Here is a 45993-nt window from a genome sequence, read left to right on the forward strand (position 1 = left end):
CAAACCAACTCCACCGGTGGTCGCTACGGTTCGGCCATAATGGCCGGTCAACACGTCGTCGTTGGGGTAGAGGAAGATCCCCGGCCACGGAAACGGGCCAGGATGCGCGGGATCGATGTCGTACTCGAGCAGAAACTTTGCGCCGGTAATTCGGTGTAGAGCAGATCCCTCGCGTCCCATCTCGTTCAAGAGATCGATAATCGCTCTCGCTGATTCATCTTCTGGTCGCGACCTAGACCACTCCTCGAAGTGCGCTGCAGACTGGGTCCCCAGGTACAACGTGAGGCCCAGATCGGCTCTCGGTGTGGCTTCGTGCATATGCAACTCGAAACCGAAGCCAGTGGTCGAGAGGCTGATCGGCAGCTCGCTCGAACGCTCCACCAGCATGTCCCATCCAGCGCCATCGATCAGCGCAGTGGGGATCCGGCTCCTGAACTGCTCCAGCAATTCGCCAACAGAATCAGCCTGGGCCAGCATCTGCTTCTCGACACCAATGCGAGCTTCATCAACGTTCATTGCTGCATTCCTTTCTCCTATTGCCGCCTCTACTGGTATGTCTTTCAGGCGATAACCGGGATGGGATTCAATTGGTCCTCTGACAGCGGAGTGTCCCGCCAGCCCATCCGAACGGGCACATCGAACAGCCGTCCAGGCGCGAAGCGTGCCCAGAAGTGACGCATGCCCGGCACAATTACGCGCACTACTGGCATACAGATGTCGGGCCGGGTCTGGTCAAGCACAAGGAGCTCCATGCCGCGGGCTTCGACCAGCCCGCGGCAGTGCTCTACATCTTCGCGAGAATCAGAGGTGTCGGGAACCGGATAGTCAGGTTTGCCCCGCATCGCCGTGCCGGGCGCTGGTGCCAGCCAGGGGTTATCGGCCATCCTCCCATTCTGCCACCACCAGCGGCTCGTGGGGTCGTCAACGGCGTACCCGGCGCCGCGTCCCTCTGGCCCGCTCACCCATTGCAGGCACTGGTTCAACTCGCAAACCGCCCGCAGAGCCGCAATTTGCGGATCGGGATGGGCGCCGGCGGAATAGAGGATGTCCTCGGCGCCTTGGCCAATCCTGTGGGAAACCGCCACGAAGACCGGGATGCCGAAATCCCCGGTCGCGTCCAGCACCCACATCTCACGCTCATAGCGTCCGTAGTGCGCCTGCGCCGATGCCAGGTACTCATCGTCGAAACTCGACAGATCAACTTCAGGCAGGCTCAACTGGTTGTACCACCAGACGGCGAAGGCGTCGCGTTCGACGAGTTCGAGGAACGCCTGCAAGATCGCTTCTTCGAGCGTGTTGCCCGCGGCGCATCCGTTCGAATCTGCCCGAAGACCTGAACCGTCGTTTCCCTCCCCCACCATGCCATAGAGGATTGATGTAGGCACATGCCGGTGTCGGCTTTGGGTGAGCGACCACACCGGTGACCAGTCGATCTCTGCTTCGGGATCGAGCCGGGGCGGTACGAAGTTGTAGGGATGGCCGCGGGCGTTGATTTGCTCTGCTTCATCAAGCTGCCGGTCGCTGAAGAGCTGCACATCGTTTGGGTGGATCGCCTCCGACTCTCCCGCATTCTCGAAGTTCTTGAAACTGCGCCGACGACGTATCTCATCGCCGTGAAACGCACCGCTGTAGCGCTCGATCGCCTCGCAGAGGGCGCTCACCTCCGCCTGCTGAGGGGTGCTCCCCTTGCCGGCGCTTTTGCTTCGCAGGCTGCGCCGCAAGGAACTGAGACTTCGGCTCCTGAGCGCGTGATTGTCGCCTGCCCAATACACGTGCGACCAGGGGTCGGACTCGTCGGTTACGCGGTTGAGCCACGCCACCACGCCGGTGATCGGGCTCACAAGGTGCCGGTACTTGGCCAGAGTCGCCTCGGGAGGGGCCACGCGCCATCCGCCGCTGTTGTGTACCGGTCGGGGGCTCGACTGCAACTGCACCGGCGCCGCCGGCCGGTCGGGGCGACACTGGGCCTTGTCGCCGCAAGCCGGGCATTGCGGGCGGCGCATCGCGGGATGCAACTGGCTCTCGAGGCTGGCCACGTCCCAAGAGACCGCATGGCCGTGAATCGGCGCCATCTCCCCGAGCACCAGCCACTTGGCGATCTCGGCTGCGGCCAAACCGCATACCGCCTCAAGCACGGCTGGCTCCCCGGCACGGGGCCGCACGGCCTTGGACTCCCCACCAAGGTTGCGCAAGAAGCTGTGGACCTCCTGGTGGGCTTGGAGGCGATAGGCAAGACACTCCCAGCACGGGCCTTCGTCAGCCGGGCGAAAGACCGGGCCGAACAGCGGTTGCATGCCGCCCGGCCTGACCAGGATCCAGGGCACCCCGGATTCGAGGTGGCGGCGGTTGACCGCTTCGTGGCGCTCTTCGAGGTAGTCCGTGCATACAACCACAGAAATTGAGGGTTGGCCAGTTGCCGTCTGAGCGGTTGCCGTCTGAACACCCAGCGTCTCAAGCTGGTTCGCGAACGAGCCGGCATCGCCGACGGTGATCACGGTCGCCTCTCCCAGACGCTGCTCCGCCCAGCGCGGCGAAGCGCCCAGCGACGACCAGTAAGCCGCCCGGTCGGGAGCCATGCGATAGTCGCCCGACACGAGATAGCCACGCGACGCCAAGGCCGTGATGGCAGCTTGGACCTCGGATGCTGAATGTGCGGAGGACAGGGCAGCGGCGATCTCGGTGTGCGTGCGACGCCCATCGCACAGCGGCATGAGGTCGCAGAGGATCTGCCCGCTCAGAAGGGTGTTGAAGACCTCCGAGACGAGCAGCAGCTTCTCGTCACCGATCAGGCGACACTCTAGATGAGGCGTTGCACACGGCACCTCGATGAGGCCGCGGTCGGCGGGCGTGACTCGCTTCAGCATCGGCGTAGCTTACGGCCAGGTCCCCAGGCTGGAATCCGACGCGCCGGGGCCGAAGGGCATATCCGCCGAAGGCAAGACTTGATCCGGATCGAATTCGCGCTTCCACTTGACGACCTGTTCGAGCATCTCGCCGTAGTGTCGCCCCCACTGCTCCGGGCCATATCCGACGCCGCCGGACAGATAGCTCTTGGCACCGAGTTCTACAAGTCGACGGTCGACGTCCTCCAGCCTCTTGGCTAGCTCGGTTGCCCTCTCGAACTCCAACTCGCCCAGCATGGCCAACACCGAGTAGCTGACCAGCTTCTTCTGCGGTGGACGCATGAACAACGGAGCATCGATCTCGCCCCTCCCGACCGGGTAGAGCCCGATCCAGCCCCAGGGCGGGCGCGGCACCAAGTCCAGATCCAGCAAAGGTTCCGCAAGCAGCATCGGCAGGGCCTCCCACGGCAGCATCCAGTCGCGCCAAGGGTGGAAGTGCCGCCAGCTGAAAGCCCATGAGGGGTAAATCCCGGCCCTCCCGACGCTGGCGGTGTCCCTCGTGTATACAAGCTCGTCGTATCCCAGCGCCTCGAGCACTCTGTCGTCGTCAGGCGTCTCGTCGTACTCCAGGCCGGCGAGCAGGATGATCTTGTTCTCAAGGTGGCGGAGTTCAACCCGAAAGTGGTCGAAGCGACCTTCTGCCACCAAGATGTCGAAATCCTCGGCGAACCGCTCGAAGTCCTGGTAGTGGAGTTCGTACTGCCGAAACCGCGCTCCTGCTGGGCGCAGCCGAATCCAGGCCTCGGTTATGATCCCGAACTGTCCCTGACCGCCCCTGACTGCATCGAAGAGACCCGCGTTCTCCATAGGCGAGCACCGGACTAGCTCACCAGTACCGGTCACCACCTCAAGCTGTTCGACTTGTTCGACTTGCGCGCCGTAGCGATGCGAGGTGGTGCCGAGGCCTGCGGCGGCGAGCGTCCCGCCCACCGTGGCCTCGCCGATGTCGACGAGTACCCGCGGCAACCGCCGCGCGCCCTTCAGCGCGTCCACCACCGTGCCCCACTGCGCCCCGCCCTGGGCGCGCACCAATCCCGGGCCGACGGGTTGGACCCGATCCAGATTCGTTGTGTCGAGGACCACGCCGCGGTCGGTGAGGCTCTGTGCACCCTGGGAGTGTCCGCCTCCCCGAATCGCCAATTGGATTCCGCCACGCCTGGCGCTGCGCACAAGGTTGGCCACTTCCTCTGCACTGACCGGGGTGGCCACCGCGTCCGGCACCCGCCGTACCATCCTTCCGAAGTCGAAGGCGCGAGCTTCCCGCTCTTCTAGGTTGCGGCTTGTGCCTGGGAGCAAAGGATCGTCGCTCACCGCTTCCCCATAGAGGCTAATGATAACTGGAGGGGCGGACGGTTGCCGCTACCTGCGACAAGAGCCCGTTTATGAATCCGGACGAAGCCGGGGTGGAGTACTCGTGGGCCAGCTCTACCGCCTCGTTGATGATCACCGCCACGGAGATTTCGGTGCTGTAGGAGAGCTCGAAGCTGGCCAGACGCAGAATCGCCCGATCCAGCGCGGGCATCCGGGCCACCGGCCAACGCGCCGAGAACTCCTCCAGGCGGACGTCGATCTCCACCTGGTGATAGGCCGTCCCGGTGACCAGGGTGTGGGCGTAGGGATCGAGGGGCAGCTCCAGGGAATCGACCAGCTCAGCCATGTCGATGCCCTTGGTCTCAGCCTCATAGAGCAGGCCCAGGGCCCGCTCTCGCACTTGCCGCCGCTGCGATCCGGCGACCAGTGGATCTGGGTTGTTCATTGGCCGCCCTTCACCCTAGTGCGAAGCTCAGGCCCGGCTGATGTACTCGCCGGAGCGAGTATCTACCTTGATGCGCTCGCCCGGATTCAAGAACAACGGCACCTGCACCACCAGTCCGGTCTGGCATGTGGCCGGCTTGGTAGCCCCCGACACCCGGTCGCCCTGGACGCCGGGCTCGGTCTGGGCGATATCCAGCTCAACCGCGGCGGGCAGGTCGGTGCCCACGATCTCGCTGCCGAACATGGCGAGGATCACCGAGTTGTTCTCCACTAGGTAGTTGACCGCGTCGCCCAGCACATCGGCGCCCACGTGGAGCTGGTCGTAGGTCTCGCTGTCCATGAACACGAAACTCTCGCCGTCGGAGTACAGGTACTGCATCTCCCGGCGGTCGATGTTGGCCCGCTCAACCTTCTCCCCGGCCCGGAACGTGCGCTCCAAGACGGCGCCGGTGCGGGCATTCTTCAAGGTGGTGCGCACGAACGCCCCGCCCTTGCCCGGCTTGACGTGCTGAAACTCGACCACGTTGAACAGGCCGTCGTCTAGGTTCAGCGCCATGCCGTTCTTGAGGTCGTTGGTGGTGATCGTGGCCATGGCCAAAGTCTGGCCCAAGCAGTGCCCCCAGGCCACAGCGGGCGCTGCCCACATGCCGATTGTGGTGGACCGTACTGGACTTGAACCAGTGACCTCTCGCGTGTGAGGCGAGCGCTCTGGCCATCTGAGCTAACGGTCCGGGGGTCGCTCAGGATAGCGCAGGCCACATTGGCGGCGCGAACAGTTCTTCGCAGTAGGCCATAGCCTGGAGTACCCGCACGTCGCCGAGTTGGGGGCCCACCAGCTGCAGGCCTACCGGCATGCCGTCGGAGGCGAACCCGGCCCGCACGCTGCCCGCGGGCAGCCGGGTCAAGTTGTAGGGGTAGGTGTGGCGGACCCAGTTGTCGACGAGCTCGCCGTTGACCAGCCCCTGGCCTCCGCACTCGGGAAAATGGCCCGCCACGGTGGGGGTGATGAGCAAGTCTGCGTCGGCCAGCACGCTGTTGAGGGTCTCGGACATTTCGTAGAAGATGTCGAGCGCCCGGTTGAAATCGGCCACTTGGGGACTGGTGGACAGCCCGAAGTAGTAGCGCAGTCCTGGGGTGATCTGGTCCATCTGCTCTTTGGTCAGCTCGCCCAGCTCACCCGACACCGCGTTGGCCGACAACAGCACGTACTCCCAGATCGGGTCGCCAAACAGGCCCTCCTCCCGGACCTCCACCGCCACGCCGGCCGCCTCCATCTGGGCCACTGCGGCCTCGCACACCGCCACTACCTCGGCATCCGACGGGTTGCCGTCGGGCGATGGGCACCACACCGCCCGCTTCGGACGCCAGTCCTCGTCCAGCGCTTGGCGCCACGACCGGTCGGGACGGGGCAGTGAGTCGAGGTCGCGGGGCGATGGCCCCATCACCAAGTCTTGCACGAAGGCGATATCGGACACCCGTAGCGCCATCGGGCCGTGAACCGAAAGGGGCCACAGCCGGTACGGCCCTTCCACCGGCACCCGGCCCAAGCTGGCCTTGAAGCCGCTGAATCCGCAGGCTGCGGCGGGGATGCGGATGGACCCGCCCCCGTCGGAGCCAGTACACAGCGGCACCAGCCCCGCGGTCAGCGCAGCCGCGGTGCCCCCCGACGATCCGCCAGGGGAGCGCTTCGGGTTCCACGGGTTGCCGGTGGTCCCGAACACGGGGTTGTAGGTGTCACCGGTCCAGCCGAACTCCGGGGTGTTGGTCTTGCCCATCACCACGCAGCCCGCAGCTCGCAGCCGCTCCACCAGAATGCTGTCGGCCTCCGCTGGCGGGTCGTCGGCATGCAGAAACGAACCCTGGGTGGTCACATGCCCGGCGGCATCCTCCAGATCTTTGACCCCGAACGGTATGCCAGCCAGCGGTCCGACCTCGTCGCCTGAGGCCAACCGAGCGTCGGTCTCGTCGGCCTCGGCCAAAGACCGCTCGGGATCAGTGGCCACAAAGGCGTTCAGCTCCTCTTGGGCCTCAATGGCGGCCAGCGAGGCCTCGACCATCTCCCGGGCCGACACCTCCCGGCTCTGCACCGCCGCGGCCCACTCCTGCACCGACCGCTCACGAAAGTCCATCTCCGCCTCCTCCGTCACCGAAGCCCCGACAGTACATCCCCCTAATGCAACCCCTTAATGCAACCGCGAGCCCCCGTCGCCGTCAGCTTTCGGACAAGGCAGTGGCCACCGCATCCAGCCCTGCCGCCCGGCTGGCTTTGACCAATACGGCGGTATCGGCGTCGACTGGACCGAGAGCGGCTACGGCGGCGGCGGCATCGGCCACTGGGGGCCGGCCGTAGTCGCCGGTGGCCACTGGGATGACTTCGATGCTGAGTTCTCGGGCCAATGCGCCGATGGCGGCGTGCTCGGCGGCGGCCCGGTCGCCCAGCTCCGCCATTATGCCCAGCACCGCCACCCGCCGGCTGCGGTCCACTGCGGCCAGAGAGCGCAGTCCGGCGGCCATGGACATGGGGTTGGCGTTGTAGGCATCGTTGATGAGCACCGCCCCCGAGGCCAGCTCGGTCACCTCCATGCGCCACGGCGACAGCTTGGCCGAGCCCAATCCGGCGGCGATCTCATCCACTCCCACTCCGACCGCCAACGCGGCCGCCGCCGCGGCCAAGGCGTTGTCCACCATGTGCTCGCCACGGGCCGCCAGTGCCACCTCGGCCTGTCCATTGGGCGTCTCCAACCGAAACCGGGGGCACAGCCCAACGTCCAAACTCACCCCTGACGCACGCACATCCCCTGTCGAGCGGCCAAAGGTCAGCACCTTGGCCTGCGTCCGCCCCGCCATAGCCGACACCAGGGGCTGGTCGGCGTTGAGCACGGCCACGCCCGATGGGCCCAGCGACTCCACCAGCTCCCCCTTGGCCTCGGCCACCGCCTCCACCGTGCCGAACAGCTCGGTGTGGGCCGCTCCCACCGCGGTCACCACGCCGACGGTGGGCCGGCCCAACGAGCACAGCCAGGTGATGTGGCCCTTGCCCCGGGCGCCCATCTCCACCACCACTGCCTCGGCGCTCTCGGGGCAGTTCACCAGTGTCAGCGGCACCCCCAGTTCGTTGTTGAACGACATCGGGCTGGCGTGGGTGGGACGGTCGGCGCCGATGGCCGCGGCGGCCATGTCCTTCACCGAGGTCTTGCCCACCGATCCGGTTATGCCCACCACCGGGCCGTCAAACCGACTGCGGACGTGGCGGCCTAGTTCGGCCACTGCGGCGGCGGTGTCAGCCACCGCCACCGCAGTGGCTCCACGGGGTGGAGCAGAAGTCAGGTAGGCCGCTGCCCCCGCGGCCAGCGCGTCGTCGATGAAATCGTGGCCGTCCCGCTCGGCCACCACCGGCACGAACAACTCGCCCTGCGCCACCGTCCGGGAGTCGATCGACACGCCGGACACCGCGACATCGGGGCCAACCAGGCGACCGCCGACCGCCAGGGCCACCTCCGACGCCAATAGCCTCACCCCCCTAGCCTCCCACCGTCAGACCGAGCGGTGGGGTACCGTCGGCCTGTGGGATCCCGCACCCGTTTGGTGCTGCTTTTCGGCGGACGCTCGGCCGAGCACGACGTGTCGTGTGTTTCGGCCCGCCATGTGGCCGCCGCAGTCGACAAGGACCGCTTCGAGGTGGTGGCGTTGGGCATCACCCGAGATGGGCAGTGGCGGCTTGCCGAGCTTCCCGCACCCCTTCCCGACCAGTTGGACGCCGACGGCCTCGGCGTAGCCCCCGCCGAGATATTCGCCGAGCCCGACACGGTGGTATTCCCCCTGGTACACGGTCCCATGGGCGAGGACGGCACCATTCAGGGCCTGCTCGAAGTGGCCGACATTCCCTATGTGGGGTCGGGGGTGCTGGCCTCGGCGGTGTGCATGGACAAGTCCATGGCCAAGCTGGTGTGCGCCCGTCACGGGTTGGCCCAATGCCGTTACCGGACGGCATCAGCTGACGACCGCCTCGAGGCAGTGGCCCAACAGGCGATCGCCGAGCTGGGGCTTCCGCTATTCGTGAAGCCGGCCAATATGGGCTCGTCGGTGGGGGTTAGCCGGGCCACCACTGAGTTCGAGACGGTCAAAGCACTCGAGGCCGCCGCCCAATACGACCAAACGCTGATCATCGAGGAGGCCGTCACCGGCCGAGAGATCGAGGTGTCGGTTCTGGGCAACCGCGACCCCAAGGCGTCGGTCCCCGGCGAGATCGTGCCCGGTGCTGAGTTCTACGACTACGCCGACAAGTACCTCACCGACGGCGCCAAGCTGGTGGTTCCCGCCCAGATCTCTGAGGTCGCCGCCCAAGAAGCGCAGCGTCTGGCCGTAGCCGCCTACGAGGCCCTGCGGTGCGAGGGCATGGCCCGAGTGGACTTCCTCTACGAGCCCAACGGAAGGGGAATGCTGCTCAGCGAGGTCAACACCATCCCCGGATTCACCCCCATCAGCATGTACCCCAAACTGTGGGAAGCATCAGGCCTCCCCTACCCGCAGCTCATCGAGACGCTGGTCGACCTGGCCATCGAGCGCGCCGAGCGCCGCCGCCAACACCGCCGCACCGACCGCTGAGAGCGTGAGTGGGCTGGGGAAAATCCCCTGGGTTTGGTAGAACACTGCGATGATCTCTGATGCGCTGGCTGGCAAGCGGCTAGCCATCACCGGCACGACCGGTTTCTTGGGCACCGCTCTTGTGGAGCGGCTGCTGCGCTGCGTGCCCGAGGTGGAGTTGGTGCTGTTGGTGCGCCCCGGACGTCGAGGCGTGGAGCAGCGCATCCGCCGGGAGATCATCCGCAACGATGTATTCGACCGACTGCGCGACGAACTAGGCACCGATGTATTCGAGCGGCTCTGCCAGAAACGGATCACCGGTGTGGCCGGAGACGTGGGAATCGACGGGCTGGGGCTCGACAACGCCGGCCGGGAGTTGATCGCCAGCAGCGACATCGTCATCCACTCGGCCGCCGCAGTGGCGTTCGACAATCCGCTGGACACCGCGGTTGAAGTCAACCTCATGGGGCCGGTGCGGCTGGTGGAGATGCTGAACGAGATGGGGGCGTCTCCCCACTTCATCGCGGTGTCCACCTGCTATGTGGCCGGTAGCCGCCGGGGCAACGCCCCCGAGGAACCACTGACCGACGGCCCCATGTACGTACCGGTGTCGTGGCAGGAGGAGGCCGAGGCCAGTCGCCGCCGCCGCATCACCACCGAGACCGAGAGCCGCGATCCCAACCGCTTGGACGAGTTCCGCAGCCGGGCCCGTCACGAGCTGGGCGCGGCCGGCACCCCGGCGCTGGCCGCCAAGACCGAGCAGCTCCGCAGCCGATGGGTCCACGACCACATGGTGGAAGCCGGCCGGTCGCGGGCGTCCTCGCTGGGATTCCCCGACGCCTACGCCTTCACCAAGGCGCTGGCCGAGACCGCGGTGGCGGAGATCAAGGCCGACCTGAGGGTCACCACCGTGAGACCGTCGATCATCGAGTCGGCCTACTCCGAGCCCTTCCCCGGTTGGATCCGGGGATTCCGCATGGCCGAGCCAATCATCATCGGCTACGGGCGCGGGCTGCTCACCGATTTTCCCGGCATCCCTCAGGGGGTGCTGGACGTGATCCCGGTGGATCTGGTGGCCGCCGCCATCTGCGCAGTGGCCGCCCGTGGCCACGACCCCGACCAGCCTGTGATCCAAGTGGCCTCGGGAGCGGTCAACCCATTCCGGCTCAATCAGCTGGCCGACCTGGCCCACGGCTGGTTCAGCGAGAACCCCATCTACGACGACCGGGACCAGCCCATTCCCCCGCCCAACTGGACCTATCCGGGCCGGGGCCGGGTGGTCCGCCAGCTCAAGCGGCTGCGCAGCGGGCTGAATGCGGGCGAGCGGGTGCTCGGGCGGCTGCCCATACGGGGCCGCCAGGCCGAGATCACCGCCGATCTGGACGAGCGCCGCGACCAAGTGGAGCGAGCCTTGGGATATGTGGAGCTGTACGGGGCCTACACCGAGTGCGAGGCCCTGTTCGGGTTAGACCGGCTGCTGGGGCTGTGGGACAGCCTGGACGACGATGACCAACGGGCATTCTGCTTCGACCCCCGGATCATCGACTGGCCCCACTATGTGACTGACATCCACCTGCCCACCGTGGTGGCCCAAGGCCGGGTCAAGACGGCCCCGTCGGGGCGGTCGGGGCCGTCCCGCAAAGACCGCCAGCGAACCCAGGTGCTCTCCCCCGACCGCCATATGGCGGCCTTCGACCTGGAGAACACCGTCATCGCCGCCAACGTGGTCATGGCCTACGGCTGGCTGGCCACTCGGCGACTCCCCCTCGACGAGCGGGCCCGGCTGGTGGCCAAGATCCTGCTGGAGGCCCCGTCGCTTTTGGCCCTGGACCACCGGGACCGCAGCGACTTCCTCCGCCACTTCTACCGCCGCTACGAGGGGGCGCCGGTTGAGCAGATGGCCGAGGACTCCGGCGAGATGTTCAGCGATCTGATCTTGACCCAGGCATACCCCGCGGCCATCCGCAGGGTGCGCCGGCATCGGGCTGCGGGGCACACCACTGTGCTCATCACCGGGGCTCTCGACTTCATCGTGGAGCCGCTGCGCCCCCTGTTCGACCACATCGTGTGTACCGAGCTGGACCAAGAACATGGCCTCTACACCGGCCAACTCGCCGCAGTGCCGCCCACCAGCGAGTCCCGCGCCGAGGTTCTGCGAGACTTCGCCAACGCCGAGGGGCTGCTGCTGTCGGAGTCGGTGGCCTACGCCGACTCTGCCAGCGACCTGGCCCTGCTAGAGGCTGTGGGCCATCCGGTGGCGGTGAATCCCGAGCCCAAGCTTGCCATGCTGGCCCGCAAGCGGGGATGGCTCATCGAGTACTTCGACAAAGCCCCCGGCGGCCCCCGCAAGCTGCTGCCCATCGGGGCCCGGAAGGCGTCATGAAAGACCGAATCAGGCCCACCCCCCGCCCCGGCATGGTGCTGGAGGTAGACCGCTCCACCCCGCCGATCCTGTTCCACCACGGCGAGGGTTTCCGCACCGAGAAGCTCCCCGCCGGTCGCAGCCGGGTCATCTACCCCGCCGAGCCGCTGTTGGGGCTGGCCGATCCCGAGGGCGCCATCCGCCGGGCGCTGCTCGACCCCATCGACCAAGACCCGCTGCCCGCCCAGCTGCGCCCGGGCATGAAGCTCACAATCGCCTTCGACGACATCTCCCTGCCGCTGCCGCCCATGCGCCGCCCCGACATCCGCCAGATGGTGATCGAGCAGGTGCTGGAGATGGCCGCGGCAGCCGGGGTGGACGATGTCCACGTCATCGCCGCTTTGGCCCTGCACCGGCGCATGACCGAGGCCGAGCTGCGCCACGCGGTGGGCGACCGCACCTATGACGCCTTCGCCCCCTCGGGATGCCTCTACAACCACGACGCCGAGGACCCCGACGGCATGGTCGTGCTGGGCACCACCCCCCACGGCGAGGAGGTGCAGTTCTCCAAGCGGGCCGCCGACAGCGACTTGGTGGTGTATGTGAACATAAACCTGGTGGCCATGGACGGCGGCCACAAGAGCACCGCCACCGGCCTGGCCGGCTACCAGGGGCTGCGCCACCACCACAACGTGAAGACCATGCAGGAGTCCCGCTCGTTCATGGACCAGCACCGCTCCGAGCTGCACGCCTCCAACTGGCGCATGGGCAAGGTGCTGCGCGACGCCGGGGTGAAGATCTTCCAGATAGAGACCACGGTCAACAACAACACCTTCGGGGTGGACGGCCCCCTGGCCATGCTCCAGAAGCGGGAGTGGGAGTGGACGGCCAAAGACAGGGCCGCCTTCGTGGCCATGAACACCGGCCTGAAGTACGCCCCGCCCCAGATGGCCCGACAGATCTTCCAGTCGTGGCGGTCGCCCTACGAGCTCACCTCGGTGCAGGCCGGCGAGGTGGAGGCCGTCCACAAGGTGACCACCGAGAACGTTTACGCCCAGCATTTGGTGCCGGTGGAGGGCCAGACCGACATCTTGACCATGGGCCTGCCCTACATAAGCCCCTACAACGTGAACTCGGTGATGAACCCGATCCTGGTCATGTGCCTGGGTCTGGGGTACTTCTTCAACCTGTATCGGGGCCGCCCGCTGGTGCGCGAGGGCGGAGTGGTCATCATGGGCCACCCCACCCGGTGGGAGTTCCACCCGGTACACCACCCCAGCTACATCGACTTCTTCGAGCAGGTGCTGGCCGACACCACCGACCCGGTGGAGATCGAGGCCCGCTACGAGCGCCAGTTCGCCGAAGACGAGTGGTACATCCACCTGTACCGCACCTCGTACGCCTACCACGGCGTCCACCCCTTCTACATGTGGTACTGGGGGGCGCACGCCCTTCAGCACCTGGGCGAGGTCATCATCGTGGGCGGCGATACCCGGGCGGTGCAGCGCATGGGCTTTCGCCCCGCCTCCACCTTTCAAGACGCCCTGGAGATCGCCAGCGACACCGTGGGACGCCAGCCCACCGTCACCCACCTCCACAACCCCCCCATCTTGATGGCCGATGTCAGCTAGGCGGGCGATCTCGAAGCTGGACTTCCCGTATCGGGCGGGACGGCCGCCGGTGGGGGTGCCGCCCGCGCCGGAAGCCAAGAACCGAGGGGCCGACTACGACACCGACTGGGCCCGCAAGCCAGCGGCCCGAGCGGCCCGGCGAGTTCTCACCGAAGCGGTGATGCAGCCCGCGATGGCCGCATTGGCCCGGCCCCAGCGCAAGGGCTTGGACCGGCTGGAGCGCCTGGAGGGGCCGGTGATCTTCGCGGCCAACCACCACAGCCACATCGACACACCGCTGCTGTTCACCTCCATTCCGCCCCGGTGGCGCAACCGGCTGGTGGTGGGGGCGGCATCGGACTACTTCTTCACCGGAGCGCTCAAATCTGCTGTCTCGGCGCTGGTGATCGGAGCCATCCCCATCGAGCGCTCCAAGGTGGGGCGGCGCTCGGCCCGGCTGGCCGCGTCGCTAATCGAAGACGGTTGGAGCCTGGTGATCTTCCCCGAGGGCGGCCGCAGCCCCGACGGCTGGGGCCAGCCGTTTTTGGGCGGGGCCGGCTATCTGGCCGTGCGCTGCGGCGTGCCGGTGGTGCCAGTTCACGTTGAGGGCACCGACCGCATCCTGCCCAAGGGCCGCAACGTTCCGAAGGTGTCGGCCACCACCATCACCTTCGGCGACCCCCTGGCGCCCACCGAGGAGGACAACGCCCGGCGGTTCGCGGCCCGCATCGAGGTAGCGGTGGCCACCCTGGCCGACGAGTGCGCCACCGACTGGTACCAGGCCCGCCGCCGAGCCCACGCCGGCACTACCCCCGGCCTAACCGGCCCCGACGTCTCCCCCTGGCGCCGGGCCTGGGCCCTAGGCGACCGCTCCCCCCGCTCCCGCCGCCAACACCGCCGCTGGCCCTAGCGTGATCGCGCACCTGCATGCCCAGAGCGGCTAGGACTGGCTGGCCAATCACAAGTCCCGATACGGGCACTCGCCTAGCGGCCTCCGGAGCGAGTCTTCGCGCCTGACGCTGGGCGGCAGGAGAAAGTTCAACCCGGTACAACGCCTAAAGTCAGTCTCAAGCCTGGGGAAGCTTGTCGAAGAAGTCCTCGAACTCCACTCCACCCTGCTCGGCTGCTTCGCGGCGGGCTGCTTCAATTGCCGCTTGGTCGGCCTCATCCAGCGTCGCATCTCCCAGCCAGGAAGCAATGGCTTCGGCCACCAACTCCTCAATGGGCCTGCCGTCGCGATTGGATGCTGCTTCAAGGGCACCGTACAAACCGTCATCAACGCTCATCGTCTTCATGGTCTGCTCCCTCCTGCATGCGTAGCCTTACCGGGATAGAACGATGCTACCCCGAATCCCGCACACCACTAGCTGAACCGCTCGGACAGCTAGTCCGCGACAAGGCCACATTGCTGATAAGCCCGTAGAATCGGAAGTATGCCGGTAGCCGCCTCCACCCCTATAGAACTGATCGAAAACGTTTACGCCACCCTGGACGAGCGGGTTGACGCCGCCCGGGAGCGCTTTGGACGAGAACTGACTCTGGCCGAGAAAATCCTGGTCAACCACCTCAACGACCCGACAGCCACCCCCGAGCGAGGGGCCACCTACGTGGACCTGCGGCCCGATCGGGTGGCCATGCAGGACGCCACCGCCCAGATGGCGTGGCTCCAGTTCATGACCGCCGGGCTCGACGAGGTGCAGGTGCCCACCACCACCCACTGCGACCACCTCATATCGGCCCGCCTAGACGCCCAGCGCGACCTAGCCGCCGCCCTCGACAACAACGAGGAGGTATACGACTTCTTGGAGTCGGTGTGCGCCCGCTACGGGGCCGGATTCTGGAAGCCGGGGTCGGGGATCATCCACCAGGTGGTGCTGGAGCAATACGCCTTCCCCGGCGGCATGATGATCGGAACCGACAGCCACACCCCCAACGCCGGCGGCCTGGCCATGGTGGCGGTTGGCGTGGGCGGGGCTGACGCGGTGGACGTGATGACCGGATTCCCGTGGAACGTGCGCTGGCCCAAGCTCATCGGCGTACACCTCATCGGAGAACTCGACGGCTGGGCCGCCCCAAAAGACGTGATCTTGAAGGTGGCCGAGATCTTGACGGTGGCCGGCGGCACCGGGGCCATCGTGGAGTACTTCGGGCCGGGCGCCCACTCGCTGTCGGCCACCGGCAAGGCCACCATCTGCAACATGGGCGCCGAGATCGGCGCAACCACCTCGCTGTTCGCCTACGACGACGCCATCGCCCGCTACCTCAAAGCCACCGGACGGGAGGCCGTGGCCGACGCGGCCAACGACGTCGCCCACGACCTGCGGGCCGACGACGCCGTGCTGGCCAACCCCGGCGGTTACTTCGACCGGGTGGTGGAGATCGACCTGTCCAAGCTGGGTCCCCACATCAACGGCCCCCACACCCCCGACCGGGCCCGCCCGGTGGCCGAGCTAGGGGCCGAGGCCAAGCTGAACGGCTGGCCCCTGGAGGTGAGCGCTGCTCTGGTGGGGTCTTGCACCAACTCCAGCTATGAGGACATCACCCGGGCGGCCAGCATCGCCCGCCACGCCGCGGCCCACGGGCTCACCGCCAAGTCGCCGCTGATGGTCACCCCCGGCTCCGAGCAGGTGCGGGCCACCATCGAGCGAGACGGCCTGCTGGCCGACCTCGAGGCCATCGGGGCCACCGTTTTGGCCAACGCCTGCGGGCCGTGCATCGGCCAGTGGAACCGCGACGACGTGGCCGACGGCACCCCCAACAGCATCGTCACCAGCTACAACCGCAACTTCCCCAAGCGCAACGACGGCTACGCCTCCACCAACGCCTTTGTGACCTCGCCGGAGACGGTGGTGGCGCTGGCCCTGGCCGGCACGCTCGACTTCGACCCGGCCACAGACACCATCACCGCCCCCGACGACACCGAGGTGGCACTGATGGTGGGCCCGGGCACCGAGCTGCCCGACCAGGGTTTCGACCCCGGCGCCAGCGGGTTCTTGGCCCCACCCACCGATGGCAGCGGGGTGGACGTGCGGGTGTCGCCCGACTCCGAGCGGCTCCAGGTGCTCGAGCCGTTCGCCGCCTGGGACGGCGAGGACTTCCACGGCCTGCCCGTGCTGCTCAAAGCCCAGGGCAAGTGCACCACCGACCACATCTCCATGGCCGGGCCGTGGCTGCGCTATCGGGGGCACCTGGAGAACATCTCGGGCAACCTCTACCTGGGAGCGGTGAACGCCTTCACCGGGGCGGTCGGCGAGGGCAAGAACCAGATCGACGGCGCCACCGGGTCGTTCCCCGACGTGGCCGCCGCCTACCACGCGGCAAGCCAGCGCTGGGTGGTGGTGGGCGATCAAAATATCGGCGAGGGCTCGTCGCGAGAGCACGCCGCCATGGAGCCCCGCTTCAGGGGGTGCGCGGCGGTGATCGCCCGGTCGTTCGCCCGCATCCACGAGACCAACCTCAAAAAACAGGGCGTTTTGGCCCTGACCTTCGCCGACCCCGACGACTATGACCGCATCGGCGAGGACGACCGCATCTCGATCCTGGGCCTGGCCGAACTCGCCCCCGGTGCCCCGGTGAGGGTGCGAACGACCAAGCCCGACGGGACGTCCATAGAGATCACCGCTGAGCACACCCTGTCGCACGACCAGATCGAGTGGTTCCGGGCGGGCAGCGCGCTGAACCTGATCCGCCAGCGGACCAAGGGCTGAACGAGCCCGGCGGCTGCTGACCCGTGGACATCGGCTCCTACTGCCAGCCGTAGATCTGAGACTATGGACATCCGCCAGCTCGATGCCCTCTTGGCCATCGCCCAGCACAAGACTTTCTCCAGCGCGGCCCGGTCGCTGCACACCGTGCAGTCCAATGTGTCAAAGCACATCGCCCGCCTGGAGGAGGAGCTGGGCGCCCGCCTGGTGGACCGCGACGCCGGCACCCTCACCGAGGAGGGCGAGGCGGTGGTGGCCCGGGCCCGGCGCATCAAGGCCGAGACCGATGCCATCGCCGACGACATGGCCGCCATGCGCGACGACATCTCCGGGGTCACCCGCCTGGGCACCATCGACTCCACCGCCCGCTGGCTTATCCCCATCGTGCTACCCGCTTTGGAGGCCAGGTACCCCAACGTGCGGCTCGAGATTCTGACCGCCACCACCACCAGCCTGCTCCCCCAAGTGGTGGCCGGAGACCTCCACAGCGCGGTGGTCAACCTGCCCCTGCGCGATCCCGAGATTCGGGCCGAGGAGCTGTTCGAGGAGGACCGCCTGCTCATCGCGCCGCCCGATCATCCGCTGGCCCGCAAATCTGCGGTTACCCCGGCCGAGCTGAGCCGCCATGAGCTGCTGCTGCCTCCGCCGGGAACGGCCTTTCGAGATGAGATCGACTCCGAGCTCAAGAACCAGGGGGTGGAGCTCACCACCCGGGCCGAGATCGATGGCATGAGGATGATCGCCGCCCTGGTGCTCACCGGGTTCGGCGCCGCCATTCTCCCGGCCACCGCCGCGCCCGACGACGGCCCGTGGCGCCGCATCCCCATAACCGGGCTGGTGCGACGCTCGGTGGGCCTGATCGTCAGCCGCCGGGTGGCGCCCTCAGCGGTCACCCGGGCAGTGCGAGAAGTGATCTTCGAGGTGGTTGGCACCCACGGCTACGACCAAGCCGGGGTATATCCGAGTTGATGCCGGCGCGCGAGACTGACCCTATCCATGACTGATGCCATGACTGCCACCGGAAACCGGCCCGACCGGGTCCCGCTGCGGGCCGGGTCATCGGGAACAGCACGAGCATGGCTGGAGTCCTACGACGGCCGGGATTGCGTGGTCTTCGACGTGGAGGACAACGATGTCGACCGGGGGGCGCTCAGCCCGGCCGACAGCGAGACCCTGGAGCGGGCCGCCCACGAGGCCCTATTGCGGCGGATACCCCTGGTGGGGTTCCTCGCCTCGTCGGGAGCCGAAATCGACTCGGGCATCGCCGCCACCATGGGCTGGGGCCGGGTGGCCAAGGCGGTGGTGAGCTGCTCGGGCCAGGTGCCCACAATCTTCTGCGCCACCGGCCCGGCAGTGTCGGGACCGGCCCTGCTGCTGGGCCTGGCCGACATCGCCATCGCCACCGAGGACAGCTACGCCTTCGTTTCCGGCCCCCGCATGGTCACCCAGTTCACCGGAGAGGTGATCAGCAACCAGACCCTGGGAGGAGCAGGCCAGCTGTCCCGTCGCAGCGGGGTGGCCGCCTTCTTGGTAGAGGACAAACAAGCAGCCGACGACTTGGTGGGGACGCTGTTGAGCCTGCTGCCCGCCCACGCCGACGAGCTGCCCCCCCGATGGGCCATTCACGACCCCGCCGATCGCCCCACCCCTGAGCTGTGCGATCTTCTGCCCGAATCGACGCTGGGCAGCTACGACGTGCGGGACGTGGCCCGGGCGGTGGCCGACGACGGCGATCTGCTGGAGTACAAGGCCGACTGGGCCACCAACCTGGTGTGCGCCTTCGCCACCGTGGTCGGGCGCCCGGTGGGGATCTTGGCCAACCAGCCCCAGAGCCTGGCCGGAACCCTCGACATCGCGTGCAGCCAGAAGGGGGCCCGGTTCGTGTCGTTCTGCGACGCCTTCAACCTGCCGCTGGTCACCTTCGTGGACACCTCCGGCTTTCAACCGGGAAAGGACCTGGAGTGGCGGGGCATCATCCGCCACGGCGCCCAGCTGGCCTTCGCCTACGCCCGGGCCACGGTGGGCCGGGTGAACGTGACCCTGCGGAAGTCCTACGGCGGGGCCTACATCGTGATGGATTCCCGGCACATGGGCAACGACATCGCCCTAGCCTGGCCCTCGGCCGAGATCGCGGTGATGGGCGCCCGGGGCGCAGTGGAGATCGTCAACCGAGGAGCCAGCCCCACCGAGCGGGCCGAGCTGGAAGCCGCCTACGAAGACCGATACCTGAACCCCTACATCGCGGCGGAACGGGGTTCCGTCGACGCGGTGATCGACCCGGCAGACACCCGGGCCGAGGTGGCTGCGGCCCTGGAGCTGCTGGAGTCCAAACGGGAGTCCCTCCCCCGCCGCCGCCACGACAACACCCCTCTTTGAGCAGCAGGAGCCCCTTCTCTGGGAGCGACCGGGGCTGCCTGGGGTATGCTGCGGCAGCGCCAGAGGGAGCAGCGAAAGGAGCCGTGCGTGCCTGAGTCCATAACGATCACCGACAATCGGACCGGTGAGTCAATAGAGGTACCGATTGTCGACGGCGGTGTGGATGCCACAGCCTGGCGAAAACTGCTCCCCAACGTGTGGTTCCTCGACCCCTCCTTCAGCACCACCGCGGCCACCACCAGCGCAGTCAGCGAAGTGGACGGCGAGAACGGGATCCTGCGCTACCGGGGCTACCCCATCGAGCAGCTTGCCGAGCACTCCACCTATCTGGAGGTTGCCTACCTGCTGTTGCACGGAGAGTTGCCCACACCAGCCGAATACGACCAATGGGTGGATGAGATCACCCATCACACCTTTATCCATGAGCGCTTCCGCAAGCGGTTCATGGAGTCGTTCCTCCACGACGCCCACCCCATGGGCATGTTCGTCTCCACCATCGCCGCCCTTTCCACCTTCTACCCCGAGGCCAAAGACATCGAGGACCCCGAGAACCGCATGCACCAGATCGTGCGGCTCATCGCCAAGGTGCCCACCGTGGCCGCCGCCGGCGCCCGATTCAACACCGGCATGCCGTTCGTCTACCCCGACAACGACTTGGACTTCGCCACCAACTTCTTGTCGATGATGTTCAAAGTCGCCGAGCCCAAGTACCAATGCGAGCCAACCTTCCGACGGGCGCTCGATTTGCTCCTCATCACCCACGCCGACCACGGGCAGAACTGCTCTACCAGCACGGCCCGGGTGGCGGGCAGCGCCCACACCGACCCCTACTCGGTTATCTCCGCTGCGGCCTGCGCCCTCTACGGACCCCGCCACGGCGGGGCCAACCAGGCCGTCATGGAGATGCTCAACGAGATAGGCGGCTACGAGAACATCGACCCCTTCATCAAGGCGGTCAAGGCCGGCGAGACCCGCCTGATGGGGTTCGGCCACCGGGTGTACAAGAACTACGACCCCCGGGCCCGCATCATCAAAGAAGCCGCCTACGACGTGTTCGAGGTCACCGGCTCCAACCCGCTGCTAGACATCGCCCTGAAGCTCGAAGAGCTGGCCCTGGCCGACGACTACTTCGTGAGCCGCCGGCTGTACCCCAACGTGGACTTCTACTCCGGGCTGATCTACCAGTCGATGGGCTTCCCCACCGAGATGTTCACCGTGCTGTTCGCCATCGCCCGCACCGCCGGCTGGCTGGCCCACTGGGTAGAGCTCCTAGAACAAGACAGCCGCATCGCCCGACCCCGCCAGGTCTACACCGGCGCCCAAGAACGCAACTACATCCCCATCACCCAGCGCTAATTCGGGGATCAACAGAAGGCCGGTGCTGTCCGGATAGCTGGATTATGCCGAAGAACGAAGGGGGCTAGGCCGCTTCGGCGGGTGGGTCGATCTCGAGTTTCGCCTCGATTCGGGCCAATCGCTCGCCGTGCTCTTTGAACTTGGTGTCCATCCGGATCTCCAAGTCCTTGATCGCCCCGGTGAACTTGGTTTCCGAGTCCTTGATCGCCCCGGTGAACTTGGTTTCCGAGTCCTTGATCGCCCCGGTGAACTTGGTGTCCATGGACTTGACCGTCGTCTCCAGGCTGGAAAGCCTGGCAGACATGTCGCGCAAATGGTGGAACAGAATCCCCAGAAAACCCGCTCCGAACAGGCCGATCATGGCGTTTTGAACTATCTCGTTCATCAATCCCTCCCCTCCGCTTGGAGGATCACACGAGGGGAAGCTTTGACCCACCATACCAAAGCCAAAAACCCAACAGCAACAGCCCCCGCCGTGCTCAGCATTGGGAGAGGGCCGCGAGGGTGCGCGAAATGCGGTCCCAGCGGGTGTTTTTGAGCCAGTCGGCGACTCCTTGGGCTTGGTCGGCGGTCATGGGGGTTTGGCCGGTGTCGACGCCGAGCGCGGCGAGGACGCGGTCGAAGCGCTTGATCCCGGCGGTGTTGGTGAGCGCGTCGCGCCATTGGGTGATCTCGGCGACGGTGACCGCGTCAGCAGGCAGGACGCATTCGGGCGGCGAGCCGTCGGTGTCGGTCGTGTCGTCGGCGTCGGTGTCCTGCTCGCTGTTGTCGCTGTCAGTGTCTTGCTGGTCCTGCTCAGACTCGTCGGTGTCTTGGCCGGTGTCTGTGTCTGTGTCGCTGTCGGTGTTGTCGGTGTCGGGGGTGTCGGTCGTGTCGTCGGCGTCGGTGTCCTGCTCGCTGTCGGTGTCGGTGTCGGGGGTGTCGCCGGTGTCGGGGGTGTCGCCGGTGTCGGGGGTGTCGCCGGTGCTCTGCTGGTCCTGCTGCTCGGCGGTGTCGGTGTCCTGATCGACGGTGTCTTGCTGGTTGTTGTCGGTGGGGGTTTCGGTGATGGTGCCGGTGGCGGTGTTTTGGGTGGGGTGGGCTTCGGCGGGGCCGATGACTCGGTGGATGCGGGCGGTGAAGGTTTCGGTGGGTTCGGGGGTGCCATCGCCGAAGATGTACACCTCGTGTACGACGCTGGTCTGGCCGGCGGGTATGTGTGCTGTGGTGGCGAGGCTGATGTAGTCCTCGCCGGATTTGGCGGTGCCGTCGCGCAGGCTGATCGAAACGGCGACAGCTTCGGCGGCGGGCTTGTCGAGGGTGATGCGGAAGCGGATGTACCGATCGTTTTCTGTGGCGGCGGCGTCGCCGATGGACACCTGCGGCAGGGCGACGTCGTCGCTGGTGACGGCGACCGTCGCTGTTCGGGCGGTGGCGTGGCGGTCGTAGTCGTAGTTGTCATCGATTGCGACGGTGATTTCGCCGTCGGGTTCGTGGCGAGCGTCGTCTGTGGTTCTCACCGCGATGGTGGCGGTGCCTGAGGTTCCGATGGTGACGGTGCGCGTCCCGGTCTTGGCTCCCCAGTCGCCGTCCTGTGACACGGTGAAACTCACCACGAGCGGCAGCACCGGGGCGGGATCGACAGTGATGGTGTAGCCGGCGGCGGCGCCCTCGGCGACCGACGCCGCGTCGGCGGTGACCGACACGACAGGCGCGGCGCCGTTCGGGTCGTCGTCGCGGACCTTTACTGTCGCGGCCCCGTAGTCGGGGTCGGGGTCGGGGTCGTAGCCGTCGCCGTCGACGACCGTGGCGGTGATCTGTCCGTCGCTCTCGCGGGTGCCGTCGGCAACGGTGGGCACCGCGAACGTCGCGACACCCGTGGCGGGCACATCTACGGTGACGGTGCGAGGCTGATCGGCGGCCAGGTAACCGGCCGCGCCTGTTAGCTCGACGGTCACCGCGGTAGCGGCCCCGTCGGCGTGCGCGGGGCTGACCTGCACCGCGAACCGCGCCGGGGCGCCCTCGGTCACCGCGTCGCTGTCCGCGGATATCAACGCCCGCGGGCTCGGAGCGTCGAGCGCGTCATGGTTGGAGATCACATACCTCAACACGCGGCCTAAACCGCGGTTCAAGCTCGTGCCCTGCGGATCGTGCAAATACACCTCGATCGTCTCGCCGGAGTCCTCGTGCGCGTCGTCCAACAGCCGCAGATAGAAATGAGCGCGGTCGCCGCCCGCCGGCAGGTGCGTCCCGTCGCTGGGGTTGTTCGGGTACGAACAGTTGCCGTTCAGCCGCAACGGCAGGTTGAACCGGTTCCTCACCTGATAGTCCACACCCAACGTCGCGGTGCCCTCGAAGCACAGCTGGAACCCCCACGGATTGGGGATCTGCTCGAAATCGGCCGGGAACGGATCATCGCTGCGCCACACACGCGCCCGCATCACCGCGAAATGCGCCCAACCGCCCGCCTCGGGCACACCAATCGGCTTAGTCCTATCACCCTTATACACACTAAAGAATGCGAAATCGTCGTTCGACACCTCATACGGCGTGATGTCCGTCACCGTCACCGGCAACGACGCCGTCGCCCCGTCGTAGCCGCCGGCCTCCGCAGACAGCGAAATCTCCGTCATCACGTCATCTGGATCGGCGTCGCCCTCCGCGTGAGCGTTCACCCACACCGTCACGCCCACATCCCACTTCGACCGCACTATGAAGTAAGTCAGCTTCTGCCGCCGCGGGATCCCGCTATTGCGCTGGCTCAACGACACCCCAGAACTCTCCGGCACAGACACATCCACCTGCACAATCCCCGACGGCTTGGACGCCAAACGCACCTCGAACGACCCCTGACCGCCCTCAGTAATCTTCAGACTCGGAACCGACAACTTCAACAAACCGTCGCCGTCGGTGATCGCCACCGTCGCCCCCGTCACCGTCACACCCGACAATGAGCCCGAAATCAACGCCGCACCGGCAGCCGTCTCCGAGCTGTCAGGAGTCGGGGTCAACGTGAACGTGTGCGACCCCGACATCGCCTCCGCCGCAATGTTGATGTTGAAACCCGACACCTGTGTGAACTGGACCTGGTTCGCAGTGTCGTGGCCCGCCACCGTGACCGCCACCGTCTTCGCCGTCCCGAACCTGGTGCCACCGGTCACCGTGGCAGTCACGGTCACCTGCCTCGGCCCATCATTCTCGCTCACCGAAACGGGGCTAACACTCAAGGCGATCCCCGACGGAGCGGCGTCATCGTCGGTAAGGGTGATTGTGGAGGTGGCCGTCATCGAACCGCTCGTCGCTGCCACCGTCACCGTGTTGTCCACCTCGTTCACAACATCGTTCACAGGCATCAGCCGGAACGAAGCCGTACGCCCCGTACGCGACGCCGCAGCACCCGCCGGGATCGTGATATCGAATCCATTCACTGCTTGCATGTCCACATAATTCGTGCTCGCGGTGTCCGCCAGCGGCGTGACCGTCACCGACACCGTCTTCGCCGAAGCAAACCGCGTCGAGCCGACCACCTCCGCGGTCACCGTGATCGGCGTCAAACCGTCATCCTCAGCCACGCTGTTTCTATTAACGCTCAACCTGATTCCCGACGGCGCGGCGTCATCGTCGGTGATCGTCACCGTCTCCGACGCAGACGAACCGACCGTGTAACCCGACCCCGAGGACAGGGTCAGGATGATCGTCTCGTCGTCGTCGTCGACAATGTCGTCGGTGACCGTGATCGTGATCCTCCCCAACCCGTCGGTGCCGACCGACACGGGGCTGGCGATCATCGTGTAATCCGTGCCGTTGGTCGCAGTGCCGTCGATCGTGTAGGACACGTCCAGGCTCGCCGTCGGCGCTGGCGACGCCTCCACCAACACAGTCACACTCCGGCTGCCCGACGCCTCGGTCGCCGTGTACGTATCCGTCCGGAACTGCACCACCGGCGTGGTCGGCACCTTGAACTCCGGCGACATGGCGTAGAAGCGGTTGCTGTTGGTGTTGGCCTCCTGGCCCTTGTTCAGCGGGCCGCCCGACGCGGCCTGCGTACCCGGACCCCACGCCGTCTGGCTGGCGTGGCCCAACGGGTTGGCGTGCAACGTGCAGTTGTTGTTCATGCCGGTCCACACCTTGGACCCGTCGCCGGCGTTGCCGTCCTCGTGGCGCAGATGGTTGGTGCCGCTGGTCCAGCGGTTGTCCCAACCGCTGTCACAGAAATCGAAATAGTTGTCCGCGACCTTCGACCCGCCCAGCCAATAAACCGGCGTGCCCGCACTCGCAGCGCTCGTCGACCCGTCCGCCCACACATTGCTGCCGCTCTGCCATATCCCCACATGGCCCCGACCCGCCACATTCGCCGACGGCGCGGAGGAGCTGCGCGTGCTGGCGAACACCTTGAAGAAACCGACATACGGCAACACGTCCTGATGGCCACCGCTGGCGCCGACGCGGCGCACAAACTCGTCGTAGTCCGCTATGTCCGAAGACGTCGCGTCGCCCGCCTCCGAGGTCATGAACATCAGACGGAACGCCCCGCCGGCGGCCACCGTGGACGGCTTCAACGCCCACGACAACGGCACCTCGATGTCGCCCGTCTCGTCGTCCACCAGCACCACACCCACCGGGCCGCCCGACAAGTCGCCCAACGTGACGCCGCCCGACGCGCTCGGCGCCCGACTGCCCGTGCCGTAACCGACCACCACATACGGCTGCGTGCGCGCACTGTTGTCCACCGGCGTCAACCGCAGCGTCGCCGACGACGCGCCCGCGGCGAACTCGACCGCCGGGTTCTGCGTAGTGTGGGTGCCGCCGCTAGTGGTCAGCGACACGCCGGTGTTCGTTCCGCTCAACCCGAACGTGTAGTCGGTGGTGACGGTCGCACCGGCGACGGTGAGCGGCACCGTCACCGTCTCGCTGCCGGCGAGCGCGCGGCCCAGCGTCAAAGTGATCGTGCGATAGCCGGTGCTGTTGCCGGCGCCCTCCACCGCGTTGCCGTCGCTGTCGCCGTCGGAAGTGGCCATGGTCACGGTGATGGGGTCGTCGTTGTCGGTGATGGTGACCGTGGCCGACGACGGCGAGGCCGTCGAGACTCCACGCTGCCCCGCCGCCACCGTCAGCGCCACGGTGAAGTCCTCCGACGGTTCGTCGTCGCTGTCATCGGTAATGGCGATGGTCGCTTCGGCGCCGGTGTTCTGCGCGAGAATCGTGACCGAGTCGAGGGCGTCGTTGTCGTAATCGACGTCCTCGCCGGTCCCGCCGGAACCGCCGGTGGCGGTGCCGTCGGACGGCGTGAGCGCCACTTCCACCGGGATCGCCGCGGCGCCGGTCATTAGCACCGTGATCGTGACGGTCCCGTCGCCCTCGCCGACGGTGTAGTCCATCGAGTTGAGCTGCACCGTTACGGTGTCCTGGTCATTGATGTTCACCGTCGTAGACGCCTGCGTGCCCACCGTGTAACCGGTGCCGGCACCCAAGGTCAGCGTGAACTCCTCAGTGCCCTCCAGGATCGAATCGTCAAGGATCCTCACGCTGACCATCGCCGACGTCTCGCCTGCCGGGAACGTGAACGTCGCCGCCGGCGCGGTGAAGTCCGACCCAGCGGCAGCGGTGCCGTTCGTCGCGGTCAACGCCACCGTCAACGCGGACAATGGCGCCTCATCGGCGTTCACCGTCACGACGATCGTGCCGGAGTTGACGTTCTCGTCGACGCTGTAGGTCGCCGCCCCGAACGTCAACTCCGGCTCAACCGCGGCGGTGACCTTGAACACCGGCGACAGGGCCAGCATCGGCTTCTGGGTGGTCCGGCTCGCCGCACTGCCGCTGAGAGTGCCGCCCGAAGCAACGTTGGCGGCGGTCACTTGAGTCGCCCCTAGCCGGTTTGTGGCCTGCGCGGTGCCGTCGTTGAGGCTGCCGGTCCAGAACGTAGCGGTGGCGGTGCGCGCCGCGCCCGACTCGGTGGTGTCCACCGCAGACTGGTCCGCTCCGCCGTCCCAGGAATTGTCATAGAAGTCGAAGTAGTTGTCGGCGACCTTGTTGGCCGACGGGACGGCCAACCAATACATCGCCACGCCCGAATCCGACGCGTTAGCCGAACTGTCAGTGTGGCCGCCCGCGTTGGAGTTCAGCGTGGGATCCCACATGCCGGTGTTGACGCGCGCGTCGGCGGTCGCCGTGCTCGCCACGACCGTCACCAGCCCGCCATACGGCTTCAGCTCCGCGTGGCCGCCCGCGGCGACGACGCCCTGCGCCCAGCGGTTGTACACGTCGATGTCGGATGACTCCGCGGCGCGCGTCTGGGAGGTGACGAACATCAACCGGAACTCGCCGCCCTCAGACAAACCAGCCGGTAACAAAGCCCAATCCGACGGCACCACGATGTCGCCCGACTCGTCGTCCACCAGCACCACCCCGACCGGGCCGCCGGACACCGTGCCCAGCGTCGCGACCGACGCGCTCGGCGCCCGCGAACCCGTCCCGTAACTGACCACCACATACGGCTGCGTGCGGACGTTGTTGTCAACCGGCGTCAACCGCAGCGTCGCCGACGACGCGCCCGCGGCGAACTCCACGGCGGGGTTCTGCGTAGTGTGGGTGCCGCCGGTGGTGGTCAGCGTGACGCCGGTGTTCGTTCCGCTCAGCCCGAACGTGTAGTCGGTGGTGACGGTCGCACCGGCGACGGTGAGCGGCACCGTCACCGTCTCGCTGCCGGCGAGCGCGCGGCCCAGCGTCAAAGTGATCGTGCGATAGCCGGTGCTGTTGCCGGCGCCCTCCACCGCGTTGCCGTCGCTGTCGCCGTCGGAAGTGGCCATGGTCACGGTGATGGGGTCGTCGTTGTCGGTGATGGTGACCGTGGCCGACGACGGCGAGGCCGTCGAGACTCCACGCTGCCCCGCCGCCACCGTCAGCGCCACGGTGAAGTCCTCCGACGGTTCGTCGTCGCTGTCATCGGTAATGGCGATGGTCGCTTCGGCGCTGCTGTTCTGCGCGAGAATCGTGACCGAGTCGAGGGCGTCGTTGTCGTAATCGACGTCCTCGCCGGTCCCGCCGGAACCGCCGGTGGCGGTGCCGTCGGACGGCGTGAGCGCCACTTCCACCGGGATCGCCGCGGCGCCGGTCATTAGCACCGTGATCGTGACGGTCCCGTCGCCCTCGCCGACGGTGTAGTCCATCGAGTTGAGCTGCACCGTTACGGTGTCCTGGTCATTGATGTTCACCGTCGTAGACGCCTGCGTGCCCACCGTGTAACCGGTGCCGGCACCCAAGGTCAGCGTGAACTCCTCAGTGCCCTCCAGGATCGAATCGTCAAGGATCCTCACGCTGACCATCGCCGACGTCTCGCCTGCCGGGAACGTGAACGTCGCCGCCGGCGCGGTGAAGTCCGACCCAGCGGCAGCGGTGCCGTTCGTCGCGGTCAACGCCACCGTCAACGCGGACAATGGCGCCTCATCGGCGTTCACCGTCACGACGATCGTGCCGGAGTTGACGTTCTCGTCGACGCTGTAGGTCGCCGCCCCGAACGTCAACTCCGGCTCAACCGCGGCGGTGACCTTGAACACCGGCGACAGGGCCAGCATCGGCTTCTGGGTGGTCCGGCTCGCCGCACTGCCGCTGAGAGTGCCGCCCGAAGCAACGTTGGCGGCGGTCACTTGAGTCGCCCCTAGCCGGTTTGTGGCCTGCGCGGTGCCGTCGTTGAGGCTGCCGGTCCAGAACGTAGCGGTGGCGGTGCGCGCCGCGCCCGACTCGGTGGTGTCCACCGCAGACTGGTCCGCTCCGCCGTCCCAGGAATTGTCATAGAAGTCGAAGTAGTTGTCGGCGACCTTGTTGGCCGACGGGACGGCCAACCAATACATCGCCACGCCCGAATCCGACGCGTTAGCCGAACTGTCAGTGTGGCCGCCCGCGTTGGAGTTCAGCGTGGGATCCCACATGCCGGTGTTGACGCGTGCGTCGGCGGTCGCCGTGCTCGCCACGACCGTCACCAGCCCGCCATACGGCTTCAGCTCCGCGTGGCCGCCCGCGGCGACGACGCCCTGTGCCCAGCGGTTGTACACGTCGATGTCGGATGACTCCGCGGCGCGGGTCTGGGAGGTGACGAACATCAACCGGAACTCGCCGCCCTCAGACAAACCAGCCGGTAACAAAGCCCAATCCGACGGCACCACGATGTCGCCCGACTCGTCGTCCACCAGCACCACACCCACCGGGCCGCCGGACACCGTGCCCAGCGTCGCGACCGACGCGCTCGGCGCCCGCGCACCCGTCCCGTAACTGACCACCACATACGGCTGCGTGCGCTTGTCGTTGTCAACCGGCGTCAACCGCAGCGTCGCCGACGACGCGCCCGCCGAGAACTCCACGGCGGGGTTCTGCGCCGTGTGAGTACCGCCAGTAGTGGCCAGCAGCGACACACCGGTCTGCGATGTCGGCTGCAGCCCGAACGTGTAATCGGTGGCGACGGTCGCGCCGACGACGGTGAGCGGCACCGTGACCGTCTCGCTGCCGGCGAGCGCCCGACCCAGCGTCAAAGTGATCGTGCGATAACCGGTGCTGTCACCGGCGCCTTCTACTGCGTTGCCGTCGCTGTCGCCGTCAGATGCGGCCATCGTCACGGTCACCGGCCTGCCGGCGTCGGCGTCGGTGATGGTGACTTTGGCGGTGACGCCGTTCTCGGCTGAGACGACGGGTGAGGGGAGGATCCCGAACTCGAGGATCAGGAACTCGTCGCCCTCAATGAGGCTGTCGGCGGTGGCGGTGAGCGCGATCGTGCCCGTCCTGGAGCCGTTGCTGATGGCGACGATGCCGTTGTTGGACAGCGTGAAATCGGCCAGCGAGGCGGTGGGCAGCCCGAGGGTGCGCATCCGCACCGGAATGTTCAGGTGGGCGGGCGCGTTGCCGTTGAGGGTGACCGTCACCGTCAACGGCAACGCGCCCTCGGCGACGGTGCCGCCGCCGGAAACGGTGAGCGACGCTTCGCGCTGCTGGCTCGGCTCGAACAGACGGATTTCGCGCAGTTGCTCGCTCTCCCTGCTGCCGCGAACCAGACCGCCGCCCAGGTTGGTCTTGCGGGCAGCCGCGTTGAGCCCGCCGGCGGGCACCAGCACCTTCACCCTCTCGTCCTTGTTGTCGCGGTCGCCGTTCACCGCGGTGAACGTGATCGTGGCCGTCTCCGCGCCGGCACCGTCGAAGACCACCACCAGCGGCGCCTTGTAGGGACCCGGGCCACCCAGCGGATCCGCCTTGAGCGACACCTTGGTCCCCGACACTGACCACGACAGCGCCCGCATCCGCTCCAACAACCGCGCCGGACCCCACAGGATCGCCTGAGTGAAGCTCGTCACCGTCAACGGCACCTCAGCCACCTCACCAGCCACCAAAGCCCGACCCAAGCTAACCGTCACATCCACCGTGCCCTTAGAGCCCTCAAACGTACTGCCGCCGCCCGAGAGGGTCACCTCGGTCGCCTCGTCGTCGACGATGCCCACCTCCACGTTGTCCGCGGTGGCAACTGAGCCGTAACCCGTCGCCGAGTGGGCGACTCTGCCCGTGCTGTGGGGACCGGCACCGGTGTTGTCGAGGCTGTCGTCGGTGCCCGCCGCGGCGGTGACCTTCACCTCCTGGGGCACCCACCAGTTCGACGATGTGAACGTCAGCGTCGCCGTCGCGGCGGCCGCGGCGTCGTCCACGCTGACCTCTACGCCCCCGTAAGCGGTCGCTTCGACGGTCACCGTGCCCGCCGGGTCGGTCGCCAGCCGCACCGTGTAGGTGTCCGACGCGCCCCGCGCAGCTTCGTTGTTCTCACTCACCCAGGTGTCGTCGCCGGTCTCGGCTATCACCACGCCCGCCGGGCCGTCGTCGTCCAAGACCGTCAACTCGAAGCTGTTGTCGTCGCCGTCTGCAATCACGCCGCCGGCGAGGTTCGTGCCGTCGGCCACCGCGCTGGTCAAACCCAACGACACGGTCATCGAATCCGAATCGGCCGCTGCGGTCTCGTCGAGGGCGGGGACCTCGTCCACCAAGGTCAGCGTCAACTCCGCGGTCCGCGCCCCGGCGCCGCTGAGAGTGACCACCGCGTACAACGCCCCGGCGGTGCCCGACACCGGCCCGACCGTCACGCCCGTGTTCGTGGCGCCCTGCTTGGGCACCAACGCCACATCGGCATCGGTCAGGCCGGCGCCGCCGCCGAACAGCACCCGCACCGCGGCGGTCTCCCCCGCCGCCAGCGCACGCCCCAACGACACAGCCACATCGGCTAAGCCGACGCCCTCGACGATCAGGCCGCTGTCGACCCGCGCCAAACGCACCACAGTGGCGTCATCATCGGCAACCGTCACCGTGGTTGCTGCGGTCGTGCCCAAGCTGTAGGCGCTTCTCTCGTCGAGGGTCACCACGATCGTCTCGGGCGGCTCGTCGGCAGCATCGTCGAGCACCGTTATCGGGATCGACGCGGTGGTCGCCTCCGCGGGGATCGAGACGTTGCCCGACAGCGCCGTGAAATCGTCACCCGACGTGGCGGTGCCGGTCACCGTGTAGCCGACGGTCACCGACCACGACGGTGCCGGCGACAAACTCAACCCCAACGACACCGCCCGATCCCCTGCGGCCTCCCCTGCGGTGTGCGCCGCGCTGGTGAACTGCACCTGTGGCGCCGCCGGCAGGTCGTCGTCGGCCACCTCTGCGTCCACCGAGGCCGACAGGCCTTCATACTTCGAGTCGCTGCTCGACGATGACACCGTCACCGTCACATCACGGACCCCGCCGGTGTTGTCGTCGTCTACGGCGTGCACCGTCACCGCCTGGGACACCAACGCCCTGGGAGGCGTGAACGTCAACTGCACCGACGCCGCCTTCGCGCCGCCGGCGGTGCTGACCAGCAGCGCCGACGAGTCGCCGCTGGTCACCGTCACCGTCACATCGCTGGTCGGCCGCGACGCCAACGCCACCAGCAACGTGTCGGTCCCCGACGGCTCCGACACCCGCAGCACACCGCCCACAACAGACGTCTTGAGCTCCGCCGTGTCGTCATCGGTGATCACCACGTCGAACGAGTTCGCGCCCGCGCCGGGCTGCCGCGCCGCCGGCCACATGAGTGCCCAGACTCTCCGCCGACAGATCACCCAACGCGACCGTCAACGTCTCGGCGTCCTCGTCGACCGCGTCGTTCGACGCCCACAACGACACCGCCGCCACCTGCGCCCCCGCTCCGTGGAAGCGCACCACCGGCGAAAGCGACGACACCTCCAACAACTCCACACCCACATTCGCCTCACCGGTCGTGAGCGCCAACAACACATCGGAGGCGGTGACGTTCGTGCCTGACAGCACCAACGGCACGTCCACCCTCTCGCTTGCGGTCAACACCCGCCCCAACGTCACCGTGAACGTCGCCTCACGCGCCGTAGCGGCCGCCGCCGGGTCCTCTGAGATCGAGCCGCTGTCGGTGCGGGCCAGCACCACCTCCACCGGATCGGCCTCAGGATCAGGACCAGGACCAGGACCAGGCCAGGGCCAGGACCAGGACCAGGGTCGGTGCTGGCGCCGGTGAACACCACACCATCACCCACCAAATCCGCCTTCAGTGCCGTGTCGGCCAGCGACGCGCCCGTCACCGCGACCGCGCCCGGCGCGACACTCAACACGTTCGCCAGCACCGCAGCCGACGTCGCCGACACCCTCACCGTCGCAGTGGATGCGGCGGGGCCGGTGAACACCACCGACGAGACGTCCAACGACACGCCGGTGCCCGACTCCGCCAGCGTGAAATCGGTATCCAGCGTGCCGCCGGTGAACGCCAACGGCACCGTCACCGTCTCGCCTGCCAGCACCAACGAGTCGAGTGACACCTTGATCGCCGCGGTGTCGCTGGTGTGATCGGCATCCGACCCCAACGCAGACGTCACCTCCACCGCGGCGTTCAACAGACTGAGCGTGCCCACCGGGTCCACCGCTTCCCACTCGACAGATTCGCTGTTGCCGCCGCCGTCGGTGTAATCCACCGTCACACGCAGATACTTGCCCGCATCGGCGGCCGTCACCGAATACGAAGCAGTGTCCGCACCCGCACCCGTCGCGGCGGTCCACCCGGTGCTGCCGTCCGCGGACACCTCCCACACATACGACGCCGCGGCCGGGTCGCCGTCAGGGTCGCCGGACAGCGAAGCCGTCAGCGTCGAGCGGCCCGCCACCGGCACGCCCGCAATCACAACCGTGCCGTCGCCCTCGTCCACGTCGGTCACCGTCACCGACACCGGCTGACGCACCGCCGTCGCCGTGCCGTCGGAGCCAATAGAGGTCGCCACCACCACCAGGGCGACCTGTGGGCTGGTCTCGCGGTCAAAGCCCGGCGCCGGCGTCGTCCCGCCGAAGCGATGGGGAATCGGCCCGTAAGAGATCTGGCCGGTCGCCGAATCGATCTTGAAGCCCGCCGGCGGCGGCGCCTGCGATGGGCCCTCCAGCGAGTACGTGACCGTGTCGCCGTCGGCGTCGGTCGCCGTCACCGGCGAACCCACATTCACCGGGCCCTTGTCGTTCTCCTCCAAGCTCAGATCGCCCGGCACCGCAGCGAATACGGCGTCCGCCAACGCCGACGCCTTCGACACCCCATCGGCCACGCTCACACCCGCAGACGCCCCCGTGTGGCCCGCCGCGGTGAACACCACCAGCACCGACTCGGCGTCGGTGTCCAAATCGTCGACCGCGGTCACCGTCACCGACTGCGGCTCGTCCCAATCAGACGTGCTGAACGTCAACGACGCAGGCGACACCCGCACCGCCAACCCATCCCACGACAACACCGACATCACCACACCACCGCTCGGCTGCTCGCTCAACCGCACCTGCACCTCCGCAGAAGCAGCATCCCCGCCGCCCTCGGTCACGCTCACCGTGCCCGGCCACGCCAGCACCGCCGCCGCGGTCGCGTCGTCGTCGACCAACTGCACCGACGCCGACCCCGACACGACGCCGCCCACCGGCCCGACCACCACACCACCACCGGGCTGGTCCGCCGCCCCAGCCGCCAAACCGAAGGTCGCCACCTCATGCACACCGTCGTCATCATCGCCGGCGGTCACCGTCAGCTCCGCCTCATCCACCGTCACGCCCTGAGTGTCCGAACCGGTGAACACCACCACCGGCGCCAACGTGTTGCCGCCCTCCACCGACACGCCCGCACTGCCCCCATCGACGACCATCACATCGCCGGCCTCGACACCCGCACCGGTGATCGCCAGCGGCACCCTCAACGACTCGTCCGCGCCCAACACGCGGCCCAGCTGTACGTTCACCGTCGCCGACGACGACGCATCGCCCTCCGCCGCGAACCCGCCGCCACCAAACCGCACCACCGCCGGCGGCGGCGCATCGTCATCAGCCAACTCGATCGACAATGACGCCGGCGACACCACCAAACCCGCAGGCACCACCGACGCCGACACAGACACCACCTCGTCAGGCTGGTCCACCTCGTTGGCTGTGGGCGTCAACGTGAACCTCGCAGACGCCGACCCGGCGCCCGCCGTGATCGTCACATCGAAATCGTCCACAGCAGCGAACCCCACCGCCCCCTCAACACCCGAACCATCCACAGACACCGACACCACCACATCGGACTCGTAACGCGACTCGTTCGACAGCTCCGCCCGCACCCTCACCCTCGTCGCCCCGTCGCCCTCGGACACCTTGTCGGTGTCGACGCTCAACAGCACCTCCGGCGCGGTGTCGTCATTGGTGATCTGCACCGTCCGCGACGTGTGCTCACCCAACGTGTAACCCGGAGACGGCAACAACGTCACCACCACCGTCTCAGCACCCTCCACCCACACGTCATCGATCAACGACACCACGATCTCGCCGCGCGACACCGCGCCCGGCTGCGAGCTGCTCAGCACGTAACCCTCCACCACCAACAACGCCGAAGGCGACACCACCGCATCCGCGCCCGCCTTATTCGCCTCCGTGCCCACCCTCGCGGTGCCCGACACCGAATAGGCCACCTTCAAGCTCTCACTGGACCTCAACGGCTCCGACAACACCACACCCAAACGCGCCACCACACCATCGGTCTCCACCACCGACACACCACCCGAAGACCCGAACGACACCTCCGGCACGTCCGCAGAAACAACCCTCACCGACACCGAAGGCACCATCAACGAAGTCGGGTAGTCGGTGGTGGAAGTGGTCACAGCGTGGGTGATCGTCGTGGCGCCGACGGCGACGCCAGTGACGGTGACCTGCTGGGACGCGCCCCAATCCGACGAGGTGAACGTCAACGCGCCCGACACGGAAGCCTTGGCCGTGTCGCCCGAGGTGGGCGTCACCACCACCGTGCCGCCCGGATCGGAAGCCAGCTGCACGCTGTAAGTGACCGTGTCGTCCTCACGCACCGACACCGAGCCGGACGTCACCACCACCGCGGGAGCAATGGTGTGGTCGGTGACGTTGACGGTTACCGGGTCGATGGTGATCTGGTGGTAGGGGTTATCGGTGTTCAATACCGAGGCGGTGTGGGCGAGTTCCACGGTCTCGTCGGTGGTGTCGCTGTCGGCTATGGCGTTTACGGTGACGGTCTGCGCGGTCGACCAGATGCCGGTGCCCGAGGTGGTGAAGGTGAGCTCGGCGGTGGCGCCGGCGGTGCCGCCGGGCGCTGTGACGGTGACGGCGTCGCGGTGCGCTTGGGGGACGGTGACGGTGACGGTCACGTCCTGCACGGGGTCGGAGGTCAGTTTGAGGGTGTAGGTGCCGGCGGCGCCGCCCTCGGTGACCGCAACGCTGGCCGCTGACGCCACCACTTTGTCGCCGGCGGGGTCGTTGTCGACGATGTACACGTCGGCGACGTCGTAGAGGTAGCCGGCGGGCAGGTTCTCGGGTCTGGCCTCGATCCGCAGCCGTTCCGTGGATTCGTCGGCGCTGTCGTCGGCGATGTCGAACGTCAACGTCATCGTGTCGTCGCCCGCCTCGATGACGGCTTCGGCACCAAAGCCGTGTGCGGGGGTGTAATCGGTGCCCGAGGTGGCACGCGCCGGCGAACCGAACAGGTCCTTGGGGCCTGCGAGCTGGGCGGGGTTATCGATGTAACGGAACCGCACCCGCACATCGCGGTGCACAGCATGCGACAGACCCAAATCGAGGCTGACCGTGCCGGCCCCTTCGGGCACCCTCACCCGGTCCGACCCCGTGAACGTCAACAGGTACTCGTCGTCAACGACTGTGGTGTCGAAGCTGTGGGCGGTGGCTGAGCGGACGACAGCGTCGACAGTCGTGCCGGTCCGCGCCGCAAGCACAGTGTCGTCGGCGACGGCGATGGTGACCGTCTCGTTGCGGGGCGTCTCCAAGACGTCGTCGAACGCTTCGAGCATCAGCGTCGCAGTCTTAGCGCCCGCACCGTCGAACACCACCACCGGCGTCAGCGTGTCCACATCGGTGATGCTCACCCCGGTGTTCAGCGAGTCGCCGTCCGCGAGGACCAGATCCTCAAAATCGTCGACGGTGACACCGGTGCCTGAAACCACCAGCGGCACATCGATCCGTTCGCCCGAGCCCAGAACACGGCTGAGCCTGACCTCGAAAGCGATCGCGCCGTGCGCCGGGTCGACCCATACACCGTTCTCGTCCTCATAAGCGTCGCCGGACGTGCCCTCGTTGACGGTCGCCCCGCTGGTACGCACCGCCGAGACCTGCACCGCGGCCTCGTCGTCGACGATCGTGCCGGTCGCCGTCAGCGACTCGCCGCCGCCGGCGAGGGTGGCTTTCGCCGGGTTCGAGAAGCTCAACACGACCGTCTCGTCGGGCTCGGCTGTGGTGTCACCGTTGACGGTCACCGTCACCGACTCGGCGGTGTCATACGGCTTGAACGTCACCGTGCCCGCCTCGACCGCCTTGTAGTCGGCGTTGGCACCCGAGGTGGCGGTGCCGGTGCCCGTATCGGCGTAGTCCACAGTCACCGTTCTGCCGCTGGGACTGTCCAACGTCACCGTGAACACCAGATCCGTCGTGCCGCTGTCGCCCTCCGCCACAGTCGGGGCATCAACCGACAGCACCGGCGGGGCATCGTCGTCGGTGACCGTCACAACCACCTCAGCGGCAGCACCGTCGAAGCTGGTGCCCACCGCCGACGCCACAAGCCTGACGGTCCCGGTCCGTTCGTCGGAGTTGTCGACGTTGTTGTTGAGCGCGCTCACCGTCACCGTCTGCGCGTCGCTCCAGTCGCTGGCGGTGAACACCAACTTCTTCGGGCTCACCGTCACGACAGGGAACTCACCCGTGACCGCGACCTCCACGCTCCCGCTCTGGGGCGCCTCGCTCAACGCCACGGTGAACGTGACCTGGTTCTCGCGCACCGACGGCGTAGCAGAGTCGTCGACCTCGTGGATTGTCGCCGTCGTCGTAGACAGCCTCAGCATGCCGTCGTCGTTGGTGATCACACCGTTGGCTTTCTGGCCGGCCGCATCGATCACCGCATGCACCGGATCGGACAGCTCCACCACGACCAACTCATCAGGCTCGACGTCGACATCTCCTTTCACCTTCACCGTCACCGTCTTGGACGTCTCACCCGCCGCGAAGCTCAGCGTCCCCGCCACGAAAGCCTCATAATCCACAGAATCGGTGGCGCCGCGCCGGCCGGCCGCGGCCTGTGCGGGAGTGAGCTTCACAGCCCCGCTGCTGTAATCGACCGTCACCGTCCGGGCGGCCGCGGGCGTCAACGTCACCGTGAACACCAGATCAGAGGTACCGCTGTCACCCTCTGCGGTGCTGCTGCCGGCGATCGACAGCACCGGCGGCGCCGAAGTGTCGTCGTTGCGGATATCGCCGATACTCGGCCCCGCGTCCGGGTTCAACACCGCCACCGTCGGGTCCCGCAGATACAACACCAAGTTCTCATCAGGCTCAACGACGACGTCGCCGAACACCTTCACCGTGATCGTCTTCGTCGTCTCACCCGGCGCGAACGTCAACGTCCCCGGCGTCACGGCCTCGTGGTCAACGCCCGGCACAGTGGTGCTGAGCGCATCCCAACGCAAATACTCCACCGTCACCGTGCGCAGACTCGCCGGCGTCAACGTCACCGTGAACACCAAATCCGTCGTGCCGCTGTCACCCTCCACAACACCCGGGCTGGCAATCGACAGCACCGGCGGCAAGTCCACCACGTCCACCGACACCGACGGCACCGAGGTGACCGACGCATAGTTGCCTGTGCCCGACACCGTGTGCGTCACCTCCACCGTGCGCTTCTGGCCCGGGTTCTCCACCGTGTCGGCATCGCCGGTCACGGTGACCGTCTGCGGCACCGACCAGTTCGACATCGTGAACTCCAAACTGGCCGGGCTCACCGACAACGCCGCAGAGTCGCCGCTTGTGGGCGTGACCGTGACCGTCACACCCGAGTCGGGCTCCGAATTCAGACGCACCTCATAGGTCGCCCGGTCGTCCCGGCCGGCCGTGGCCGCATCGTCGGCCTCCAACACCCGCAACGTCACCGGCCTGACCGTCACGCCCGCGGTGTCGTCGTCGGCCACCTCCACCACAGCCGAACCTCCGTCACCCTGCGCCACGAAATAGTCGCCCGCACTCGACGGCGCCTCAACCGTCACCGTCACCGTGCCGATGCCGCTGCTGTCCACGGTGGGAACCCTCAACTCGAACGACGTCTCATTCGCCGGGATCGTCACCTGCCGGGAACCCTCATCGCCGACAGCCACATAATCTGTCGAACCCGACTCGGCCACGGTCACATTCACAACCAACGCGCTGGACGTCACCGTGTTGCGTGTCACCTCGAACACTGCGCCGGTGCCCTCGAACACCTCCACCGAAGCCGCCGTGACGCTGACCGTCGGGTCGTCGTCGAGGATCCGGACCGTGGCGGAGTCCCGCACGGTCCCCGCCGGCAGATGCTGGGGCTTCGCAATAACCTGCAAGGTCTCCGTCGACTCCACGACAGCATCGTCGATAATCGGGAACACCAAGGTGGCACGGCGCTCACCGGCAGGGACCGTCACCGGATCGGTGAAGTCGTTGCCGAGCTCGTAATCCGCGGACTCCGTGGCGGTCTGATCCACGAACGCCAACGCCACCCGCTCATCACGGTCCAGCGCACGCGACAACTCCACTGTCACCGTTGCGGTGCCGTCGCCCTCGTTCACCGTGTACACGCTCTGGGTGAACTTCGCCTCGTACTCGTCGTCGAGGACCGTCACCGTGAAATCGCCAGCGCTCGAATCCACCACCAGCGTCTCGGACACGTTCGTGTCGGTGTCCGCGTTCAGCGTCGCCGCGCCGGCCACCGCCACTGTCACGACCTCGCGGCGGGGCGTCTCCAGCACTTCGTCGATGGGTTCGAGTTCCAGCGTCGCCACCTGCGCGCCCTCGCCCTCGAAGGTCACCGTCGGTGTCAACGACCCGGCATCCTGCACGCTCACGCCTGTGTTCAAACCCTCCCCCGCCGTCGGCGCCAAAGCGGCGAAGTCGGACGAAGCGGCGAAGTTCGACGCCGTGACCCCCGTGCCCGAGACGACCAACCCGACATCGACGCGTTCGCCCGCCGCCAGGGCACGACCCAGCGTCACCACAAAAGCGATCTTCTCACCGGGCGTGCTGCCGGTGCCCTCATTCACCGTCGCCGCGCTCGAACGCTCCACCGACACAGACATGTCCGTACTGCCTGTGTCGTCGTCGCTCACCGCCGCGGTGGCCGCCGCAGGATCACCTACACGGTAACCCGCACCCGGCTTGAGCGTCGCAGTAACCACCCCCGCCGGCTCGGCGTTGACATCATTGGTAATCGGCACGCTGTAAGTGCTGGTGCGCTGCGCCGCCGCGAAGGTCAGCGTCCTGTCGCCCTCCTCGGACAGCGCAACAAACTGCCCGGACTCAGAAATATTCAAGGTCACATCCACACCCACCGGATCCCGGTCCGCGGTCACCGTGAAGGTCGCCGACGCGCCGGGGCCCTCAACCACCGGACCGGCGGAGGTAACAGTGAAGGTCGGGGGGTCGTCGTCGATGATCTCGACGGCGTGGACGTTGAAGTCACCGACGCCGTAGTCCTCGCCGCCGCGCAGTGCTAGGACCACAGTCTCGGAAACCTCGTTGGTTTCGTCGTCGATGATGGTTATCGGGATCTCTACGGTCCCGCTTCCGGCGCTGACCTCCACCTCGCCCAACGCCCGGTAGTCGGAAGCGCTGACGGCGGTTCCGCTGATGGCGTAGCTCACCATGGTGTCCTTGGTGGGAGCGGGGTCGAGCTTCACCATGACGTTGTGGGTGCCGGTGTTCTCCGCCGCCGTCGATTCCGCGTCCTCGAAGAAGATCTCTCCCTCGGATATCTCGAACACAGCGGAGATGCCCAGCATCTCGATCTTTGTATCTCGGGATCCGATGCTATAGCCCAGTGGTTCTTGGCCCGGGGCCACAGTGTCGAAGAATCCGCCTCGGAGAACTGCGCCCCTCAGGTGATTGCCCAACGCCTCGTGATCTAAGCAGGCTTCCCCGGCATAAAAGCCGGCGTGTACCCAGTCCCTCGAGAATAAGTAGAGCCTATTGGATGAGGAGCCCGGCCTGAGGTCCTGGGCGCAGGTGCCGGTGTGGTGCCTGTTGCTGCCCTCGTACGCCTCGCCGTCTGCGTGCCGCGCGTGCTCTATGAGTTGCGCGTCCCAGTTTCCGTCCCAGAAGTCCTCGTGGTCGTCGGCGAGCTTGTCGCCGCCCAGCCAGTAGATAGGCGTGTCCCAGGTGGTGATGGGGTCGTCCTCGCCCTCGTCGAGGCCGAGGCTGTGGCTGGTGGCGGTGATCGCATGGGCGTCCACGGTCACCGTGCTGCCGATCACCTCGAAGCTGTTCCGGTAGGGCTTGATCGCCTCGTGGCCCACGGTTGCAAGGTCGTTGCGGATGAAGGTGCGATAAGTGTTGATGTCCGCCGAGGTGGCGGCCGTCTTGTCCTTGGTGGCGAACAGCAGCCGGAACCGATCGCCTGCTTCGAGGCCATCGGGGGCCAAGGTCCACTCCGGACTCACCAGGGTGGTGTCCACGATGCGGATGGTGAGGCGATCGTTGACGCCCACGACGAAACCCTCCGGAGGCGTGATGGCGACGGTGAACGTCTCGTAGTCCTCAATCTCGGCGTCGAAGGGGATTTCGATCTTGAATGTCTCGGCTGTCTCGCCGGCCGGCACGGTGACCGTGAACGGCCCGGCCTCGAAGTCCGCTCCGGAGGTGGCGGTGCCGGCAGTGGTGGTGACGGTGAAGGTTTCGTCCTTGGTCGGGGCAACGGCCAGTTCCAGGGTCAGTGAGAGGTCGACCTTCTCGCATGAGTCGTCGCCGGGCTGGCATGAAAGGGCGGCCTTGCGTGAGAGTTCGCTGGTCTCGAACACATTGATGTAGGGGGTGTCGAAGGGAACGCTGAACTGCACGATGTTGGCGCTGTCGCCCGACAGCTTGAACACCCCCGATAGGCCCAGGAAGGCGTTGTCGTCGCCCTTGGGGACGGCGACAGCGCTGATGGCGTTCTTGGCCTGGCCGACCGCGCCGGCTCTGACGGTCTGCCCGCCCGTACCCAGGTACTGGGTGCCGGATCGAACCCCGGCTCTTAGGTGCGTCGTGCCGGTGGACGTGCCGGTCGCCGCGGCTTTGGTGTTGGTGGACTGCACGCCGTTGGCGTTGCGATGATGGTTCGCTTGGTTGGCGGCCCATGTGCCGTCCCAGAAGTCGTTGTGGCTGTCGGCCACCTTGAGCCCGCCGAGCCAGTAGATGGGCGTGCTCCACGGTGTGTGGCTGGGCTGGTTGGTGTTCTCCATGATGCCGGTGGCGGTGTGCCACGCAGCGCCGACGGTCTCGGTGCTGCCCACCACCCGGAAGGTCGGCGCGTAGTCGCGGATGGCGGCGTGGCCGGTGGATGCGCCGCTGACGCTGGCGCGCACGAAGCTGTCGTAGTCGGCAATGTCGGCCGAAGTGGCGTCCCGCTCGTTGCTGGTCTTGAACATCAGCCGGAACTGATCGCCGTCCTTCAAGCCCGGAGGTGCCAGCGCCCAGGTGCCCGGCACCTCGGTGACGTTGGTGATCTGCACAGTGGCGGTGCTGTTGTTGCCCGCGGTGAATCCCGCCGGCAGAGTGCCGATGCTGATGGTGAAGGTCTCGTAGTCCTCGATCACATTGTCGGGCTCGATTTCGATCTCGAATGTCCCGGCTGTTTCGTTGGCCGGCACGGTGACCGTGAACGGCCCGGCCTCGAAGTCCGCCCCGGAGGTGGCCGTGCCGGCAGTGGTGGTGACGGTGAAGGTCTGAGGGCTCGTCGGCGCGGCGTCCAGGAGCAGGGTCACCTCCAGGTTCGACTTCTCCAGGTCCGTCTCTTCCAGAACGTTGTATTCGACGCGGTCGAACTCGACGGCGTTGTCGCCGGGGTCCGACAGCTCGAACACCCCCGAGAGGCCCAAGTACGGATTGCGGTCCGCCGCTGGGCGGAGGTCGTGGTTGATGGGGTTGCTCGTTTTGCCGACTCCGCCATGGCGAACCGCAGACTGGGTGACTTTGAATCCGTCGCCAAACCGGGTCACGACCTCGCCATGAGGCGCTTGGACGCCTGCGGTGGCGTGAGTTGTTCCGGTCAGTGTGCCGGTGTTGGCGCCTTCGGTGCGGGTCGACACCACGCCCTTGGCGTTGCGATGATCGGCCGCTTCGTTGGCGTCCCATGTGCCGTCCCAGAAGTCGTTGTGGTCGTCGGCCAGCTTGTCGCCGCCGAGCCAGTAGATGGGCGTGCTCCACGGTGTGTGGCTGGGCTGGTTGGTGTTCTCCATGATGCCGGTGGCGGTGTGCCAGGCGGCGGCGACGGTGCGGGTGCTGACCACCACCCGGAAGGTCGGCGCGTACTCGCGGATGGCGGCGTGGCCGGTGGAGGCGCCGCGGATGCGGTTACGGACGAAGGTGTCGAAGTCCCCGATGTTTTCGCTATTCGCTCTTCGCGTATTGTCGGTCTTGAACAGCAGCCGGAACTGATCGCCGGCGCTCAAACCCTTGGGCGTGAAGTGCCAGTTGCCCGACACCACGGTCACGTTGGTGATCTGAACGTCAGCCGAAGAGAGTTGGCCCACGGCCACGCCCGACGGAGGATCGGAGATGGTGAGCGAGAAGGTCTCGTAGCCCTCGATCAGCTTGTCGGCGGGGATGGCGATGTCGAAGCGGTGCTTGGTGACGTTGGCCGGCACGGTGACGGTGAACGGGCCGGCGGTGAAGTCGGCGCCGGGGGTGGCGCTGCCGGCGGTGGCGGTCACCGTGAACGTTGAGGGCTTCGATACGGGTGAGCTCATCACCAGCCTCGGCGAGAGGTTGGTGTTCTCCAGAACGTTGTAGCGGCCGCGCTCGAAGCCAACGGTGGGGATCGTGCGGAACACCGGCGAGTAGCCGTACAGCGGGCGCTGTTGGGTTTTGGCCGCAGGCGCCGCGTGCCACAGGTTGCCGCCGCTGTCAGCGCCGCCCCTCGAAGGGGTGCTGCTGCCCAGCGGATGGTTCCACGCCTCGCACGCGTTGCCCGAACCGGTCCACGGCTCATAGGGCCGGAAGTCGCTTATGCTGCCCGTCGGGACGTTGCGGGCGCCGTTCTGGCTGCGCGGGTCGTTGCGGTCGAACCCGTCGCGGACCCCGGTGCCCGTACCCGCCCAGAACTGGTCGCACAGGTCCCGGTAGTTGTTGGCCAGCCTGGCGCCACCCAGCCAGTACGTCGGCACCCCCGCGGCGTCGGAATCGGTGCCCGAGCCGTCCGCCCAGGTGGGGTTGTGGCCGTTGTGCTCGATGGTCATCGCGTTGTGCACCCGGGCCGTGGTGCCTGTGGTGCCCGAACCGCTGCGCGTCGAGGCGAACACCTTGAAGAAACCCGCATAGGGCTTGATCGCGCCATGGCCGCTCTTGGCGATGACGGAGCGGACGAACTCGTCGTACACGTCGATGTCGGTCGAGGTGGCGTCGGTTGCCGCGGTGGTGCGGAACAGCAGGCGGAAGTCATCGCCCGCCAACAGCCCCGACGGCGCTAGGGCCCAGCCCGTCGACACCGTGATGTCGCCCGTCTCGTCGTCGATCAGCACAACACCGAAAGGCCCGCCCGTCGCAGCGGCCACAGTCGTGGCAGACACGGCGGACGGCGCCCTGTTGCCCGCGCCGTACTCGATGACCACGTACGGCTGGGTGCGTCTGGTGTTGTCGACGGGTGTGAGGCGCAGCGTGGCCGACAAGGCGCCCGCCGTGAATACCACCGCCGGGTTCTGCGCGGAGTGCGAACCCGACGTGGCCAGGGACACCCCCGTTTGTGTGGCCGGCGCCAGGCCGAACGTGAAGTCGCTGCTCACCGTGGCGCCCCGCACCCGCAAAGGCACCGTCACCGACTCGTCACCCGTCAGGGCCCGGTCCAAGGTGATCGTGATCGTGCGGTAGCCCGTCGTATCCGACGCTGCCTCCACCGCGTTGCCGTCGGCGTCGCCGTCGGTCGCCGTCATCGAAACCGACACCGGTTGCCCTTCGTTGTCGGTGATGGTCAGCGTGTGGGCGCCGATCGGGGTATTCACCGTCGAGTAGCCGTCGCCTGAGATCAACGCCAAGACCACACCCTCGCTGAACTCCTCGACATCGTCGTCGATGATCGCTATCGGGATGTTCACGCTGGTGGCGCCGGCGCTGACGTCCACAGTTCCGCTCAGCTCGGTGTAGTCCTCGCCCGGCTCGGCTCTCCCCGCCGAGCTTCCAATTACGTACTTGACCGTGATGTCCTCGTGCGGCGACGGGCGGAGGTTCAACACCACGTTCACCGTGCCCGCGTCCTCGGCCGCGCTGGAGGTCGCCGAAGCGAACGACGCAACCGGCGCATCGTCGTCGGTGACGGTGACTGTGCCGGGTTCGACGGTGACGCCGCTGAGGGTGCCCGAGACGGTGACGGTCTCGTCGGCTTCGTCGGTGCCGTCATCGGTGGGGGTCAGCGCGAACGCGGCCGACGCCGAGGCGCCACCGGCGGGGATCACGATGTTGAACGTCGACGGGGCGGCGGTGACGTCCACCGCGTTCGCCACACCGGAGGACGCCACGGTCACCGCCACGGTCTGCGCGGTGCCGAACAGGATGTTGCCGTCCACCGTGGCCGTGACAGTGACCGTGGTGGTCCCGTCGCCCTCGGCCACCGACGGCGGCGCCGCGCTCAGCGTGACGTCGGTGGGCGCGGCGTCGTCGTCGGTAACGGTGACGGCGACGTCGTCGATGGGCATTGCGGACGTGTACTTGCTGCCGTCGCCGACGGTGACGGCGTGGGCGATGCTCACGGTGCGCTTGTCGCCGGGGTTGTCTACGTCGTCGTCGACGCCAGCCACGGTCACCGTCTGGGGGTTGTTCCAGTCCGACGACGTGAACGTCAGCGTCTGCGAACCGCCCGCGGTGCCGCCCGACTTGTTCACCGTCGCCACGTCCGCCGCACCCGAGGTGACCGTGACGGTGACATCGGCCAGGGGCTCGGTGTCGAGCACCACCGTGTAGCTGTCGGTCTCCGAGCCGTCCTCGGGGACGCTGGTGCCCGCGGGCGTGGGTGACTCGGTAATGGTGACGCCGGCGGTGTCGTCGTCGGTGACGATCACGTCGACGTCGGCGATCTTCGCAGAGGTGGTGTAATCGCCGCCGTCGCCGACGGTGATGGCGTGGGTGAGCGTCACGGTGCGCTTGTCGCCGGGGTTGTCTACTTCGTCGTCGACGCCGCGCACGCGGATCGTCTCGGCGGTCGGAATTAAGCCCAAAGTGGCGAACACCAGGTCCACCTGAGAGGCCCAAAATCTGTCGCTGGCCCGGTTGGTGATCTCTACGCCCGCGGGGGCGGTGACCTGCACCGTGACGTTCGACGCGGGCGCAGTGTCGAACTTCAGCGTGTAGCTGTCGGTCGCCGAGCCGTCCTCGGGCACCTGCGTCGATCCGCCGGTCTCGGTCACGGTCACACCCGCGTCGTCGTCGGTGATGGTGATCCTCACGGAGTCGGGTGTGCCCGAGATGATGCCTGCGTTGTCGTCCGCGGGGAGGGTTCCGAACTCCAGGATGAGGAACTCGTCGTCCTCGGAGACGGTGTCGTTGACAGCGGTGAAGGTGAGCGTGGCGGTGCGCTTGTCGCTGCCGATCACGGCCACGCCTTCGTTGCTCAGCGTGAAGTCGCCGGCCGAGGCGGTGGGGAACCCGGTGGTTCGCATCCGCACCGGGATCTCCGTGCCCGCAGCGGCGTCCCCGTCGAGGTTGACCTCCACGGTGAGGGTGCCGCCCTCGGCGACGGTGCCGCCGCCGGAGACGCTGAGGGATGCCTTGCGCTGCTGGTTCGGCTCTCGCAGCGAGATGTCCCGGAACGAATAGCCCCCAACGGGCGC

Annotated in this window: 20 protein-coding genes and 1 tRNA gene (1 of these 21 cut by a window edge); 8 read left to right on the forward strand and 13 right to left on the reverse strand. The window is 67.2% G+C overall.

Annotated features, from left to right (window positions below; all coding sequences use genetic code 11):
• The 8 genes from ACOOGG_RS06135 to ACOOGG_RS06170 form a co-directional block, all read right to left on the reverse strand.
• A protein-coding gene (locus ACOOGG_RS06135; protein ID WP_420433340.1) for a hypothetical protein crosses the window boundary here: on the reverse strand, window positions 1–477 show its start. 660 nt of this gene lie to the left of the window's left edge; only the first 477 of its 1137 coding nucleotides appear in the window; the start codon lies at window positions 475–477; the stop codon falls past the left edge of the window.
• An 83-nt stretch (window positions 478–560) separates the two neighbouring features.
• The gene (locus ACOOGG_RS06140; protein ID WP_420433342.1) at window positions 561–2864 is read right to left on the reverse strand and encodes a TOMM precursor leader peptide-binding protein; all 2304 of its coding nucleotides are present in this window, start codon (window positions 2862–2864) and stop codon (window positions 561–563) included.
• Between the two features lie 9 nt (window positions 2865–2873).
• The gene (locus ACOOGG_RS06145; RefSeq protein ID WP_420433344.1) at window positions 2874–4214 is read right to left on the reverse strand and encodes an FAD-binding protein; all 1341 of its coding nucleotides are present in this window, start codon (window positions 4212–4214) and stop codon (window positions 2874–2876) included.
• Window positions 4215–4230: 16 nt separating this feature from the next.
• Window positions 4231–4659 (reverse strand): transcription antitermination factor NusB, encoded by a 429-nt coding sequence (gene nusB, locus ACOOGG_RS06150; protein WP_420433346.1) that lies wholly within the window; start codon window positions 4657–4659, stop codon window positions 4231–4233.
• Between the two features lie 27 nt (window positions 4660–4686).
• Window positions 4687–5250 (reverse strand): elongation factor P, encoded by a 564-nt coding sequence (efp, locus tag ACOOGG_RS06155; protein ID WP_420433348.1) that lies wholly within the window; start codon window positions 5248–5250, stop codon window positions 4687–4689.
• Window positions 5251–5312: 62 nt separating this feature from the next.
• Window positions 5313–5389: transfer RNA gene (locus ACOOGG_RS06160), tRNA-Val, on the reverse strand.
• A 9-nt stretch (window positions 5390–5398) separates the two neighbouring features.
• On the reverse strand, window positions 5399–6787 hold the full coding sequence (locus ACOOGG_RS06165; protein ID WP_420433350.1) for an amidase: 1389 nt from the start codon (window positions 6785–6787) through the stop codon (window positions 5399–5401).
• Between the two features lie 82 nt (window positions 6788–6869).
• Entirely contained in the window at window positions 6870–8174 is a 1305-nt protein-coding gene (locus tag ACOOGG_RS06170; protein ID WP_420433352.1) for a UDP-N-acetylmuramoyl-tripeptide--D-alanyl-D-alanine ligase, read from the reverse strand.
• A gap of 48 nt (window positions 8175–8222) precedes the next feature.
• Between ACOOGG_RS06170 and ACOOGG_RS06175 the strand changes: the two genes are divergently transcribed.
• From ACOOGG_RS06175 to ACOOGG_RS06190, 4 genes are read left to right on the forward strand one after another with little or no spacing between them, the layout of a single operon-like run.
• Window positions 8223–9263, forward strand: coding sequence for a D-alanine--D-alanine ligase family protein (locus ACOOGG_RS06175; protein WP_420433354.1), 1041 nt, complete (start codon window positions 8223–8225; stop codon window positions 9261–9263).
• A gap of 49 nt (window positions 9264–9312) precedes the next feature.
• Window positions 9313–11625 carry an HAD-IB family hydrolase gene (locus ACOOGG_RS06180; RefSeq protein WP_420433356.1) on the forward strand — a complete coding sequence of 771 codons (2313 nt, stop codon included), beginning with the start codon at window positions 9313–9315 and terminating at the stop codon, window positions 11623–11625.
• Window positions 11622–13235: a lactate racemase domain-containing protein gene (locus tag ACOOGG_RS06185; RefSeq protein WP_420433358.1), complete on the forward strand. Its 1614-nt coding sequence runs from the start codon at window positions 11622–11624 to the stop codon at window positions 13233–13235. The genes ACOOGG_RS06180 and ACOOGG_RS06185 overlap by 4 nt, the downstream gene beginning before the upstream one ends.
• Window positions 13225–14124, forward strand: coding sequence for a lysophospholipid acyltransferase family protein (locus tag ACOOGG_RS06190; protein WP_420433360.1), 900 nt, complete (start codon window positions 13225–13227; stop codon window positions 14122–14124). The genes ACOOGG_RS06185 and ACOOGG_RS06190 overlap by 11 nt, the downstream gene beginning before the upstream one ends.
• 157 nt (window positions 14125–14281) lie before the next feature.
• Here the strand turns inward: ACOOGG_RS06190 and ACOOGG_RS06195 are convergent, their stop codons facing one another.
• On the reverse strand, window positions 14282–14500 hold the full coding sequence (locus ACOOGG_RS06195; RefSeq protein WP_420433362.1) for a hypothetical protein: 219 nt from the start codon (window positions 14498–14500) through the stop codon (window positions 14282–14284).
• Window positions 14501–14647: 147 nt separating this feature from the next.
• On the opposite strand from ACOOGG_RS06195, the gene ACOOGG_RS06200 reads away from it, so the two are divergent.
• The 4 genes from ACOOGG_RS06200 (at window position 14648) to ACOOGG_RS06215 (ending at window position 20650) form a co-directional block, all read left to right on the forward strand.
• Window positions 14648–16921, forward strand: coding sequence for an aconitate hydratase (locus ACOOGG_RS06200; protein WP_420433364.1), 2274 nt, complete (start codon window positions 14648–14650; stop codon window positions 16919–16921).
• 63 nt (window positions 16922–16984) lie between these two features.
• Window positions 16985–17887 carry a LysR family transcriptional regulator gene (locus ACOOGG_RS06205; RefSeq protein WP_420433366.1) on the forward strand — a complete coding sequence of 301 codons (903 nt, stop codon included), beginning with the start codon at window positions 16985–16987 and terminating at the stop codon, window positions 17885–17887.
• A 27-nt stretch (window positions 17888–17914) separates the two neighbouring features.
• On the forward strand, window positions 17915–19294 hold the full coding sequence (locus ACOOGG_RS06210) for an acyl-CoA carboxylase subunit beta (RefSeq protein WP_420433368.1): 1380 nt from the start codon (window positions 17915–17917) through the stop codon (window positions 19292–19294).
• A gap of 87 nt (window positions 19295–19381) precedes the next feature.
• Window positions 19382–20650 carry a citrate synthase gene (locus tag ACOOGG_RS06215; protein ID WP_420433370.1) on the forward strand — a complete coding sequence of 423 codons (1269 nt, stop codon included), beginning with the start codon at window positions 19382–19384 and terminating at the stop codon, window positions 20648–20650.
• A gap of 64 nt (window positions 20651–20714) precedes the next feature.
• On the opposite strand, the gene ACOOGG_RS06220 is transcribed toward ACOOGG_RS06215, so the two are convergent.
• The 4 genes from ACOOGG_RS06220 to ACOOGG_RS06235 all read right to left on the reverse strand — a co-directional run bounded on the left by ACOOGG_RS06220 (window position 20715) and on the right by ACOOGG_RS06235 (window position 45876).
• Window positions 20715–21035, reverse strand: coding sequence for a hypothetical protein (locus tag ACOOGG_RS06220; RefSeq protein ID WP_420433372.1), 321 nt, complete (start codon window positions 21033–21035; stop codon window positions 20715–20717).
• Between the two features lie 94 nt (window positions 21036–21129).
• Complete coding sequence (locus tag ACOOGG_RS06225) at window positions 21130–31710, reverse strand: Calx-beta domain-containing protein (protein WP_420433374.1); 10581 nt, start codon at window positions 31708–31710, stop codon at window positions 21130–21132.
• Window positions 31646–31999, reverse strand: a complete 354-nt coding sequence (locus ACOOGG_RS06230) for a hypothetical protein (RefSeq protein ID WP_420433376.1) — start codon at window positions 31997–31999, stop codon at window positions 31646–31648. Before ACOOGG_RS06230 ends, ACOOGG_RS06225 begins: the two co-directional genes overlap by 65 nt.
• The gene (locus ACOOGG_RS06235) at window positions 31996–45876 is read right to left on the reverse strand and encodes a Calx-beta domain-containing protein (RefSeq protein ID WP_420433378.1); all 13881 of its coding nucleotides are present in this window, start codon (window positions 45874–45876) and stop codon (window positions 31996–31998) included. The genes ACOOGG_RS06230 and ACOOGG_RS06235 overlap by 4 nt, the downstream gene beginning before the upstream one ends.
• Window positions 45877–45993: the final 117 nt, after the last annotated feature.

The organism is Candidatus Poriferisocius sp., assembly GCF_965214065.1.
Lineage (GTDB): Bacteria > Actinomycetota > Acidimicrobiia > Acidimicrobiales > Bin134 > Poriferisocius.

Excerpts from the sequence above, each read along its gene's own strand:
- ACOOGG_RS06225 (WP_420433374.1), bottom strand. The coding sequence starts at position 31,710 with ATGTGGCCGGCGGCGCGGCAGCCCGGCGCGGGCGCGAACTCGTTCGAC.
- ACOOGG_RS06210 (WP_420433368.1), top strand. The coding sequence starts at position 17,915 with ATGACTGATGCCATGACTGCCACCGGAAACCGGCCCGACCGGGTCCCG.
- nusB (WP_420433346.1), bottom strand. The coding sequence starts at position 4,659 with ATGAACAACCCAGATCCACTGGTCGCCGGATCGCAGCGGCGGCAAGTG.
- ACOOGG_RS06180 (WP_420433356.1), top strand. The coding sequence starts at position 9,313 with ATGATCTCTGATGCGCTGGCTGGCAAGCGGCTAGCCATCACCGGCACG.
- ACOOGG_RS06205 (WP_420433366.1), top strand. The coding sequence starts at position 16,985 with ATGGACATCCGCCAGCTCGATGCCCTCTTGGCCATCGCCCAGCACAAG.
- ACOOGG_RS06220 (WP_420433372.1), bottom strand. The coding sequence starts at position 21,035 with ATGAACGAGATAGTTCAAAACGCCATGATCGGCCTGTTCGGAGCGGGT.
- ACOOGG_RS06140 (WP_420433342.1), bottom strand. The coding sequence starts at position 2,864 with ATGCTGAAGCGAGTCACGCCCGCCGACCGCGGCCTCATCGAGGTGCCG.
- ACOOGG_RS06190 (WP_420433360.1), top strand. The coding sequence starts at position 13,225 with ATGTCAGCTAGGCGGGCGATCTCGAAGCTGGACTTCCCGTATCGGGCG.
- ACOOGG_RS06195 (WP_420433362.1), bottom strand. The coding sequence starts at position 14,500 with ATGAGCGTTGATGACGGTTTGTACGGTGCCCTTGAAGCAGCATCCAAT.
- ACOOGG_RS06165 (WP_420433350.1), bottom strand. The coding sequence starts at position 6,787 with ATGGACTTTCGTGAGCGGTCGGTGCAGGAGTGGGCCGCGGCGGTGCAG.
- efp (WP_420433348.1), bottom strand. The coding sequence starts at position 5,250 with ATGGCCACGATCACCACCAACGACCTCAAGAACGGCATGGCGCTGAAC.
- ACOOGG_RS06185 (WP_420433358.1), top strand. The coding sequence starts at position 11,622 with ATGAAAGACCGAATCAGGCCCACCCCCCGCCCCGGCATGGTGCTGGAG.
- ACOOGG_RS06200 (WP_420433364.1), top strand. The coding sequence starts at position 14,648 with ATGCCGGTAGCCGCCTCCACCCCTATAGAACTGATCGAAAACGTTTAC.